This window comes from Moraxella nasicaprae (assembly GCF_025643275.1).
Lineage (GTDB): Bacteria > Pseudomonadota > Gammaproteobacteria > Pseudomonadales > Moraxellaceae > Moraxella > Moraxella nasicaprae.
Map to the genome: position 1 here is coordinate 1,913,873 of NZ_CP089977.1, position 57,671 is coordinate 1,971,543.

Annotated in this window: 52 protein-coding genes and 1 tRNA gene (2 of these 53 running past the window's edge); 31 read left to right on the plus strand and 22 right to left on the minus strand. The window is 43.3% G+C overall.

The annotated features are described in order from the left end of the window. Positions 1-686 carry the 5' portion of a LysO family transporter gene (locus tag LU297_RS09070; RefSeq protein WP_263076192.1) on the minus strand. It extends 229 nt beyond the left edge of the window, so the window shows 686 of its 915 coding nt (coding positions 1-686); the start codon lies at positions 684-686; the stop codon falls past the left edge of the window. A 421-nt stretch (positions 687-1,107) separates the two neighbouring features. On the opposite strand from LU297_RS09070, the gene LU297_RS09075 reads away from it, so the two are divergent. The 7 genes from LU297_RS09075 to LU297_RS09105 all read left to right on the plus strand — a co-directional run bounded on the left by LU297_RS09075 (position 1,108) and on the right by LU297_RS09105 (position 8,289). Further along, the gene (locus LU297_RS09075) at positions 1,108-2,280 is read left to right on the plus strand and encodes a mechanosensitive ion channel family protein (RefSeq protein ID WP_263076193.1); all 1,173 of its coding nucleotides are present in this window, start codon (positions 1,108-1,110) and stop codon (positions 2,278-2,280) included. Further along, the gene (ybaK, locus tag LU297_RS09080; protein WP_263076194.1) at positions 2,277-2,744 is read left to right on the plus strand and encodes a Cys-tRNA(Pro) deacylase; all 468 of its coding nucleotides are present in this window, start codon (positions 2,277-2,279) and stop codon (positions 2,742-2,744) included. The genes LU297_RS09075 and ybaK overlap by 4 nt, the downstream gene beginning before the upstream one ends. A gap of 118 nt (positions 2,745-2,862) precedes the next feature. Beyond that, a complete protein-coding gene (locus LU297_RS09085; protein ID WP_263076195.1) occupies positions 2,863-3,234 on the plus strand; it encodes a hypothetical protein in 372 nt (123 codons plus the stop codon). Positions 3,235-3,347: 113 nt separating this feature from the next. Continuing rightward, on the plus strand, positions 3,348-3,866 hold the full coding sequence (locus LU297_RS09090; RefSeq protein ID WP_263076196.1) for a hypothetical protein: 519 nt from the start codon (positions 3,348-3,350) through the stop codon (positions 3,864-3,866). A 125-nt stretch (positions 3,867-3,991) separates the two neighbouring features. Beyond that, a complete protein-coding gene (gene rlmKL, locus LU297_RS09095; RefSeq protein ID WP_263076197.1) occupies positions 3,992-6,670 on the plus strand; it encodes a bifunctional 23S rRNA (guanine(2069)-N(7))-methyltransferase RlmK/23S rRNA (guanine(2445)-N(2))-methyltransferase RlmL in 2,679 nt (892 codons plus the stop codon). A gap of 74 nt (positions 6,671-6,744) precedes the next feature. After that, a complete protein-coding gene (gene ttcA, locus LU297_RS09100; RefSeq protein ID WP_263077386.1) occupies positions 6,745-7,746 on the plus strand; it encodes a tRNA 2-thiocytidine(32) synthetase TtcA in 1,002 nt (333 codons plus the stop codon). Between the two features lie 60 nt (positions 7,747-7,806). After that, a complete protein-coding gene (locus LU297_RS09105; protein WP_263076198.1) occupies positions 7,807-8,289 on the plus strand; it encodes a GNAT family N-acetyltransferase in 483 nt (160 codons plus the stop codon). A 179-nt stretch (positions 8,290-8,468) separates the two neighbouring features. Here LU297_RS09105 and LU297_RS09110 read toward each other — a convergent pair whose 3' ends face one another. Next, the gene (locus tag LU297_RS09110; protein WP_263076199.1) at positions 8,469-9,551 is read right to left on the minus strand and encodes an MORN repeat-containing protein; all 1,083 of its coding nucleotides are present in this window, start codon (positions 9,549-9,551) and stop codon (positions 8,469-8,471) included. 468 nt (positions 9,552-10,019) lie between these two features. Here LU297_RS09110 and uvrB point away from each other — a divergent pair, with 468 nt between their 5' ends. Then, the gene (uvrB, locus tag LU297_RS09115; protein WP_432806256.1) at positions 10,020-12,164 is read left to right on the plus strand and encodes an excinuclease ABC subunit UvrB; all 2,145 of its coding nucleotides are present in this window, start codon (positions 10,020-10,022) and stop codon (positions 12,162-12,164) included. A gap of 87 nt (positions 12,165-12,251) precedes the next feature. On the opposite strand, the gene argF is transcribed toward uvrB, so the two are convergent. Continuing rightward, the gene (gene argF / locus LU297_RS09120; RefSeq protein WP_263076200.1) at positions 12,252-13,166 is read right to left on the minus strand and encodes an ornithine carbamoyltransferase; all 915 of its coding nucleotides are present in this window, start codon (positions 13,164-13,166) and stop codon (positions 12,252-12,254) included. 334 nt (positions 13,167-13,500) lie between these two features. Then, positions 13,501-14,778, minus strand: coding sequence for a hypothetical protein (locus tag LU297_RS09125; protein ID WP_263076201.1), 1,278 nt, complete (start codon positions 14,776-14,778; stop codon positions 13,501-13,503). 139 nt (positions 14,779-14,917) lie between these two features. Between LU297_RS09125 and LU297_RS09130 the strand changes: the two genes are divergently transcribed. Together LU297_RS09130 and LU297_RS09135 are read left to right on the plus strand one after the other, a co-directional pair. Further along, the gene (locus LU297_RS09130) at positions 14,918-15,895 is read left to right on the plus strand and encodes an NAD(+) kinase (RefSeq protein ID WP_263076203.1); all 978 of its coding nucleotides are present in this window, start codon (positions 14,918-14,920) and stop codon (positions 15,893-15,895) included. Between the two features lie 34 nt (positions 15,896-15,929). Next, on the plus strand, positions 15,930-16,217 hold the full coding sequence (locus tag LU297_RS09135) for a YeaC family protein (RefSeq protein WP_263076204.1): 288 nt from the start codon (positions 15,930-15,932) through the stop codon (positions 16,215-16,217). 209 nt (positions 16,218-16,426) lie between these two features. Here LU297_RS09135 and LU297_RS09140 read toward each other — a convergent pair whose 3' ends face one another. The 4 genes from LU297_RS09140 to LU297_RS09155 form a co-directional block, all read right to left on the minus strand. After that, a complete protein-coding gene (locus LU297_RS09140) occupies positions 16,427-18,067 on the minus strand; it encodes an ABC1 kinase family protein (RefSeq protein WP_263076205.1) in 1,641 nt (546 codons plus the stop codon). A gap of 14 nt (positions 18,068-18,081) precedes the next feature. Beyond that, positions 18,082-18,708, minus strand: coding sequence for a ubiquinone biosynthesis accessory factor UbiJ (locus LU297_RS09145; protein WP_263076206.1), 627 nt, complete (start codon positions 18,706-18,708; stop codon positions 18,082-18,084). Then, complete coding sequence (gene ubiE / locus LU297_RS09150; protein ID WP_263076207.1) at positions 18,709-19,551, minus strand: bifunctional demethylmenaquinone methyltransferase/2-methoxy-6-polyprenyl-1,4-benzoquinol methylase UbiE; 843 nt, start codon at positions 19,549-19,551, stop codon at positions 18,709-18,711. It abuts the gene before it with no gap. 106 nt (positions 19,552-19,657) lie between these two features. Continuing rightward, positions 19,658-20,362 (minus strand): FFLEELY motif protein, encoded by a 705-nt coding sequence (locus tag LU297_RS09155; protein WP_263076208.1) that lies wholly within the window; start codon positions 20,360-20,362, stop codon positions 19,658-19,660. 258 nt (positions 20,363-20,620) lie between these two features. Here LU297_RS09155 and LU297_RS09160 point away from each other — a divergent pair, with 258 nt between their 5' ends. Next, positions 20,621-22,213, plus strand: a complete 1,593-nt coding sequence (locus tag LU297_RS09160) for an inorganic phosphate transporter (RefSeq protein ID WP_263076209.1) — start codon at positions 20,621-20,623, stop codon at positions 22,211-22,213. Positions 22,214-22,274: 61 nt separating this feature from the next. On the opposite strand, the gene truD is transcribed toward LU297_RS09160, so the two are convergent. Further along, positions 22,275-23,372 (minus strand): tRNA pseudouridine(13) synthase TruD, encoded by a 1,098-nt coding sequence (gene truD, locus LU297_RS09165; RefSeq protein ID WP_263076210.1) that lies wholly within the window; start codon positions 23,370-23,372, stop codon positions 22,275-22,277. Between the two features lie 7 nt (positions 23,373-23,379). Continuing rightward, positions 23,380-23,946 (minus strand): DUF1543 domain-containing protein, encoded by a 567-nt coding sequence (locus tag LU297_RS09170; protein WP_263076211.1) that lies wholly within the window; start codon positions 23,944-23,946, stop codon positions 23,380-23,382. A gap of 178 nt (positions 23,947-24,124) precedes the next feature. Between LU297_RS09170 and metH the strand changes: the two genes are divergently transcribed. The 9 genes from metH to LU297_RS09215 all read left to right on the plus strand — a co-directional run bounded on the left by metH (position 24,125) and on the right by LU297_RS09215 (position 33,553). Then, the gene (gene metH, locus LU297_RS09175) at positions 24,125-27,901 is read left to right on the plus strand and encodes a methionine synthase (protein WP_263076212.1); all 3,777 of its coding nucleotides are present in this window, start codon (positions 24,125-24,127) and stop codon (positions 27,899-27,901) included. A 170-nt stretch (positions 27,902-28,071) separates the two neighbouring features. Then, positions 28,072-28,158 (plus strand) — tRNA-Leu (locus tag LU297_RS09180). Positions 28,159-28,993: 835 nt separating this feature from the next. Further along, positions 28,994-29,830 carry a hypothetical protein gene (locus LU297_RS09185; RefSeq protein WP_263076213.1) on the plus strand — a complete coding sequence of 279 codons (837 nt, stop codon included), beginning with the start codon at positions 28,994-28,996 and terminating at the stop codon, positions 29,828-29,830. After that, positions 29,817-30,191, plus strand: coding sequence for a DUF6984 family protein (locus tag LU297_RS09190; protein ID WP_263076214.1), 375 nt, complete (start codon positions 29,817-29,819; stop codon positions 30,189-30,191). The genes LU297_RS09185 and LU297_RS09190 overlap by 14 nt, the downstream gene beginning before the upstream one ends. 216 nt (positions 30,192-30,407) lie before the next feature. Continuing rightward, entirely contained in the window at positions 30,408-30,707 is a 300-nt protein-coding gene (locus tag LU297_RS09195) for a hypothetical protein (protein WP_263076215.1), read from the plus strand. 306 nt (positions 30,708-31,013) lie between these two features. Beyond that, a complete protein-coding gene (locus LU297_RS09200; RefSeq protein ID WP_263076216.1) occupies positions 31,014-31,430 on the plus strand; it encodes a hypothetical protein in 417 nt (138 codons plus the stop codon). A 238-nt stretch (positions 31,431-31,668) separates the two neighbouring features. Further along, positions 31,669-31,872: a hypothetical protein gene (locus tag LU297_RS09205; protein WP_263076217.1), complete on the plus strand. Its 204-nt coding sequence runs from the start codon at positions 31,669-31,671 to the stop codon at positions 31,870-31,872. A 1,031-nt stretch (positions 31,873-32,903) separates the two neighbouring features. Next, positions 32,904-33,140, plus strand: coding sequence for a hypothetical protein (locus LU297_RS09210; RefSeq protein ID WP_263076218.1), 237 nt, complete (start codon positions 32,904-32,906; stop codon positions 33,138-33,140). Between the two features lie 224 nt (positions 33,141-33,364). Continuing rightward, a complete protein-coding gene (locus LU297_RS09215) occupies positions 33,365-33,553 on the plus strand; it encodes a hypothetical protein (RefSeq protein ID WP_263076219.1) in 189 nt (62 codons plus the stop codon). 653 nt (positions 33,554-34,206) lie between these two features. Here LU297_RS09215 and LU297_RS09220 read toward each other — a convergent pair. Genes LU297_RS09220 through dnaQ form a run of 4 tightly spaced genes read right to left on the minus strand, consistent with a single transcriptional unit; the run spans position 34,207 to position 38,400 of the window. Next, positions 34,207-35,472, minus strand: a complete 1,266-nt coding sequence (locus tag LU297_RS09220; RefSeq protein ID WP_263076220.1) for a DUF2868 domain-containing protein — start codon at positions 35,470-35,472, stop codon at positions 34,207-34,209. After that, positions 35,469-36,299 carry an RnfABCDGE type electron transport complex subunit B gene (locus tag LU297_RS09225; protein WP_263077389.1) on the minus strand — a complete coding sequence of 277 codons (831 nt, stop codon included), beginning with the start codon at positions 36,297-36,299 and terminating at the stop codon, positions 35,469-35,471. Before LU297_RS09225 ends, LU297_RS09220 begins: the two co-directional genes overlap by 4 nt. A 14-nt stretch (positions 36,300-36,313) precedes the next feature. Further along, a complete protein-coding gene (gene nudC, locus LU297_RS09230; RefSeq protein WP_263076221.1) occupies positions 36,314-37,138 on the minus strand; it encodes an NAD(+) diphosphatase in 825 nt (274 codons plus the stop codon). After that, positions 37,114-38,400 (minus strand): DNA polymerase III subunit epsilon, encoded by a 1,287-nt coding sequence (gene dnaQ / locus LU297_RS09235; protein WP_263076222.1) that lies wholly within the window; start codon positions 38,398-38,400, stop codon positions 37,114-37,116. Before dnaQ ends, nudC begins: the two co-directional genes overlap by 25 nt. 415 nt (positions 38,401-38,815) lie before the next feature. On the opposite strand from dnaQ, the gene LU297_RS09240 reads away from it, so the two are divergent. Both LU297_RS09240 and LU297_RS09245 read left to right on the plus strand, forming a co-directional pair. Next, positions 38,816-39,460 (plus strand): tRNA (guanine-N(7)-)-methyltransferase, encoded by a 645-nt coding sequence (locus LU297_RS09240; protein WP_263076224.1) that lies wholly within the window; start codon positions 38,816-38,818, stop codon positions 39,458-39,460. Further along, positions 39,460-40,683 (plus strand): TIGR03862 family flavoprotein, encoded by a 1,224-nt coding sequence (locus tag LU297_RS09245; RefSeq protein ID WP_263077390.1) that lies wholly within the window; start codon positions 39,460-39,462, stop codon positions 40,681-40,683. Before LU297_RS09240 ends, LU297_RS09245 begins: the two co-directional genes overlap by 1 nt. A gap of 66 nt (positions 40,684-40,749) precedes the next feature. Here the strand turns inward: LU297_RS09245 and LU297_RS09250 are convergent, their stop codons facing one another. After that, complete coding sequence (locus LU297_RS09250) at positions 40,750-42,129, minus strand: ABC1 kinase family protein (protein WP_263076225.1); 1,380 nt, start codon at positions 42,127-42,129, stop codon at positions 40,750-40,752. Positions 42,130-42,433: 304 nt separating this feature from the next. Here LU297_RS09250 and LU297_RS09255 point away from each other — a divergent pair, with 304 nt between their 5' ends. Continuing rightward, the gene (locus tag LU297_RS09255) at positions 42,434-42,613 is read left to right on the plus strand and encodes a hypothetical protein (protein ID WP_263076226.1); all 180 of its coding nucleotides are present in this window, start codon (positions 42,434-42,436) and stop codon (positions 42,611-42,613) included. Between the two features lie 128 nt (positions 42,614-42,741). On the opposite strand, the gene purD is transcribed toward LU297_RS09255, so the two are convergent. The 5 genes from purD to LU297_RS09280 form a co-directional block, all read right to left on the minus strand. Then, entirely contained in the window at positions 42,742-44,013 is a 1,272-nt protein-coding gene (gene purD, locus LU297_RS09260) for a phosphoribosylamine--glycine ligase (protein ID WP_263076227.1), read from the minus strand. A 73-nt stretch (positions 44,014-44,086) separates the two neighbouring features. Beyond that, positions 44,087-44,719 (minus strand): fumarylacetoacetate hydrolase family protein, encoded by a 633-nt coding sequence (locus tag LU297_RS09265; protein ID WP_263076228.1) that lies wholly within the window; start codon positions 44,717-44,719, stop codon positions 44,087-44,089. 175 nt (positions 44,720-44,894) lie between these two features. After that, positions 44,895-45,896, minus strand: a complete 1,002-nt coding sequence (locus tag LU297_RS09270) for an alpha/beta fold hydrolase (protein WP_263076229.1) — start codon at positions 45,894-45,896, stop codon at positions 44,895-44,897. An 8-nt stretch (positions 45,897-45,904) separates the two neighbouring features. Further along, on the minus strand, positions 45,905-46,069 hold the full coding sequence (locus tag LU297_RS09275; RefSeq protein ID WP_263076230.1) for a rubredoxin: 165 nt from the start codon (positions 46,067-46,069) through the stop codon (positions 45,905-45,907). Between the two features lie 364 nt (positions 46,070-46,433). After that, complete coding sequence (locus LU297_RS09280; RefSeq protein WP_263076231.1) at positions 46,434-46,910, minus strand: tetratricopeptide repeat protein; 477 nt, start codon at positions 46,908-46,910, stop codon at positions 46,434-46,436. 324 nt (positions 46,911-47,234) lie between these two features. On the opposite strand from LU297_RS09280, the gene pheA reads away from it, so the two are divergent. The 5 genes from pheA to dusB all read left to right on the plus strand — a co-directional run bounded on the left by pheA (position 47,235) and on the right by dusB (position 53,235). After that, positions 47,235-48,338 carry a prephenate dehydratase gene (pheA, locus tag LU297_RS09285; RefSeq protein WP_263076232.1) on the plus strand — a complete coding sequence of 368 codons (1,104 nt, stop codon included), beginning with the start codon at positions 47,235-47,237 and terminating at the stop codon, positions 48,336-48,338. Positions 48,339-48,389: 51 nt separating this feature from the next. Further along, positions 48,390-50,681 carry a bifunctional prephenate dehydrogenase/3-phosphoshikimate 1-carboxyvinyltransferase gene (locus LU297_RS09290; RefSeq protein ID WP_263076233.1) on the plus strand — a complete coding sequence of 764 codons (2,292 nt, stop codon included), beginning with the start codon at positions 48,390-48,392 and terminating at the stop codon, positions 50,679-50,681. Positions 50,682-50,843: 162 nt separating this feature from the next. Next, a complete protein-coding gene (gene rarD, locus LU297_RS09295) occupies positions 50,844-51,740 on the plus strand; it encodes an EamA family transporter RarD (RefSeq protein ID WP_263076234.1) in 897 nt (298 codons plus the stop codon). Continuing rightward, positions 51,740-52,096 (plus strand): dihydroneopterin aldolase, encoded by a 357-nt coding sequence (gene folB / locus LU297_RS09300; protein ID WP_263076235.1) that lies wholly within the window; start codon positions 51,740-51,742, stop codon positions 52,094-52,096. The genes rarD and folB overlap by 1 nt, the downstream gene beginning before the upstream one ends. A gap of 119 nt (positions 52,097-52,215) precedes the next feature. After that, positions 52,216-53,235: a tRNA dihydrouridine synthase DusB gene (gene dusB / locus LU297_RS09305; protein ID WP_263076236.1), complete on the plus strand. Its 1,020-nt coding sequence runs from the start codon at positions 52,216-52,218 to the stop codon at positions 53,233-53,235. A gap of 19 nt (positions 53,236-53,254) precedes the next feature. On the opposite strand, the gene LU297_RS09310 is transcribed toward dusB, so the two are convergent. Both LU297_RS09310 and LU297_RS09315 read right to left on the minus strand, forming a co-directional pair. Then, entirely contained in the window at positions 53,255-53,647 is a 393-nt protein-coding gene (locus tag LU297_RS09310) for a surface-adhesin E family protein (protein WP_263076237.1), read from the minus strand. Positions 53,648-53,678: 31 nt separating this feature from the next. Further along, complete coding sequence (locus tag LU297_RS09315) at positions 53,679-54,590, minus strand: LysR family transcriptional regulator (protein ID WP_263076238.1); 912 nt, start codon at positions 54,588-54,590, stop codon at positions 53,679-53,681. A gap of 227 nt (positions 54,591-54,817) precedes the next feature. Here LU297_RS09315 and hppD point away from each other — a divergent pair, with 227 nt between their 5' ends. From hppD to LU297_RS09330, 3 genes are all read left to right on the plus strand, one after another. Continuing rightward, complete coding sequence (gene hppD, locus LU297_RS09320; protein ID WP_263076239.1) at positions 54,818-55,906, plus strand: 4-hydroxyphenylpyruvate dioxygenase; 1,089 nt, start codon at positions 54,818-54,820, stop codon at positions 55,904-55,906. 179 nt (positions 55,907-56,085) lie between these two features. After that, positions 56,086-56,631, plus strand: coding sequence for a VOC family protein (locus LU297_RS09325; protein WP_263076240.1), 546 nt, complete (start codon positions 56,086-56,088; stop codon positions 56,629-56,631). Between the two features lie 160 nt (positions 56,632-56,791). Then, a protein-coding gene (locus LU297_RS09330; protein WP_263076241.1) for a fumarylacetoacetate hydrolase family protein crosses the window boundary here: on the plus strand, positions 56,792-57,671 show its 5' portion. Its footprint extends 119 nt past the window's final position; 880 of the gene's 999 nt are visible here — the first part of the coding sequence; the start codon lies at positions 56,792-56,794; the stop codon falls past the right edge of the window.

Consider the following 57,671-nt stretch of genomic DNA (forward strand, 5'->3'; position numbering starts at 1 on the left):
AGGGCAACACTCCCCCAAATGGCTCCATAGTTGTCCGTCATGATGGAGCCAGATAACGAATACCAGCCAAAACCTGATGCCAATGCCAAGCCTTTAAATAACGAAACTTCACCAAAAATACTGGCAAAAATCACACCAGCAAATAAGGTGCTTAGGATAAAGATGATGCTGATTTGCAGTCCTTGCTTGTTCAAAATCGCTTGACGCAAGCTAACACCCGAACCTTTAAGAGAAATACCGACCAGCAGTAACAATGCCATCAGTAATGCAGTGGTACTGCCATTGGGTGGTAGTAGATGGGTGGGTAGAATTTTTGCTAGGATAAATCCGCCTGCCAAACAACCAAGCTGAGCCAGACTGCCTGTCAGACTGGGTTGATGTTGAGGGTTGGTGCGTGCTGTTTGTTGCTGTTGGCGGCGATGGGTGATTTTATCAAATGCGATGAGTGATATTGAGCCGAGCCCAATGGTCAGCAACAACAAGACACCGACATATTGGACGATGTTGCTTAGTTCTTTGGTGAAATTCTTTTCCAGACCAAGTTCAATGCCGATAATGATGAGTAGGGCAAAAACGATATAGCCAAGCAGGCGTTCGCTGAGAGCGACTACCTTGTGGTGACTGGGTAGGGCAAAGCCAACAAACATTGGGCTTAATATTAAAAATAAAGTCATCAATCCTTGCATCGTCAAATCCCTCCCAATCCAAAAATTTGGATTATATCACTTTGCAGACGCAAACTCAAACCAGCCCAAACTGGCAAGATGACCATATTGATAAACAATTCGGTAGTGGTCTAAAAAGTATGTCAAACTAGGTTTTGTGTTTGCCCTGAGCCTGTCTTTGGGTGAGAAAACCGTTAGGTCTCTCAAGCTTACCACGAACGGTTTTCTTATTAGCATACTTTTGAACCATAGCTAAAAATTTATTTTTTTATATTTTTAATAAAAATTTTAAAAACATGATGATGGTGATGAAGATTGAACATTGCCCTTGAAGTTTTTTTTGACAAAATGACCAGAAATTTTGGTCATGATGATTGGTGTTGTTGATATAATTTGCTAAAATAGCTGCATTCATGATTCAGACAGGTTGAATGACAGCAAGATGAATGCTCATAGCGTGATTGATTTTTTCAGGAAGATTTTTGATGAACTGCACCAAAATATTTATTGGCTTTTGGGGGGTTCGCTGGACGACCAAACGCTAAATTGGGCAAAATTGGGGTTGTCAATACTGGCAACAGGTACCAAAATCATCATTTTGCTATTGCTCATTGGTTTTGTATATTGGGTGCTGGTTTATCTGACCAAAGCCATCAAAAAGACTTTCGGACTGTCGCACCGCTATACAAGACTGCTAAGAGCCACTTTGCGTTATCTATGGTTTGTCAGTAGCTTACTTGCCATCATGTCACAAATTGGCGTATCGCCAAACACCATTCAGGCAACCGCCAAAGCAACCACTTGGGCAGGATTTTATTATATATTGTGGGTGTTTTCTGGGCAGATGGTGAGTGGTGTTTTAAAGCATTACGACCTAAATGCATCGATTGAGCAGTTGCTAAAAAACCTGCTATTGGTGCTGATTTTGGTGATGGCATTGGCAACGGTACTTGCCAAGTTTGGTTTTGACATCGTCTCTATCGTGGCAGGTTTGGGTATTGCAGGTTTGGCGGTTGGTTGGGCATCGCAAAGCACACTTGCCAATTTCATCGCTGGTATTGTGATTTTGATTGAGCAATCTTTTCAGGTGGGAGATTGGATTCGCCTTGATGATAAAGAGGGGCGTGTGGTCAAGATTTCATTGCGAGCCACGCAGATTCTTGACCGTGATAATATCATCATCATTATTCCAAATTCTGCGGTGGCGTCATCGCAAGTAGTCAATCTAACCTCCAAAAAGATGATTCGTTTTGACATCAGAACACGCATTGGGCTAGATGCGGACATGACCGCTGCTAGAAGTGTGATTATCAAGACGCTCCAAAAAGATGAGGTGGTGCTAAAACACCCTGCACCGATTGCAACAGTGGCAGATATTGGCGATTTTGGTGTGCAGATTATTGTGCGATTTTGGGTTGCTCCATTGTCGGTGGCGAGAATTCCTGTCATCAAAGAAAATCTGACTGAGAAAATCAAGCGAAGTCTTGAAGAGGCGGGCATTCCTGTGCCATATCCACACATGAAGTTGTTGTTTGATGAAACAGCAGTCCAAGATGAGTCAATCACTCGATTGGTTGCTCAAAATCAGTCTAATCATATCAAGGAAAAAGTATGACGCCTGCGGTTAATTTATTGACAAAAAACCATCTTGCATTTAGCCTGCATCAATACGAACATGACCCTAACAACACCAATTTTGGACAAGAGGCGGTGGATAAACTAGGGTTGTCTGGACATGAAGTTTTTAAGACATTATTGGTGACCGATGGCAAGCAATATTTTGTGGCGGTGTTACCTGTGGTGCATCAGCTTAATCTTGGCAAGATGGCAAAGGCAGTTGGGGTCAAAAAATTGCAGATGGCAGCCATTGATGATGCTCAGCGTCTGACGGGCTATTTGGTTGGCGGCATCAGTCCGCTTGGGCAAAAGAAACGACTGAGCACCATCATTGCCAAGCAGGCCTTTGAGCTTGAAAAAATGTACATCAGTGGCGGCAAAAGAGGGCTTGATATTGGTATTACCCCCAATGATTTGCTGTCGATTTTGTCAGCAAAGACGGCAGACATCATTGATGAGTGATGTTATTTGGGCGTAACAAATTGTTATTTTTCGTGAATGATTGTACACAGATATTGATTTTTCAGATGAATAAATTTAATATTTAGCACCATTTTGCTTGTTATTATTGGAAATTTTTATGAAAAAGTTGTTTGGTGTGATGATTGGTGCGTTGGTATTGACAGGCTGTGCAGGTACAGGTGCTGGTGATGAGCTCAATGCCGCCAATATTGGCATGAATATTTTTAAGGGCGTGGTGGACACCAAATGTCGCAGCGAACTTAATCAGCAATCCGTCTATCAAGTGGCGACCGTGATTTTGAGTGAGACTCAAAAAAATAATCTAGAAAACAAAATTTGTGGCTGTGTCAGCGACAAAGCTCCTGAATCAGTAACTTTAACCGAGATTGCTCAGGCTGCCATCGACCCATCAGCACGCACACAAGTTGTAGCATCTGCGGTTGGCAAGACGCTGAACGCCTGCGTGAGTGACTTTATCTCTGGCAAATAGTTGCGTGCATTTTTGCAGATTTATGTTATACTGTGCCGTTTAGAATAATAACTTTGCTTGGTGTGATTACTATCATCTGACTTGGTGCAGACTGGTTAATCAACAAGGATTTTATGTTTAGATTGGGAGAATTGTTGATGTATCAAACATGGATTTTGCAAAAACATTACCCATCGGTCATTTTGTTGGCTTCGGCGGTTTTTGGCTTAACTGCTTGCAAAGGCGATGAACCACCAAGCACAAGCCCAAAAGTAGAAATAACACCAGTGACTGTGCCACAGTCGCAAGAAGCTACACCTGTTGTCACATCGGTCAGAGATGTGCCAGAAATTTGTCCACGCTTAATCCAAAAAAAGGTGGACAAAACCCAGACTGTCCGACACGAAAGCATTAAAGGCAATCATTGCGACTATTTTATTTACCCTAAGATTGGTGACTATGTGTCGGTCAGTGTGTCAGATGACCGCATGAAACCTGTTTTGGCGATTCCTTATCCATTTGATTTTGCCAATGGCTCTTATCAAGTGATTCAAAATGGTCGCCATGTGATTCGAGTGGAGTATGATGCGTTTGGCACTAAGCCTAATCTGATGAACTACACCATCGAAGTTGATGTTCGTCCCACGCCATAGTGGTCGATTGATACTGATTATGACAAGTGATTTTATCCAGTCAAGAAATGGGCTGGATTTTTTTGTGCTTTTTCTTTGGTCTTAATTCATGCTATAATGAGGGGTTTTAATTGATGGCTTTTGGCATGACTGATTTGATGACACATTCTTTATTGATTACCTGTGCAGATGGGCTAGAACAGGCTTTATTGACTGAGCTTGATGGTTTTGGTATCGCTGGCACGCAGGTGCGAGCAGGGCGAGTGGTGGTGTCGGTTTCTTTGGCACAGTTTTATCAGATTTGTCTATACAGTCGTGTGGCAAGTCGTGTTGTATTGCCATTGGGCGATTATTATTTTAAGAAAAAACAGGTGACCGAGCAGGGCATTACCAAAGAAGTCATCGCTGATGATGTCGCTAATGTGCTGTATGAGTTCGCCAGTCGTATTGACTGGACGGCTGTATTTGGTGTAGAGCATACTTTTGCGGTGCGTGTTAGCGTGGATAAGCGAGTGTCGGTCAATCAGCAGTTTGCAACCATGCGTGTCAAAGATGCCATCGCTGACTGTTTTAATCGTCAATTTGGTAGCCGTCCTGATGTCGATGCCAAAAATCCTAATTTTGCCATTTTTGTGCAAGTTGGCGTGGATTGTGCCGAGATTGGACTGGATTTGTCTGGCACAAGTTTGCACCGCCGTGGCTATCGTGTTGCCAATACCGAAGCTCCCCTAAAAGAAAATTTGGCGGCTGCTTTGTTGTATGAGGCAGGCTGGCATTTGGGTCATTTTGATGCACTTATCGACCCAATGTGTGGTTCTGGTACTTTTGTCATTGAAGCACTATTGATGCGTGTTAATTATCCTGTTGGTCTGGATAAAAGCACCAATCAGTTTGGTTTTTACCATTGGCAACATCATGATGATGAGCTTTGGCAGGCGTGTGTGGCTCGTGCAACGACAGATTTTCATGACAATCTAGCAAACTTTGAAGCAAAACCCATCAGTATCATTGCAACCGATGCCAATGCTCATGCCATCTACGCCACTCACAAAAACTTACTGGCGGCAGGATTGGCGACACTCACGCCCGTCATTCGTCTGGAACAAAGAGCGATGAGTGGGCTTGATGAACTGCTTGCAACTATCAAGGCCAGCAATCCACTCATCATCAGCAATCCTCCTTATGGTGAACGCTTGGGCGATGATGATGTGATTAAACCATTGTATCAGGGCTTGGGACGCAAAGTCGCGGACGGTCTGCGACAAGCTGGTATTGAGGATGGTTATTTGGCGATTTTGGCAAGTCACATTGAGCATGCTGATGTACTGCCCATTGTCAATCCGCAAACTTTGCGTTGCCATAACGGTGCACTGACGGTGTATTTTCGACATGGCAGACCAAACACTGCCAGTTTGCCAAGTTTGATTGAGCGATTTGAGCGTAAAGAAGTGGTTCATGATGAGGCTCAGGAATTTGTCAATCGCCTACAAAAAAATCTTGCCAATCTTAAAAAAATTGCCAAAAAACAAGGCGTAACCAATCTGCGTGTGTATGATGCTGATTTGCCCAATTATAATGTGGCGGTGGATATTTATGGCGAGCATGTGCATGTTCAAGAGTATGCACCCCCAAAAAGCATCGATGCACAAGTCGCCAAACATCGTTTTAATAATGCGTTGGCGGTGATTCGTCAGGTGCTTGATGTCAATCGAGAACAGGTCTTCATCAAAACCCGTGCTAAGCAATCAGGTAATGAGCAGTACACCAAAATCGACCATAAAAAACGCAAAAAATTGTGGCTGGCACAAGAGAATGGGGCGTATTTTTATGTCAATTTTACTGACTATTTGGATACAGGCTTATTCATCGACCATCGCACGATGCGTGGCTTGGTGGGGCAAGCCAGTCGTGGCAAAAGAGTGCTAAACCTATTTTCTTATACCTGTACTGCCAGCGTCCATGCGGCTTTGCATGGTGCAAAAACCGTGACCAGCGTGGATTTGTCTGCCAACTATTTGGACTGGGGGCGACAAAACTTCTCCCTAAATGGGCTGGTGCTGGATGCCATGTATGACCACGACCTTAAATATCAGTTCATCGCTGCCGATGTGTTTGAGTGGATTAAGGATAACACCGAGCAGTTTGATGTGATTTTTATTGACCCGCCAACTTTTTCTAATTCCAAAAAGTTTAAAGGGACTTTTGATGTGCAGCGAGACCATGCAGCACTCATCAATCGTGCCATGAATCGCCTTAGCCATGATGGGGTGCTGTATTTTAGCAATAACTTTACCAAATTTGAATTGGACGAACACCTAAAAACACGCTATGAAGTGCTGGAAATGACCCAAAAAACCATTGGGTTTGACTTTGATGACAAAAAGCCCATTCATCAAAGTTACCAAATTCGCCACAAAAACAGCACCAAATCATCAGCATCGCCTGATGGTACTGCTGCCAATAATCAGCGTGCTGATGATAAGGTGGTTGGGTCATCGACTGATTTGGTAAAATCATCGAAATTTGCCTCCAAAAAAGCACCATCACAGCAAGCAAGACAAGAAAAGGGTTTTGCCAAAAAACATCACGGCACAGCATCGGGCAATCATCGTCAATTTGCCAAACATCCATCAACACGCACCAATAAAAAGGCTGATTTTGACAAACCTGCTGGCAATAATCAAATCAGCAAGCCAAGCATTAAGCGAGTGTATGTCAATCCAAAATTGGCTGGGGCAGATGAGATGGCAAAACGACTTGACCAAAAACTGCATGAACAATCAAGCCAAACCCCAAGAAAATATAAGGTAAAAACAACATCATGAGTACCAATCCATCATATGATAGCCCAGAAGATTTGCGTGAATTGGGCGATATTTTGACCGCCAAAGACAAAACCATGTCAGATGATGAGAGCGATGACGAGACACCGTATGATTTTGATGATGGCATCAAATCTACTCGTTTTAAGAAATTGCAAAAAAAGCTTCGCAAAGAGGTTTCTTGGGCAATTCGTGACTTTAAGATGATTGAAGAGGGCGATGTGGTGATGGTCTGCATCTCTGGCGGTAAAGACAGCTTTACCTTGCTGGATATTTTGCTATTCCTAAAACGCATTGCTCCCATCAATTTTGAGGTGGTGGCGGTCAATCTTGACCAAAAGCAGCCAGGTTTTCCCGAAGATGTATTGCCAAAATACCTGTCAGAACAAGGCATTCCTTATTATATCCTAGAAAAAGATACTTATAGTATCGTCAAGTCAGTCGTGCCAGAGGGCAAAACCTATTGTTCAGCGTGTTCTCGTTTGCGTCGAGGTTCTTTGTATGGTTTTGCCAAGCAGATTGGGGCAACCAAAGTGGCTTTGGGACATCATCGTGATGACATTTTGGCAACTTTCTTTTTAAATTTATTTCATGGTGGCAGCCTAAAAGCAATGCCGCCAAAACTGCTGTCTGATGACAAGCAAAATGTGCTGATTCGTCCGCTGGCTTATGTTGCCGAAAAAGACATCATCAAATATGCCAATTACAAGCAATTTCCTATCATTCCTTGTAATCTGTGTGGCAGTCAAGAAAACTTGCAACGAGCAATGATTAACGATATGCTACGAGAGTGGGATAAGGCTCACCCAAAACGCTTGGCAAGTATGTTTAAGGCATTGCAAAATGTTGCCCCTAGTCAATTAGCTGACCGCAACTTGTTTGACTTTGAAAATCTATCTTTGGCTCGCACTGATGACCAGCGGTTGTTTGAGGGCGATAACATTCAGGTGGGTGTGGCGGATAAATTGGACAAAATGGGTCTGCCCATCAATCCGTTGGTGCAGTCATTTAACCCTAAATATCAAAAAGATGACAAAGAAACAACCAATAAAATACCTGTCATCAATCCGCTTTTGTGATGACTAAATGACAAAACATCAGATTGGATTGGTCTGATGTTTTTTATTTAAGGTGGCGATATGACTATCCATTTGGATTTATTTGATGAGCAAGATTATTCCTTATTTGCCCAAGTGCTACAAAATCCACAAGTCATGAAAAATATCACAGGTCATGCCATTGATGATGACAGTGTTCAAAAAGCATGGGAAAATCGGTTAATGCCCATCAATGCCAAAAATGAAGTGGCAGGCTATTATAAAATCCTACTTGATGGCAATTATATTGGCTATGGTAAATTAAGTTTTGATGATGTCATTTTTGATAGACCATGTATTGAAATTGGTTATTTTTTATTGCCAGAATTTTGGGGATGGGGGATTGGTTATCAAGTGGGACTAAGGTTAATCAACCTTGCTCATCATTATGGGTATCCAATCATTGCAACTGTGAGTCAAGAAAATCATATTTCTAAGAAATTATTGGGCAAATTAAACTTTTGTTTTGATAAAATGATTGAGCTTGATGGAAAAATGGGAGAGGTTTGGGTTTTAAAAGATTAAAAAAATGGTTCTGGTTCAAAAGGTATGCTACAAAGAAAACCGTTCGTGGTGAGCTTGTCGAACCATGACGGTTTTCCCACCCGCAGGCAAGCTCAGGGCGAACGAAAAAACCTAATTTGGCATACTGTTTAGACCACTACCAAAAAAAATCACACCTTATAAAAAGTGTGATTTTGTGGTTACTTTTTTAATTCTTCAAAAATTTCATCATATTCACGCACTATTTTTTGCCACCCATCATTGTTTTTGGCAAGCTGTCGGCAATGGCGTTCGTTGTCGCAAGCAAAAGCGAGTTTATTATCATAAAACCAACCCTGCTCTATAAACACATCGCCTTGCCAATGCCCAAGTGGCGAGCGAGGTTTATCCGCATAGGCGGGTTTTGGAATGGTGCGTGTCCCAAAACCAAATGCCCCGCCATCAATTAGGCTACCTGTATAGCGAACGCCATGATTGCCGTTGGTTGTGCCGTAGCCTGTTTGTGTACCATGCCAAAAATCACCCGTATATTCTATGCCATTGGCATAATGGAATGTGCCTTTGCCGTGCATGTGGTTATTTTTAAACTCACCCTCGTAACGGTCGCCATTTGCCCAGATAAAGACACCTTTGCCGTGCATTGAATTATTAACAAAATCGCCCTCATAATAATTGCCATTGGCAAAGAAATACTTGCCCTTGCCTGTGCGTTGGTCGTGTTGCCACTCGCCCTCATAGCGGTCGCCCACCCAAGGCTCATTGGCGTACCAATAAGTGCCAAAACCATGATGCCTGCCGCCAATCATCTCGCCCTCGTAGCGGTCGCTCTCAAATTCACCTTTGCCAAAAGTGTATGTGCCACGATAAATGTTAGTATTACTTTGAGGTTCGCCCTCGTAGATGTCGCCATTGTCAAAGACGATTTTTTGATAGCCTACTGCCACACCATCTTGATAGTCTGCTGTCATGATTTGGATTTCATCTTTTAGGTCTAGGGCTTGGGCGGTGGCTCGTCCGTGCAGTTTGCCTTGTCGGTATGTGCCAGTAACTGTGTATCCGCAGTTTGATTGTCTTTGACAAGTCCAAGTCGCTGTGCCGTAGCCTTCTGCAAAGCCGTCTTTACAGTCGCCACTCCATTTGACTTGGCGGTAAGGAATGTATTGATTGGGATAGATTTTGCAAGTGTTGTTAGTGCTGATGGCATAGCCGTCCGATGGCTTGGCACTGACAAAGGCAGGTAGGGCGAATAATAGCGGTGTCAGTAGTAGGGCGTAGGATTTCATGGACTGTCCTTGATGTCTTGAATTTTGTCATTATACCTAATACTGTCAAATAAGCAATGGTGTTTTATTGTCTGAATTTTTTTAGACGAAGCACAAAGATAATGCCAAATTGTTTTGGGTGGGGTGGGTTTATATTTTGGCGAAATCTACTTTTGATGGGTGTTGGGCATCAGGTGTGGCAAATATAGTCAATTCTATTCAAAACTAGACAAAGGTTTTTTGCTCAAAGTGAGCTTGTCGAACCACAAGAAAACCGCTGCTTTCAATAAGCTTAGGGTGAAGGGTTTTGCTGTATGGTTTTGATGTGAATTCAGTATATATCAATGACAGACCCAGCACCAAACAATCACACCGATAGTCAATCATCGATTGATGAAAATGTCATCATAAAAATCTTGGACACTCTTTAATTATGATTCATCTGACCCCATCAATCATCATCATTGTTAAAAAAATACAGTTATCATTATGACCACTCGCACCGCCCTTCAAGCCGCCCAATTGGCCAAACAAGCCAAACTCACAGGCGAACAAAACCCCAAAGACAAAAAAGACAAACAAACACCCAAAATTCTAACAGGTATCAATGCCACAGGTAGCCAGATTTCAAGTGGGGCGTTTGAAATGGTAACCGATTATGAGCCTGCTGGCGACCAGCCAACTGCCATACAGGGGCTTGTGGACGGTATTAAGGATGGCTTAACAGGTCAGCTTCTTTTGGGCGTAACAGGCTCTGGCAAGACTTATACAATGGCAAAGGTCATTGCAGAGCTTGGGCGACCTGCGATTATTATGGCACACAACAAGACTTTGGCGGCACAGCTGCATGGCGAGTTTAAGGCGTTTTTTCCTAATAATGCGGTGGAATATTTTGTCTCTTATTATGATTATTATCAGCCAGAGGCCTATGTGCCAGCGTCCGACACCTTTATTGAAAAGGATTCGGCAATCAACGACCATATTGACCAAATGCGACTTTCGGCAACCCGTGCCTTATTAGAAAGGCGTGATGCGATTATTGTGGCAAGCGTTTCTGCCATTTATGGCTTGGGCGATGTGGACAGTTATATGCAAATGCTCCTTCATATCGTGGTGGGCGATAGGGTACATCGTGATACTTTGATTAAACGCCTCGTTGCTTTGCAATATGAACGCAATGAGCTGGATTTTGGGCGGGGGACTTATCGCATTCGGGGCGAGACTTTGGACATTTATCCTGCCGAAAGTGAGAGCCTTGCGGTGCGTGTGGCGTTTTTTGATGATGAAATTGAAAAGATTGCTTGGTTTGACCCATTGACAGGCAAGGCGGTCAAAAGCGTGCCACGAGTTACTATTTATCCCAAATCGCACTATGTCACCCCCAAAGAAAAATTGGAGCAAGCAAGCGAAACCATCAAAGCCGAGCTTGCCGAGCGGTTGGACTATTTTCGTCAAAATGACAAACTCATAGAAGCCCAACGAATCAAAGAACGCACCCAATACGACCTTGAAATGATACAACAGCTTGGCTATTGTAATGGCATTGAGAATTATTCTCGTCATTTATCAGGGCGAGCGACAGGCGAAGCACCACCCACTTTGTTTGATTATGTGCCGTCCGATGCCCTGCTATTTATTGATGAAAGCCACGCCACCGTACCGCAGATTGGGGCGATGTACAAGGGCGATAGAAGTCGCAAAGAAACTTTGGTGCAATATGGCTTTCGTCTGCCGTCTGCTCTTGACAACCGTCCGATGAAGTTTGAGGAATGGGAGGCGATTAAGCCTACCACCATTTATGTGTCGGCAACGCCTGCCGATTATGAATTAAAAAATAGCCAAAAGATTGTGGAACAAGTGGTTCGTCCCACAGGCTTGATTGACCCTGTTTTGGAAATTCGCCCTGTTTTGACCCAAGTGGACGATGTCTTGGGCGAGATTCATTTGCGTAAGGCGGTTAATGAGCGAGTGTTGATTACCACCTTGACCAAACGAATGGCGGAGGATTTGACCAGTTATTTACAAGAATATGGCATTAAGGTGGCATATTTGCACTCAGACATTGATACTGTTGAGAGAATGAAAATCATTCACGAGTTAAGAACAGGTGTTCACGATGTGCTGGTAGGCATTAACTTATTAAGAGAAGGGCTTGATATGCCAGAGGTGAGCCTTGTGGCGATTTTTGATGCGGACAAGGAGGGCTTTTTGCGTTCGGAGCGGTCTTTGATTCAGACCATTGGGCGAGCGGCACGGCATATCAATGGCAAGGCGATTTTGTATGCCGACAAAATCACCCCCAGTATGCAAAAGGCGATGGACGAGACCCAGCGGCGTAGAACAAAGCAAATCGCCTTTAATGAAGCCCACGGCATTATTCCAAAATCTGCCGTGCGAGCCATTACCGATAAGATTGACACAGGCGAAGAAATCCAAGATGAGCCAATCTTGCCTGCCGTACCAACCGCTTTGGCTGATGTGGACGAGACGATTTTGCATAACCCACAACTGACGGTCAAAGAAATCAACCGCCTTGACAAAGAAATGAGAAAACTCTCTGGCGAACTAAAATTTGAAGAGGCGGCGAAAGTAAGGGATAAGATTGTGGCATTAAAACAACTACTTTTAACATAAAAACTGATTTCTTAGTCGCATTAGAATAAACTTGGGGGCAATCAAACAATAATACCCAGATTGCCCCCAAAGAACCGCCAAGCCCAATCAAGCCCTAATCTTATCTTGCAACAAAAACTCTACCAAGGCTTTTTGGGCGTGCAAGCGGTTTTCTGCTTCGTCCCATACCACCGAGCGGGGGTCATCTAGCAAGTTTTGGCTAATCTCTTCACCCCGATGAGCAGGCAAGCAATGCATAAACAAGACATCAGGCTGTGCCAAATCCAGCAAGTTTTCATCAACCTGATAACCTGCAAAATCTCTTAGGCGTTTTTGTTGCTCTTGTTCTTGCCCCATACTTGCCCAAACATCGGTTACCACAAGATGAGCTTCTTTTACCGCCTCAGCAGGCTTGTCTATTAATTGCACACGGTGTTTATAACGGTTTAATAAGTCAGCATTGGGCTTATAACCATCAGGGCTTGCAATGTTTAAATAAAAATCAAACTGCTCTGCCGCCAGCATATAAGACGAACACATATTATTGCCATCGCCCACCCAAGTTACAGTTTTACCTGCAATACTGCCACGGTGCTCGTTAAAGGTTTGAATATCGCTTAATAACTGGCAAGGGTGATATTCATCGGTCAAAGCATTAATCACAGGCACAGACGAATATTTGGCAAAATTGCAAATACGGTCGTGCCCAAAGGTACGCATCACAACAATATCCACCATACTAGAAATCACACGGGCAGAATCTTCAATCGGCTCGCCCCGTCCAAGCTGAATAGCACTTGGCGACAAAAACAAAGCGTGCCCACCAAACTGGCTCATACCCGCTTCAAACGACACCCTTGTACGAGTGCTGTGCTTTTCAAAAATCATCGCCATCGTACGCCCAACAAAGGGTTGATAAAGCTCGCCCGCCTTTTGCATTTGGCGAAGCTGGCTGGCACGGCGAATAATCAAGGCAAGCTCATCTTTGGTCGCATCAAGCAAATTTAGAAAATGACGGGTCATAAGAAACTCCTATAAAATGTAGGGAATTTATGGAATAATCCGATTATAACAAAGTTTTTTATGATTAGAAAGTCTCAATTCATGAATTTTATTTTCTTAACCATCAACAAATTTTTTGCAAAAAATTGTCCACAAAAGACAAAGGTTGTCCGTTGTGTGGTTGCATGATACTGATTGCTAAATTTTTAAAACCAATAGAATAGGCGTTTTAGATGGAAGTAGGTGTTTTTTGCCAGCTGTTTTATCAATAATCCAAACAAATCGATAAATTCAAACCATCACACCGCCAAATCAATCAAGATGGCGGTGAATGAGCGGTCGATATAGTCGCTGTTTATTGTAGTTGCCATAATTGCCCATTATCCAGCAGGATAACGATGGTTTTGGCTGATGATTTGACATCAATGATTTTTCCATCAAAGTGGATAGGTAGGTGTTGTAGTGTTTCGTCCTTTTGGAGCAGGGTAAGCCCTTGATAATCGCTGGTGGGAATGATGGTGTATTGATTGGTTGCGGCTGTCAGGTTGGTATTTTTATCGCCAATCTGATGATTGCTAACGCCATTTCCTAGTACGGTTTTTGTCAGTACATCATCTTGCCAGTCATAACGCACCAACTCTCGTTTTAGATGGGGCATTTGTACGGCATACAGCTTGCCCTGTGCCACAAAAGGCGACTGCCAGCGATGAGTTGGCAGAGCGGTGCTTTGGGCAAGAATGGTCAGCTTGCCTTGATTTAGCCCAATAACAGCCGTGCTTGCTCCACTGCCACCACCTGCGGGCGTACTGACCAGATAGGAGCGACCGTCTTTTTGCCATTTGGTGAGCAAATTAGCCTCAAACACCTGATTGGGCAGTTCAAGAGCAGCAGACAAATCATGCAAATCATGTCGTTCTAGATAGCGAATTTGCCCAGCCTCGATGGCATCGCCAAGCACGCCATGCTGATAGGTCTGTGTGTCTGGTTTGGCAAGTACGGCAATGTGTCCATCATTATCACTTGCCAAATCAATTTGTAGCGGCTTGACATCTGGCAGAACGGCAAAATCTTCACGAATGGCTTGCAGATGACCTGTTGTATCAATGCGTGCAATGTGATGTAAGCCCGATTGGTCTGTAATGACAATCGTGGCAAATGGTAGGGCAATCATGCCAGCATGGGTAGCCAACTTGATGGTTGTGGGGTATTTTTTGCCATCAATCCATTGTACAAAATTTCCCTGACGGTCCGCCAACCCCACTCGACCATAGCCTGCCACAGGGGCAATGTCTGGCGAAAAACCATCTGCCAGTTGCTTGTTGGGTGTGCCAATGTGCCACAGTTGCCCTTGCTCATTGATGCCAAAAATATTGCCATGTTCATCAAGGGTAAACTGTCGAACCGCTCCCAGCTGCTTGGTGTTAAGTAGGGTTAGGGTTGGTGATGATGTGACGGGCATTGACGATGAGTTGGCAGGCGTATGCCCGCAAGCACTTAGATGAGCTAGGCCAAGCACGGCAATCACCAGTGTACGAAGTTTTGTAAAATAAGAGAATTTCATCATGATGACTGGTAAAAATACATTGCTTAAAATCAACTCATTGTAGCATAAAAAATCCCAACATGAACTCATGCAATCATCAAAAGAATATGAAGCCATGTGGTATAAATGGTTTTGCGTGGCAAAAACCCACATCAAATTGCGGTGTTTGGTTGTGTTTGGGGGTAATTTTGGGTATCATACGCACATACGATTTAATGAAGCGGTATTCATGTCAAATTTTGTGAACAATTACCCAAAGCGTCCAGCATTTCGCCGCATTGGTTTGATGGGCAGAGCAGGCAAATCAAGCGTTGTGGAGACGCTTAATGAGCTAATTTTATTACTACAAAACAGAAACTTATCCATCGTGATTGATACTGAGACGGCAGCCATTGAGGGCTTGAATGTTGATTTTGGGCAGATGGATAATCAGCGATTTCAGATTGTGCCACGCCAAAAAATTGGCGAGTACTGCGACCTTGCTATCGTGGTTGGTGGCGATGGTTCGATGCTACAAGCAGCATCGGTGCTGGCAGGGACTGATGTGCCTGTGCTTGGCATCAATCGTGGGCGATTGGGCTTTTTGGCTGATGTCAATCCTGATGAGCTGACCGAAAAGGTGAGCCAAGTGCTTGATGGCAAATATTGGCTGGTGGAGCGATTTTTATTGAAATTTCAAATCGTGCAAAATGACTTGCAAGGTCAGCCAACCGATGCCGTCATTCATGAAGATGTTGCCCTAAATGACATTGTCCTACACGCTGGCAAGTCGGTGCATACCATTGATTTTAAATTAAAAATTAACAATAGCGATGTCTATCGTCAGCATGCAGATGGATTGATTGTCGCCACACCAACAGGCTCAACCGCTTATTCTTTATCCGCAGGTGGCCCCATCATTCACCCCACAATTGATGCCATTTGTCTTGTGCCAATGCACCCGCACACCTTGACCAGTCGTCCTTTGGTGGTGGCGGGCAGTAGTCAGATTGCCATCAATATCCATAAAGACAATCGCACTCAGCCGATGGTTGGGGCAGATGGTAAAGCGTCCGCACCGCTGGATAATGACCAAACTTTATTGATTGCTAAGCATCATAAGACACTATTGTTATTGCACCCAAACGGATATAGTTTTTATGAGGCATGCCGTACCAAGCTGAACTGGAATCTGTATAGCGAAGAATTTGCTTTTGACAAATATTGATTTTGACTGACATTGAACATAGCTGAGGCACATCATGAATAAACAAGACATTTTGGCAAACTTAACCCCAGAGATTGTGGATAAATTTCGCACCGCCATCGAGATTGGCAAATGGGAAAATGGCGAACGCTTGACCGATGCTCAGCGTGCCACTTGTATGCAGGCGGTGATGGTGTGGGAATATGAATATTTGCCAATCACTGAACGCACTGGCTATATCCATAAACCTGTCAAAGATGACGGCACGGTGGTGGGCGAGGAGTGTGATGTGGAGCATGACCATCATTATCCTAATGAGCAGCCTGTGAAGTTTAAGCACTGATACGCTGTATAAAAAAAGACGAGTAATGATGCTCGTCTTTTTGGTCTTATGGTTGATAAGATGATGGGTGGTATTTTATGTTTTTGCAATAAAAAACATTCATGGTAAGCTGGGTTAAATCACCGTGACTTTTTTGCCCACGAGTGGGTTGGGGTAGATAGTCTGGTTTATTATTGCTTGGTTAAAATATCATTTTAAATCATCGTCAATCATGCCAAAATCCGCCAAACCACCACCAAGCCAGCCAATAATAAAAATAGCGGTGCTAGGGCAAAATGAATAAAGCTGGCACTCCACCATGCCAAAGAAAGCATCAATAGCACACCAAATCCTGCAATCCAATCGTGTCGTCTTTGATTCAAAGCGTCTGCTCGCATGGACTGTATTTCTCGCAAAATACTGTCTTGGGTTGCTCCTAGTAGGGTAAGACTTTGGATACTTTGGGTGAGTTGTTTGGGCAAATCTGTGGTCGATAACAAAATTTCTGGTAATTTACCCTTGATGTCATGTAGGTTTTTGACAGGGTCAAGCTGGTCTTTGACCCAAGCGGTCAAAATCGGCTTGGCAAGCGACCAGATGTCAAGTTCTGGGTATAGTTCTCGCCCCAATCCTTCAACATGCACCAATGTTTTAAGCAGTAGCATCAACTGAGGTGGAATGCTCATGCGATGACGGCGTGCGATGTTGAGAATTTCAAACAGCACGCCTGCAAAATCAATCTGGTCAATGGGTTTTAGCACCATGGGCGAGACGGTACGAGCCATATCCTGAATCAGAGCGTGCTTGTCAGCCGATGGTGGAATCCAGCCAGCCGCTGCGATGATTTCGACCAGCATGCCATAATTGCCATTCATCACAGACAGTAGCAGGCGTGCGACAATAAGCTGGTCTTCTTTGGACAGTTGCCCTATGATGGCACAATCTAGCCCAATATAGCGAGGATTGGCAACAGCACCACCATCAGGCAATGTTTCTACAAAGATATTGCCAGGGTGCATGTCTGCATGGAAAAAATTATCCCGAAACACTTGGGTAAAAAAGATGGTCAAGCCTTTCTTGGCAAGTTCTGCACGGTCATAGCCTAACTCATCAAAAGTTTTGGTTTGGGAAATGGGCATGCCAAAGATGCGTTCAGACACCATGACAGATTTGCTAGACAGATAGACTTCTGGCACATAAATCAGTCGTGAACCCAAGAAGTTTTGACGCATTTTGGTGCTATTGCTTGCTTCAATGCTTAAATCTAGCTCGCCAAGCATGATTTGTCGATAATCCTCGACAATATCCACCAAATGCACGGCTCGGGCAGCTTCCATGCGAGCAGACACCCAAGCTGCCAATTCTCGCAAAAATTCAAAGTCCGCAACAATGCCCTCAAAAATATCTGGACGAACGACTTTGACCACAACCTCCCTGCCATCGTGCAGGGCGGCGGTATGCACTTGGGCGACGCTGGCAGCGGCCATCGGCACAACATCAAATCTGGCAAACAGCTCATCAATGGGCTTGCCTAAGCCTGTACGAGGGTCTTGGATTTGAGCAATGGCAGTCTGAACATCAAAGGGGCTGACTTTGTCTTGTAATAATGATAGCTCGTCAATGATGTGAGCTGGCAGTAAATCCGAGCGAGTGGAGAGTAGCTGCCCTAGTTTTAAAAACAGCGTTCCCATCTCTTCTAAGGCAAACTTAATCGCCAATGGCTTGGGGGTCTGTCCGATGCTGGCAGGGTGCATACGAATCAAGCGAGCAATCACAGCAAGCTCTGGAATCTCAGCCAAATAGCTATCTAGGCGATGTTTGGCGGCGATGCGATATAGGCGAAGTAATCGACTGCGATGGGAAATAAGCATGGTTAATCAGCAAGCTAGTCAAGTTGGTTTTTTAGGGCGGTTAGGCGAGCCTGTTCTCGCTCAATATCACTTTGCAAAGCGAGCAGTTGTTGTTTTTTGGCGAGTATTTCTGCATCAAGCTGGTTGGCTGGTTTGCTATATAAGCCCAAAAAATCCGACCCAATTTCTTTGATGCCATCGATGATGGGTTTGGCGATGGGCGAAAACTCCTGCCCAAGCAAGTACAGATGACTGGTGGCTTGTCTGCCAAGCAGTTGTTCGATTTTGTCCCAAAAATCAGGTTCAAAATTCTCCATCAAAGTTTTCAGCTGCATCAACAAATGGTGGTCGCCACGAATGGGGAGATTTCCTGTTGGGTTTTTTATTATTTCTAATAAATGAACGGGATTTTCGACAGTCAAAGTACAATCTGGCTGATGTATGATTGTTCCATTTTTTGGCTCAAAGACACTTTGAACGACAGGTTCAAAGCGTACCCCATCATCACAAAATAGCACATCAACGCTTAACTCAGGTGAGTTGATGACCACTCTTAGCGTTTTGCCAGTCAGCCTACCCATGCCATCAGCAGTGATGGCATCACTACGAATGGCGGTGTTGATGAGTCGTTCGGCCGCCGCCAGTGCAAGAACCAGTATCATTTAGCGAGCCTTAAAGCCACGATGCACGGCAACGATACCGCCTGTTAAGTTGTGGTAGTCACAGTTAATAAAACCTGCGTTTTCCATCATGCCTTTGAGCGTGGCTTGGTCTGGGTGCATACGGATACTTTCGGCAAGGTATTGATAGCTTTCGGCATCGCCTGCCACCAGCTTACCCATCATTGGTAGGGCGGTGAATGAATACAGGTCATAAGCCTTAGATAGTGGTTCAAAAATTGGTTTGGAAAATTCCAGCACTAATAAGCGACCACCTGGTTTTAGCACTCGGTGCATGGCAGCAAGAGCTTTATCTTTGTCCGTCACATTACGCAGACCAAAGCTGATGGTAACTAGGTCAAACGAATTATCCGCAAAAGGTTCTAGCGTCTCGGCATTGGCAAGCACAAAATCGACATTGTTACAACCAGCATTGATAAGACGAGTGCGACCCACTTCTAGCATGGCTTCGTTGATGTCAGATAATACCACTTTGCCAGAGCGACCCACTGCACGGCTAAATGCCTTGGATAAGTCGCCTGTACCACCTGCAATATCAAGCACACTTTGACCTGAACGAACACCAGTCAGGCTGATGGCGTAGCGTTTCCATAATCGATGAATGCCAAAGCTCATCAGGTCGTTCATGATGTCGTATTTACGAGCGACAGAGGTAAACACTTGTGCAACTTTGGCTTCTTTTTCGGTTTTTTTGACGGTTTGATAACCAAAATGCGTGGTTTCTTCGCTGACAGGCTCACTGCCTTGTGGGTGTTGTAGCTGACTTTGACCTTGTGGCGTGCCTGTTGGCAAGATGTTTGGATTGGTGAATTGGGTGTCGCTCATATCGATAAACCTAATGTGTGAAATTTTTTTACTATGATACTACAAATTGATGAAATTTGCGAAAAATTCGCCATTTTTTCTGCTGGCAGTAGGGGAATTGTGTTAATTAAATGCCATCATCGGTTTGGTGCATTTGTTCAATCGTTGCCAGTTCGCCTGCCACAAAAGGTTGGGTAAAGTCTTGAATATCATCAATCGTTCTGATGGCGTGCAGACCATCATGAATGAAATCGTACAGCGGCTGATAGCCGTTTTGGTAGGCACTTTTTTTGGCAAGTTTGAATGCGTTAAACAGCAAAAAAGAATTAAAATGTTCATAGCATTGCTGACAAACCGTCTCGATGGTTTGGATTTGCTTGATGCGTGCTGATTTATTGCCGCTACTTTGATATAGATGACGCATGGTGGCGGTGTCTGGCTGATGATACTTGCCATCAAGATAGGCTTGGGCAAGCACCAAATCCAGCTCGATGGCTTCAATGCCCGCTTGAACACCCAAAATCCCAACATCAAGAATGTGTTTTGGCAATAATTTTTCTAATTTTCCCACGCCTGACAGGGCGTTTTGACCTGCTGTTAATAACTGTTGTGCGATGACATCAAATGATTGATTGTGATAAATCTGTTCAATCAGATAACAAGCCAGCGGAGCGGTTTTGGGATTGTCAAACAATGTGGCATGTGTTTGGTAGATACGCTGTATTTGCCATGACTGTATCTGTTGTAAAGCATCAAACAAGGCTTGATGGCGATGATGTGGCAGGCGTTGATAATGTTGCAAGAGCTGTACAAGATAGCTAATGTTCGACATAATAAAGTTCCCAAATCATCAAAATATCCATCGTGTACAATATCTGATAAATTGGACGCTGTCAAATCGAAGTTTGCTAAGCATGATTGGAAATTTTAATCAAAATAAAATATATACTGATGGTTAATTTGTGGTAAAATTAAGCAACAATTGTGTGAGTTATTTTGACTGATGATATTCTAAGTCATTAAGCACAATGTTTAACATCATCGCTGGATAGTTGCGTCCAGCTTATTTTTTAAAAAAATTGGCGGATTTATGACAAATTCATCAAGTAAACAGACCACACCGCTGGCAGGCAATATCTTTTTTGGCTTGTTGTTGGCACTGATGAGTGCTTATTTTGTCTGGTGGGGGCTGGATTATACCAATCATCAATTGACATTGCTGTTTTTGGTTGCTTCGTTTTTTGGAATATTCTTGGCGTTTAACATCGGTGGTAATGATGTTGCCAATTCATTTGGTACTTCGGTAGGTTCTGGTACTTTAACCGTCACGCAAGCCTTGGCGATTGCTGCGATTTTTGAGGTGTCAGGAGCGGTATTGGCAGGTGCTGCGGTTACCGACACCATTCGTAGCGGCATCGTGGATTTAAGTGGACTTGGCGTGAAGCCAGACCAGTTTATTTATTTGATGCTGTCAGCGTTAGTGGCGGCTTCTTTTTGGCTTTTGTTTGCCACCAAAAAGGGCTATCCTGTCTCAACCACGCATGCCATCATTGGTGGTATTATTGGTAGTTCGGTGGTGCTTGGCATCAGTATGGGTGGCACGCAGTTGGCGTTTGAAACCGTACAATGGGCAAAAGTGGGCAGTATCGCCGTTTCTTGGGTCATCTCACCTGCACTGGGTGCGTTGTTTTCTTATGTGATTTATAGCTTAATTAAGAAAAATATTTTAAGCTATAATGATAAGGCGGAAACTCGCATCAAAGACCTTAAAACTCGTAAAAAAGAAATTAAGGCCAATCAAGCGATGTATTTTGAGGGTCTTAGTGAAGAGGATAAACTGCCCTATACCAATGCCATGTTGCGAGACCAAGAAGTGTACAAGGATGCCGATTGTTCTCGTGATGACTTAGAAACAGAATATTATCGCTCATTGTTCGATGTCGAAAGAGAGCGAGAGCAAGTCGATCCGCTCAAAGCCATTCGCACTTGGGTGCCACTATTGGCGGCAGGTGGGGCAATCATCATGACGGCAATGGTGGTCTTTAAAGGTTTGCAGCACACAGGACTGAATCTATCGCCTGTACATGCCATCTTGGTGATGGGTATGCTTGGGGCGTTTGTATGGTTGGCGGCATTTTTGTACACCAAAAACATTCGTGGCAAGCAAAAAACCGATCTTGGCAAGGCAACCTTTGTGATGTTTAGTTGGATGCAGGTGTTTACTGCTTGTGCCTTTGCATTTAGTCATGGCTCGAATGATATTGCTAATGCAGTCGGTCCTTTTGTGGCGATTTTGGAAGTGATTCGCACAGGCGTGCTAGAAAATCAGTCTAGCGTGCCAGCCCCTGTCATGCTGACCTTTGGTGTGGCGTTGATTGTGGGTCTGTGGTTTATTGGTAAAGAGGTCATTCAAACTGTCGGCACAAACTTAACAGAAATGCACCCAGCCTCTGGCTTTACCGCAGAATTGGCGGCAGCGGCAGTGGTGATGGGTGCGTCCAGCTTGGGCATTCCTGTATCAAGCACACACATTTTGGTCGGTGCTGTTTTGGGCATTGGCATGGTCAATAAAAACACCAATTGGAAGTTGATGCGTCCGATTGGCTTGGCGTGGGTGATTACCTTGCCAGCAGCAGCAGCCATCAGTGCGATTGCCTTTTTGGTGCTTAATGCAGTATTGTAGTATTGCCATCAATAAAAAAACCACTCAGATTGAGTGGTTTTTTTATGCAATGAGGTTGGTGTTAAGGGGTGGTTTGAGTATCTTGTGCGTGCAGTAGGGTGAATTGCTTAACCAGTGCCGCCAGCACCACAGTAGCAAAGCTGCCTTTGGGCAAACAAAAAGACAGCTGTAATGTTTGTTCATCAAGCCATTGCCATGATAAATCAGACACCATCAGTCTAAGCGGTCTTTGGGCGATTTTTGTTCCGATGATGTCAAGCCCTGCTTTAAACACTTGATGGCATTCATCATCAATGATGGCTTGGTACATCTGCTGTACATCAGCGGTGTGTCTGCCATCGCCCACGCCATACAGTGGGGCGGTTAGATGAATGTCGCCTGTATGTAGCCTGTGTCTGATGTCATCATCAATCATCGCCTCAAAAATTGACCCTGTGCCATTAAGATTAAAAATATCGCCACAGATGGCATGGTTCCAGTTGCCAAGCTCAACTCTTTTGGCGAGCATTTTGTTAAACAGCACGCTTCTTGCCACCGAAATCATCAAACCATCTTGTTCGGCAAATCGCTTATTGGGGCGATAACTGCCTTTTTGTATGATTTTTTCAAAAAATCGTTGTGCTTTGGCGATATTATTGTCATCATGCCCAAATCGCTGCTCCCCAAAATAATTTGGCACGCCTGTTTGTTTTAATTGATGTAGCGTCTCATCAATGGCAGGGCGATTGCCACAAACATGCCGTAAAATGATGTCAAATTGATTGCTTTTATGTGTGCCAGTCGCCAGCTTACGATGATGCCAATGTTGCTGGTTAAGAATGATGTACTCATCATCACGCAGGTGTGGCTGAATAAATGCCATCAAATCGACCTGAGGTAGTTGCTGTTTTGGTAGGCGAATACTAAACCACTGATGTGTGATGGCGTGGCGGTCTTTTTTGCCAGAGTAGCCCACATCACGCATTGGCACATCTGCCCACATCGCCAGTAGTTTGGCAAGATGGGCGGTATTGATGCCTGTTTTGGTCAGATGTAGCCATAGGTGTTCGCCTTGCCCTGTATGCTCGATGGATAAATTTTCGGTCACTTCAAAATCAGCAGGCTGCTGTTTGTAGATGGCGGCATCGATGGGTTGCAAGTACGGCTGTGGGTAGTGCATGAGCGTCTCAGTTTGGATTGATAAACAGTTTTTTGGGCAGATAGCCAATGACCATTTCATCTGGGGCGGTGTCAGTGGTGGCGGTGATTTTGATTTGATAACGCTGTTTAAAGTACGCTGGTAAAGCGTCCATAACATCAAAAATCTCGTCCACATCAACGCCATATTTATTGTCAATATGAGAAGTGGCACGAGTGCCTACAATATCAAATTCTTGATAAAAGGCGGAGCGTTTGGCGATACTGGTTGCCTCTGCCATATCTTTGGCGACAACCAGCATTTTGTGATGATATTCTTCAAAATGATTGGGTTTGTAACCGCCCAAATTGATGAAATAGAGTTTTTTATCGTTATCAATCACGCTGTCTTTTGGTACGATTTCAATCGTATGACCATCAACCTGACAAACCTTGCGATAGGCATCAATGTGCCAAATGTCTTTAATTTCTGCCCATGATTGTTCAAAATGAGGAATCAGCTCGTGAACCTGATTGGCAATCCCAAAGAAAATATCGTGTTGTTCAATCAGGCGACCTTTGGGGGTGGCTCCTAGTTTTAGCATATAAAGATACATCGTACTTCCTTTTTGCGTGAATAAGTTGAATAGTATAGCACCAAACCGACCAACATAAAATACAAAGCAAGGATTAAATATTGAGCAGCAGTTTAGGCAACTTGAAAGAATTTCAAAATTACCACCATCAATGCTATAATAGAGCAATTTTTTATTTTTGTTATTTTGGTTTTATATTATGAATCCATCAGCCAGCAATGCAGCCACCACCCACAAAACCCACGACCCAGCGAACTTTACCCTAACACCGCCTAGCGATTTTCCCTATCGTGATATTCAAAAGAATAACAAAGAGCGGTTAAAAGCCATTTTAAATCAAAGAATTATGTTCCTTGACGGTGCGATGGGAACAGAGATTCAAAATTATAAATTAGCCGAAGCAGATTATCGTGGCGAGCGGTTTGCTGATTTTGGCTTTGATGTTAAAGGCAATAATGATTTACTTGTATTAACACAACCACAAATCATTGAAAGTATTCATAAAAGTTATCTGGACGCTGGGGCGGACATCATTGAGACCAACAGCTTTAACGGCACACAAATCTCAATGGCAGACTACCATATGGAGCATTTGGTCTATGAAATTAACAAAACTTCTGCCCAATTAGCAAGACAAGCCTGTGATGAATATACCGCCAAAAATCCTGATAAACCCCGTTTTGTCGCTGGCGTGATTGGACCGACTTCTCGCACTTGTTCTATTTCGCCTGATGTGAATGACCCTGCGTTTCGCAATGTGTCGTTTGATGAGCTGGTGGACAATTATACCGAAAGTACGTTTGCCTTGATTGAAGGCGGTGCGGACATTATTCTCATTGAAACCATTTTTGATACCTTAAATGCCAAAGCAGCGATTTTTGCCGTGCTTGGCGTGTTTGAAAAAATCGGTTTTGAATTGCCGATTATGATTAGTGGGACGATTACCGATGCGTCAGGGCGTACACTGTCTGGGCAAACTGCCGAAGCGTTTTATAATTCTATCAGACACGCCAATCCCATTTCCATCGGCTTTAACTGTGCGTTGGGGGCTGATGCGTTAAAACCACACATCAAAACTTTGTCTGATGTCTGCGAGACTTTTGTCTCAGCTCACCCAAATGCAGGTTTGCCCAACGAGTTTGGAGCATATGACGAAACGCCTGATGAAACTGCGACAATGGTTGCCGATTTTGCCAAATCAGGCATTGTTAATATTGTTGGTGGGTGCTGTGGCACAACGCCAGAGCATATCCGTGTGATGGTGCAAAAAGTATCTGCCTTTGCCCCACGCCAAATCCCAGATTACAAGCCTGCTTGCCGTTTGTCAGGGCTTGAAGCCTTTAACATTACTCGTGATAGCTTGTTTGTCAATGTGGGCGAACGAACCAATGTGACAGGTTCAAAAAAGTTTTTAAGATTGATTAAAAACGAAGAATATGGGCAAGCCCTAGATGTGGCAAGAGACCAAGTAGAAGGCGGAGCCCAAATCGTGGACATCAATATGGACGAGGCGATGCTGGACAGTAAGCAGGCGATGATTCATTTTGTCAATTTGATAGCAAGTGAGCCTGACATTAGCCGAGTGCCACTGATGATTGATTCATCAAAATGGGACATTATTGAAGCAGGCTTAAAATGCACGCAGGGCAAAGCGGTGGTCAATTCCATATCCCTAAAAGAAGGCTATGATGAATTTGTGCAAAAAGCTAAATTGTGCAGACGGTTTGGTGCAGCGATTATCGTAATGGCATTTGATGAAAAAGGACAAGCCGATACCGAAGAGCGAAAAATTGAGATTTGTAAACGCTCTTATGATATTTTGGTGGACGAAGTGGGTTTTCCAAGTGAAGACATTATTTTTGACCCCAATATTTTTGCGGTAGCGACAGGCATTGAAGAGCATAACAATTATGGCGTCGATTTTATCAATGCCACAGGCTGGATTACCCAAAACCTACCCAATGCAATGGTGTCAGGTGGGGTGTCTAATGTGTCGTTTAGTTTCCGTGGCAATCCCATTCGTGAAGCCATTCACGCCGTGTTTTTGTATCACGCCATTAACAATGGTATGACAATGGGCATTGTCAATCCTGCAATGCTAGAATTGTATGATGAGATTGACCCTATTGCTCGTGAAGCCATTGAAGATGTGATTTTAAATCGTAACAATGACAACAACGAAGCGACCGAAAAACTCTTGGAAGTTGCCGAAAATTATCACGCAGGCGACAAAGCCAAAACAGGCGGTAGTGATTTGGCTTGGCGTAATGAGAGCGTTGAAAAACGCATTGAATACGCCCTTGTCAAAGGTATTACCACTTATATTAACGAAGATACCGAAGAAGCCAGATTAAAATACCCAAAACCCTTAAATGTCATTGAAGGTCCACTAATGGACGGTATGAATGTGGTGGGCGATTTGTTTGGGGCGGGCAAAATGTTTTTACCGCAAGTGGTCAAATCCGCCCGAGTGATGAAACAGGCGGTGGCGTGGCTCAATCCCTACATTGAAGCTGAAAAAGTCGCAGGCGAGTCTAAGGGCAAAATCCTAATGGCAACGGTCAAGGGCGATGTCCACGACATTGGCAAAAATATCGTGGGCGTGGTGCTGGGCTGTAATGGTTATGACATTGTGGATTTGGGCGTGATGGTGCCGTGCGAAAAGATTTTACAAACCGCCAAAGATGAAAAAGTGGACATTATCGGACTGTCAGGCTTAATTACCCCAAGCCTTGATGAAATGGTCTATGTGGCAAGCCAAATGCAAGAGCAAGGCTTTAAAATTCCCTTACTGATTGGTGGAGCGACCACAAGCAAGGCACACACGGCGGTCAAAATTGACCCACAATATTCAAATGACGCAGTGATTTATGTGGCGGACGCAAGCCGTGCAGTCGGTGTAGCGACCACGCTGTTATCCAAAGAGATGAAAGAAAATTTTGTTGCTGAAACTCGTGCCGAATATCAAAAAGTGCGTGAACGGCTGGCGAATAAACAGCCTAAATCCGCCAAGCTGTCTTATCTTGATGCGGTGGAAAACGGCTTGCAAAAAGACTGGCAGAGCTATACTCCGCCTGTACCGAACCATTTAGGGCAGCTTGTCTTTGATGATTATCCGTTGGAGCGTTTGTTGCCTTATATTGATTGGACGCCGTTTTTTATTTCGTGGGGTTTGGTGGGCAAATATCCGAAGATTTTTGATGATGAAGTGGTGGGGACAGAAGCCAAAGAGCTATTTGCCAATGCAGCCGCAATGATTGACAAGCTCATCAAAGAAAAATCCGTCATCGCCAAAGCAGTGGTCAAGCTCTCGCCAGCCACTCGCACAGGGACGGATACGGTGAGCGTCAATGATGATGGCAAAGTGTATGAGTTTTATCATTTGCGTCAGCAGTCGGATAAGGTAACAGGCAAGCCCAATTATAGCCTAGCGGACTTTATTGCCCCAAGTGAAAGCGGTAAACCTGACTTTTTGGGTGGCTTTACGGTGTCCATCTTTGGGGCAGAAGAATTGGCAGACGAATACAAGGCAAAGGGCGATGATTATAATGCCATTATGGTGCAAGCGGTGTGTGATAGGTTTGCCGAGAGCTTTGCTGAAGCCTTGCACGAGCGGGTGCGTAAGGAATTTTGGGGATACCAAGCGGACGAAAGTTTCACCAACGATGAGCTGATAAAAGAAAAATATGTCGGCATTCGTCCTGCCCCGGGTTATCCTGCCTGTCCAGAACACACCGAAAAAGGCACGCTCTTTGAGTGGCTTGATACTACCGCCACCATCGGCACTTATTTGACCGAAAGCTATGCAATGTATCCACCGTCTAGCGTATCGGGCTTTTATTATAGCTTGCCTGAGAGCTGTTATTTTAATGTCGGCAAAATCAGCCAAGACCAATTAGAGCATTACGCTAAACTTAAAGGGTGGGATTTAAATACCGCTAAGAAATGGCTAAATCCGAATTTGGGGGAGGTGTGAAGCTGATATGGTGGGGTGTATGGATTGGTATTTGATGCTGTATCAATCCATGTATCTTGCCTGATTTAAAAAAATCATATTTTTTCAAAAATTTTTGCAAAAAATGCTTGACACTCCAAAAAAACCCTGTATAATACGCACACATAAGCAAAGACGCTTAACCACTTTAAGCCAGTGTGGTGAAATTGGTAGACACGACGGATTCAAAATCCGTTGCCTTTAAAAGCGTGTCGGTTCGAGTCCGACCACTGGTACCATCTAAGAAAAAGCCCTGATTATTCAGGGCTTTTTGCTATCTTGCCATCTTTGACACCTGTTATCATCTCAATAATAACAGTATATATGACAGTATGCGACTATAAATACCGTCAAAATCACAAAAAGTATACTGTTATGGTTCATCAAAACCTTTTTAAAATTTGGTTGATTTGATTTATTTGCCCATCGGCACAATATGTCTGTAAACTCCACACTCGCCTGACCATTCATTTTGGTTAAATCTCTATGAATGCCTAATGGGAAATTGGTTGATAATGAGCAAACTGCCAATGCCAGATTGCTTATCAATCATATCAAGCAGTATAGGGTATATCTGCGGTAGCAATTTGCCCATCAATAATTAACAAATCCACTCTGCGGTATTTTTGCTTAATCTTAGCAATACCACTATCAGCGATTGATAAAATGATGTCTTCATATAAATCCCCAGCTTAAACAAATAACACTTTCTTTGGTTTGTGATAATCATGAGTACCCAAAGCTCATTAGCTCCTGCCGTAATCTGTAATAATACCACTTTGAGCCGACCTGACCACCATCACCCACAACGGACAAACCCAAACCACCATCCCCCAAAACCAAAACATCTTAAATGAACTAAACACACAATTAACCCAAGATACAACCGCCAAAGACACCCAAGTCTTTTTAACTCCAAACACCACCAACACAAAAGACGAGCTGGTTCAAGGGCTTGCCAATCCTAGCAAAGGACACACCTACCTTGACATAGACCATCTGGACAATGCCATAGAAACCCTAAACCACGAAATCGCCCATCACAATGGCTTAGGAGAAACTTCTGCCACAAGAATGGGCAAAATCTCTGATTTGGCGTATAATATTGGCATCAGTCTTAACCAAGGGGACATCAATACTCATAGACAAGCCATCACACCAACTGCTCAAACCCTGCAAGGTTTAAGCACCGAAGATAGACTTGCTTATCACGCTCAAAATCAAGCCTTGCTTGATGCCAATCAAGAACAGCTTAAGGGGGAGAAGGATAATGGGGATGGGGTTTGGAATAATCGCTACATTCCTCCGCTTATCAACACCAACAACCCAAATGCAAGAAGATGGAATGTAAACAATAATCCTCACGCTCTCACGGTTCGTAGAGAAATAGAGGTTATTCGTCAAACTTATCCAAACTTTGGTGGTATCCAACAAATTACAAATGGACCAGTTACCCGAAGAGAAGCGGCTGAATATACCGCCTTTCGTATGTTTATTAGACATGGTACAAATCAGACCCATTCTAACCATAATGCTGCTTACGATGCTTTTAGAGCAAGTCCTTATTATCAAAATTTAAATAGACCCAATTCCACACAACTTAATATTGGGTTAAATAATGCTAATTACAATGTTGCTAGGCATGAGCAGATTAATAATAGAGTTATTTCTTTTGGACAAAATTCCAATCAAATAAACCACACATGGCGACACTTGGAAGCAAAAGGCATTAGTAGACATATTGCTGAACCTGCTATAAGAAATGATCTTGGAAGAAGGGATTTGAATTCCATCCCTATAGGCATAACCAAAGGGTTTAAGATTACAATTAATGGTCAGCAAGTCCAGTATTATATTCATAGAATTGGCGTTAATCAGTACAATATAGGTAGATCCCATGTTAAAAGATGATATGAAACTGCGTTTTCTGTGCGAAAGTGAATTATTGCTAATTTCTAAATTACTGGACTTGTGTACAGCATCTTATAAACTTCAATCATCGCTCGAGCAAATATTGGTTTTTGATTTGACTGATGATGGAGGTATGGGTTCTTTGGAATTTTTTTATGACAGCGATTGTGTGAGGGAATTTGATAAACCGTTAATACAAGCTGAGACTTATGATACTGATGGTAGAAAGATAATGCTTGAATTGTCTTTGGATAATTATGGTTATTTGTATCAGCTAGATAGCTGGACATCTGATTTTAACCCACTGGTTAGCCCATTAGGCACATTAAATATTTTAGAGAACATAAGACTTGATTTCTAGGTTGGTTAAGGTAAATTTTAGTTTAGGTCTTAAAATACTGGCTATTATTGCTGTTTTATCTGATTAGGACTATATGTTGGTTAAAGACAATGCGGCTGGAAAACCAACTGCTCATGGTGGAAGTTACTGGAAGCTCTTAGATAAGCATGGTAATAGAATAGGTACACTTTCAAAAGATGGTATATATTTACGCAAATAATATTTGAGGTAATGTTAATGCATAATTTTATATATGTTTGTTATTTATCTTGTTTTGATCACTGGCTTACAGAGATAGAGGCTGATGAGTGTCAAATTTTAATCTTTGATATTGCAAAAGACAACAGAAATTTGGATGAGTACTTTGAAGGGGAAAAAAGATTTTTGGGTTTTTATACTGCAATCTCTGATTTGGTTGAAGATGTGAAAACTAATAAGCTTTTTAATACAAAATCAAAAAGTTTTCAGGAGATTTTGTTAAATAGCCTAAGAGAAAAGTCCCTAAAAGAAATTTATTATCCTGAAAAAAAATTTTAGTCAAAGGTGGTTATGATAGAACAGACCTCATCTTTATCCCCAATCAAGATATTTTGAATTATATTCAGCAATTGGCACAAGAAAATAATTTATTTATTATTGAAATTATTGATTACAATGATTACTTGTTAAATTATGATGATTAGTAAACCCTCTCCGATGCCACAGGCATCAGCACTAAGGTACTGCTTACCAGCATTACCGCCCAAAGAGGCATTCAAGGGGGAACTAACAAAGTACTGACCGTCATAGATACCCATGACAAACTATTGGCTCATCATCTAAAACATTGGAGTTAAAATTCGAATGAAACAGATTGAACTAATTATCCATACCTTTTTAAATCGTCATTTTGCTTCAGAGCTTTACTTTCTTTGGGATGTTGTTTGTGGGGTTAGTGAAAATCGCATACAACCACCCTGTGAAGAAATTATTTATGATAACGAAACGGCATTTTTTCTCGCTTTGGAATTCTTGTTTGCCCAAAACTACTGTCACTTAATAACCAATGATGGTAATAAAGAGATTGATGACGAAATAGCCAAGATGGATGCCAAACAAGCTTGTCAGCTACTTAAAGATGTTTGGATTGGTGAGGAGGCTATGAATAAGCTTGATGAAGAAAATCAGTATGTTGGTTGGTGGTTTAGGATATTATGCCCCTATAACATCGTTCATCGATATGTAGATGAAGATGGTGAAGAGAGATGGGTTCTTAATTGATTAGCTCGTAGGTTGGGTTGAACAACAGTGAAACCCAATATTTATCAGGTGGAAATTTATCCCATACTGAAAGAAAGTTTAGTCTGTACGATGGTTATTTATCTAAATCTGATACAATAATATTTCATATCAGTTCAAATATTTTATATGACCCTAAAATTACCTATGATTGTAAAAAAAGTGAAAGTGGGTAATCAAGAAACCCAAATTTGCCAACCTAAAAAATAGCGGAGTTTTTATGAACAAACAAACCTCTTTTAATCCCTATTCTCAAGAAATGTTACCAGAGGGGTTTAAATATCCAAAAAGCTACCTTGAATTATCCAAAGATACTTCAAGCATTAACTGGGACAGCCCTGCAGATACCATCTATTCCTCCCTCTATCAAGCCAAACTATTAGCTGAGTTTCACTTGGCTTTGATGGGGGGGGTTGGTGCTTAATCACACCAAAACAGCCCGTAGGTTGGGTTGAACGGCAGTGAAACCTAAGCATTTATGGTGTAACCAATTGATTTTATTGGATTGGGTTTCGTACCTCAACCCAATCTATGGGTGGTGCATTAGGTGGAGCGGTTATGATTTGCTCAAAAAAAGTAGGAGATGCTTGTGTCAATCAATGATGGTTATTATAAGAATAGAACTAAGTTGAGAAACTTTCATATCAGCTTGCTAATATGCTTTTTTTATTTCTCACTATAGCTATGTTGGCATATCTTAGATTTGTACTTCTTGCTAAAATAGTGTTCTATGTGATGTTTTTATGCATATTTCATACTTTTTATCGATGCTTTATTCTTCACCAGCATGTTATGGGAAAAATGAAAAAAAAGAAGAAAGAAGGGGTAAATCCCATTTTTGATATAGATATTTTTGATGATTGATATTAAAGGGCGTTATTGTCCCTATTGCTGGCATCAAGGGAAATGTTACTCTTTACGGAAATGGCTCTACCAGTTACTCTTATGGTCAATCGGTAGGTGCTGAAGCTGGGGTTGCTATACAAATATGTGAAAATAAAACATCTGAATACTGTTCCCAACAATAGAGGTAAAAATGAATAAACATATTATCTATACATTTATCGCAGTTTGGCTATTTGGTATAATCACAGGAATTTTGGGTTTTTTGATAGACATCAATATCTACATCCACAATATTATACTTGCCATCTCGGTCTTTTTTACAATACTTCTATCTTTATGCATAGGTGGATTTGTTTTTGATTCAAATATTAAATTTTTTAAAAAAATTTTAAGAAAAAAAATCAAATAATGCAGGTGTGGACTTGCTAGATACTGAGTCTAGAATCAAGTATGGTTGCCACATGTTAGGATATACAGCAGCACAAGGCTGTAAATTAAAATGAATAATTACATTCTTTTTTCTTATATGCACTTTCATCGGTCATTGCTGGTTTTTCTTTTGGGCTATGTATCTATATTATAGAATGGGTTGCTCAAAGTGGGGCGGAAATGCCATTTGCTTTCGCCTTTTTTTCCAGTATGGGCTATGCGATTTTGGGCCTTCCCAATACATCAATTTTATTTGGGGTTGATATTACCATAGAGGAATATTGGCAAGCTATGAGTAAATACAAAATTTTTTTTCTAATGATATTGGGTGGTATTCTGGCTGTTATATGCCCACCTTTGATTTTTCTTACTATCGGTGAAGAATTTGATATAATTAGAATTACTGGGTTTTTATAATGGGATTTATACATCCATTAATTGCCCATCTCTTGATTAAAGCTGTAGCACGGTAGGCTTGGGTTGGCGATAGCACAACCTAGGCATTATGATGTAACTCATTGAATTTGTTGGTTTTCGTACCTCAACCCAATCTACGGGCTTAAGATTTGTAAAACCTATTTCTTCTCCCAAACCACGAAATCGCCCACCACAATGGCTTAGGAGAAACTTCTGCCACAAGAATGGGCAAAATCTCTGATTTGGCGTATAATATTGGCACAAGTCTTAATAAAGAGGACATCAATACTCATAGACAAGCTATCACACCAACTGCTCAAACTCTACAAAATCTAAGCACCGATGAACAGCTTGCTCACCACACAAACAACCAAGTAATCTTATTGGAGGAGATTCTTTGGCAGTGGCTTTAAATGTGGATTATAATGGCGTTCCTGCAAAAATATGGGCGATGAACATATTAGAATTGCTGGTACAAGATACAATCGAGGTTTAGAGTTATCAAAAGAGAAAATAGAGCAAGATACATCATACGGGGACAGTATCTTAAAAAGAAAAAACAAACTAAAAGAGTTAATAAAATGAAAATAATGAATATTGCATTATCGATTTGCATTTGTTTTTTTATATTTATTTTTCTAAACAAGTATGATTCTTGGGGTATTTCTGAGGGGCTGTGTATTTATCATGGTAACTCTGTAGGTGTCGCTCTAATACTATCCTTTATTTTATTTTTTGCAAATTTTTTATTTTTGTTTTTCTTTAGGGATAAACAAACAATGACCAACATTATATTTATTATCATCTCGATTGGTCTTTTGGCGTATTGGCATCCTGTAATGTACAATCATTCAATAAATTTTCTATTAACACACACCAATATCCAAATAGAACAACTTGGCGAGATTGCTAGATGTGAGATACAACGCAATAACGACCTAAGGTTTTAGAGATGTAAAAAACTAAGCAGCTGCCCATTTGGGAAAATGGGCAAAAAGAGCGAGGGGCGTCATTGATTTGACCTTGACAAAACCATTTGCCATAAGATCCTGGGAGAGTATGATACTCATTCACCATCAACAATAATGATATTTCGTTCGATGAGAGCTGTTTGCCAAGCAACAAGATGCTCCAAGCCAATCAGTTCTACCGCCAAACCTTGTGGGTTATTGGCAAGTTGGTCGATTTTTCTTAGCGAGCCACGATCAGGTGGTCGATGTGCTGAAACGCCAAGATATATCTGGGCTTGTACCGAAGCTGCCAAAGCGAGTAATTTGGCAATATCGTCAGCATCATCAACCACGCCAAACTGTTCAAGGGCGACATATTTGGTGGGTGTGCTGTCTGGGTATTCAAAATTTGCCCCAATCAATCTATCGCTGAGTGTTTGGGTCTGTTTGGAGGTGGGCTTACTGGGCTGGTAGTCGTCTTGGTCGATGACTTGTTTGCTGAATTTATTTAGTAATTCTTGATAATATGGCAAATTGGTATCAATGGTAAAATTGGTATTGGCACGCAGATGACTAATCAGATATGCCAGTAATCTAGGAAAAATGCCGTATAGACCAATGCTTGCGATGATTAGCCAAGCAAATGTGGCAGCGTGAGCGTTCGTATTGTTAAGGTCTGGTAAAGCAAGCCCAAATTGTTTTGGTAAAAAGCCTAATATCTGTACCATCATTTCAAAATGATGTTTTTGTAATAATGTCGAACCCCAAACAAAATCATAGCGTTTGAACAAAAATAAACCTAACAAACCCAGCAAACTGCCCAACAGACCAAATAGCCAAGCACCGTGCATTACTTTGGCGATGTGCCATTTTTTCTTCTGAGCGATGCTTTGTTCGATGACGGCGATGGCGGCTTGTTGGCTGGTGTTTTGCCCAAAAGCCTTAGCAATGGGGGTGTGTAGCGTGCTTTTTTCAAGCAAAAGCCCAAATAATGACGGTCTGCGTCTGCCCAAGCTAATCAGCCAAAAAACCAGCGACAATGTATGCCAGCCTAATAAAGCAATCAGCACATAGAAAAAATTAACCGCTTGTGAGCTGAGTAATCCTGCCACGCCAAGCAATGCAAAGAAAAAATAACCCATGTACAGCATACGCACAGCGGTGCGAATGTATAGCTGGCTATTTTCAAGTGCGTCCATCAGCTCGCCTGTGCTATCAATCTTGACAGCTCGCAAAAATAGCTTGTCATAAGCGGACTCATCGCCTGTTTTTAGGGTTTCGGTGATGAGTTTGGGGTTTTGAGCAAAAATAAAGTTTTGTTGTTCAAGCTGGCGAATCAGCTCGACATGTTGGTGCTGGCGTTGGGTGTATTGATGGTTCATGGCGATAGAGCATTGAGTTGTTGGGTAAGGTGGTTAAGTTGTTCTTGGAGTGCTGCATCATCACGCACTGCCAGTTGTTTGGTCAGTTTTTTGATTTGGGTGCGTAATTTGGCAGCCAAAATGGTGTTTTTAGCGGTGGTTTCATCAATGGCGGTCTGCTCGCCACTTAGCACATTGGCGATGGCGGATTCAATGGTGCTAACCACAGGTTTATCGCCAGTTTCAATGGTTTTGGTCATACGCCCCAGATGTCTATGGTAGCGGATTCTTAGGTGTGTTTGTTCGTTTTGTCGTTCTTTGTCGGTCAGGGTGCGTGGATATGGCACAAGGCTGATGCAGTCCACAGGACAAGGGGCAATACATAGCTCACAACCTGTGCATAGCTCATTGATGATGCTGTGCATGTGCTTAGCCGTGCCAATGATGGCATCAACAGGGCAGGCGGGAATACATTTGGTGCAGCCGATACAGCTAGATTCATCGATGACGGCTCGCATTTCTATGGGGCGATTGGTATGTTCGTCAATGGGGTGTTTGCTGGGTGTGGCTGGTAAGTATGTGCTTTGTTGCAAAGAGGCGATTTGGTCGCTGACCGCCTGACCGCCTGGCACGCATAGATTGGTTGGTTCGCCATTGATGACGATGCCGTAGGCATAAGGCAGGCAGCCATCGTGATGCCCACATAGTCCGCATTGGGTTTGGGGCAAGATGGCATCGATATTGGCGATGGCGATTTTTTGGCTGGCTGGTAAGCGGTCAATGGCTAGCGGAGAAAACAAAATGGGCAAATCGCTTAATCTGTCCAGATGAGTGGTGTCAGTCATAATGTTTGGTTAATGAGTTAATGATGATGAAACTGTTCGATGACAGCACGAATCAATTGATGAGAGATACTACCAGCACGAGGCGTGGGAGGTAATTGGCTTAGTTCAAAAAAATCCGCTTCGGCAAGCTCTTGCTTATCAATGACGATGTCGCCCCCGTCATAATGGGCAAAAAATCCCAGCATCAAATTACTAGGATATGGCCACGATTGGCTACCAAAATAACGAATGTCCTTGATGCAAATGCCTATCTCTTCTTGCACCTCTCGTACAATCGCCATTTCGACCGTCTCGCCTGCTTCCATAAAGCCTGCAATCAGTCCAAATATGCCACTTTTGTGCTTGTGGTGTCTGGCAAGTAGTAGCTGTGGTTTTGGTGTGTCAGTACGAACGATGGCAACAATCACACACGGCTGTATGCGTGGATAGGCGTGATGTTTGCAGGCGGTGCAGATTTTGGCGTATTCGTGGCGATGAAAGATGGTTTTGTTACCACACACACCGCAAAATTGATGCTCATGTTGCCACCGAACCAAAGCAATGGCGTGGCTTAGATGATTGGCGGCTGTTTCGTCCATGTGGCTAAGCAAGTTGCCAAATTCGATGAATTGCAGGTTTTTGGCGGTTTTGCTGTCATAGCCTTGCCCATAGGGATATATCAACCCAAGCTCCAATGCGTCCGTCAATCCGATGGCATGTGTCGCCAACCAATGATGGGGCGGTGCAAATAGCTTGATGGCTGATTTTGGCGTATTGGCAAAAGTGTGTGGCAGACCATTTTCATCACATAATACACCACTGCCACGAATGACCCACATCACGATAAGACAGACTCTCGCCAAATGCGGTCAGCGTCAAAATCAGCACCAGACTGCTGAATTAGGCTGGCATATTGTGATAAATCGCTAAACGCAACCCCTTGTTCATTTTGTTCACTATTTTTGACTTCTTCGTCCATTGACAAAGCAAGCTGACCGCCTGTCATCGCCAAAAAAACTTCCGCCAAAATCTCAGAGTCCAGTAATGCCCCGTGGAAAGTACGGTTTTTATTGCCTACACCCAAGCGATTGACTAGGGCGTCAAGTGTATTTTTTTGACCAGGATACATTTGCCTTGCCATTGCCAGACTGTCGGTCACTTGAACTCTATCCAAAAAGTCGGTCAGTCCAACTTTGTCAAATTCCATTTTTAAAAATCGCATATCAAAGTTGGCGTTGTGTGCGATGACTTCGCTGTCCACCATAAATTCATAAATGTCTTGGGCGACTTCGGCAAATTTTGGTTTGTCGGTCAAAAATTCATTGCTAATGCCATGAACTCTGATGACTTCCTCGTCCATCTCTCGGTCGGGATTGATATAGACATGCAGTTTTTTGCCAGTAAATTTGCGACCAACCATCTCAATGATACCCACCTCAACGATACGATCACCGCCTTGGTCTTCAAAACCTGTGGTCTCTGTATCCATGATGAGTTGGCGTTCGGGCTTGCCACGATTGTCAGGCTTGGGTAATAACGCCCAAAAATCAGGATTGATACGACTGGTATCGCCATCATAGGCAGGGTTTTGTTCGCAATGCTCTGACGATGGCGTGGTATGCACACTGATGTCTGTTGATGAATTTGGCGTGGCGTCTTGGTCGGTTAAGGCGGGAATGAATGTTTCGCCAGCACCATCGACACCCAGATTGGCAAGTTTATCCGCCATTTCGTTACCTGCGTGCCCTGCATGACCTTTGACCCACTGCCAATCAATACGGCGATTTTGACTAAGGGTATCTAAGCGTTGCCATAAATCTTGATTAAGTACCGCCTTACCGTCTGATTTTTTCCAGCCACGAGCTTTCCAGCCGTGTATCCATTCACTGATGCCTTTTTGAACATAGCTAGAATCCGTCCAGATTTGAATCGGTGTATCGGCAGGCGTGCGTTCTAGGGCGGTGATTGCTCCCATGAGTTCCATTCGATTGTTGGTGGTGTCAGGCTCGCCACCCCAGATGTTGAGTATGTCGCCATTTGGGTAGGTGATGTGCGTACCAAATCCGCCAGCCGCCAACTCTTTGCCATTGCCCTTACAAGCACCATCGGTGTATGCAATAATCATAATAATCTCGTGTGATTGTTTTGTTCTATTATAAAGCATTCTGCTGATTTTTTGGGGATTTTTATGTCAAGAAAATGTTTGTTGCGACAAGATTTGTGCCAATCTTAGGGCGATTATTTCATCAAAATAGGATATAATACGCATCACAAGCATTCACTCATCATCTCATCTCTTAAAAGCATGTTGTTGATGATATGGGCGTTGAATTTGCTTAGGTTTTTTATTGACGATGTTTTTTTGTAAAAAAGTATCAAAAAGGGATTGATGACACGCTTGTTGGTGCTAGCCAAACCTTTGATGGTAGGCTGTCTTGCCAAAGTTTGTCCGTTATCAGACATAAGATTGGTAAAAATTAAGCCCGATACAAGTATGATGTCGGTTGTCATCAATGCTAATGATGGATTAGAGTTTATTTATGTCACTTAGCCACCATTTTGCCAGAGAGTTTCATTGGCAATATCTGCACGCCCCCAAAGGCGTGGTTTTAACCCAGACGAATCGACCTTTGTATTTGGAGATTGGTGCTGGCAAAGGTAAGCACGCTTTATTATTTGCCAAAAATAATCCGCAGGCACAGTTGCTGGCGGTGGAACGCACCAGTGAAAAATTTGCTGCATTTGATAAACGGTTTGACCAGCATGCACCAGACAATCTGCAAGCCATTCATGCTGATGCCATTGCGTTTTGTGTGCATTTTATTGAGCCAAATTCATTGGCAGGCGTGTTCTTGTTGTACCCCAATCCAGAGCCGCACAATAAAAATCAACGCTGGCTGAATATGCCATTTTTTGAATTTTTATTATCTCGTATGCAGGCAGGGGCGAGTATTGTGTTGGCAAGCAACATTGCCAGCTATATTGATGAGGCTTGTGATTTGCTGGATGCTGTTTGGTTGTTGCCTTATCAAAAACGCACGATTGAGCCATCATCAGCACGAACGCATTTTGAGATTAAATATCTGGCAAGAGGCGAGCTTTGTCAAGAATTGACGATTACCAAACCAGCAGGATATCGCACCCGATTTGATGAGATTGGGGCGGTTGGCACGCAGACAAGATGATGAATAAAAAGCACATTGCCATTGTTGGTGCAGGAGCGGCAGGATTGATGGCGGCAGAGGTGTTGTCGTCCCATGATGATGTGATGGTGTCTGTGTATGAGCATAAACCGACTGCCGCTCGTAAGATATTGATGGCTGGTAAGACGGGGCTAAATATCTCACACGCTGAGCCGCTCGACCAGTTTGTCAGTCGCTACTTGGTGCATGATGAGCGATTGGCAAATTATGTTCAACGCTTTGATGCCAATGCCATCAGGGCGTGGATGTTGGGTTTGGGTGTGGAGAGTTTTGTTGGCTCAACTGGACGCATTTTTCCAACGCAGATGAAAGCATCGGTACTGGTGCGAGCGTGGCTAAATCGATTGTCAGAGGCTGGTGTGGCGTTTTATTATCGGCACGGCTGTATTGATGTGCAAGGCACCACCTTAACTTTGGTGCAGTCCGACCAAAAAGGCGAGGTCATCAGGCAATTTTCCCAAGATTTTGATGCCGTGATTTTGGCGTGTGGCGGTGGTTCGCATGCTAAGCTGGGCAGTGATGGGGCGTGGCAAGAGTGGTTTGATGATGAGCAATTAACGCCACTATACCCCAGTAATGTGGGCGTGTTAAAAGACTGGTCATCATTCATTGAGCCGCTGTATGGTCAAGCCATTAAGCGAGTCAAGGCTTGGGTGCAGCCACAGCACAGCCATCAGGGCGATATTATCATCAGCCATTATGGGCTAGAAAGCGGTCTAATTTATCGACTCAATCACACGATGAGACAGGCGATGAATCAGGAGGGTTTTGTGCTGCATTTGGATTTATTGCCCGACAAAAGCCTTGATGCCATCATTAAAATAGTTCAACAAAACAAAAAACAATCCCTTAACACTGTGTTAAAAAAATTAGGACTTGATAAAGTCAAGATTGCCGTTTTGCGAGAATGCACCAATAAAACCGACTGGTCGGATTTTATAAAAATGGCAAATCACATCAAGGATTTATCCATCAAATGCACAGGATTTCGCCCCATTGATGAGGCGATTAGCACAGGCGGCGGTGTGAAATGGTCCTGCTTGGACGATGATTTGCAGTGTTTGCATCAGGCAGGGCTGTTTTGTGCAGGCGAGATGCTTGATTGGGACGCACCGACTGGTGGCTATCTTTTGACCGCCTGTTTTGCCACAGGTCGTGCCGCTGCTCATGGCGTATTAAAATTTCTTGATGTCAAAAAATCTTAACACGCATTTAACACACATTTAACACATATTTAAGGGCATGCTGGGCAATTTTAGTTTAGATGATGACTAAGTAAGAGTATCAGTTTTGGCGGTTTGGGCAGTCATGAATGGTGCCATGAGTGCGTCGCCATCGGTTCTAGCATCAAGAGCAACCAGTAAAGCGTACGCTCCGATGAATTTTCGACTGATGAACATCATCTCTTTGGGGGGCAGGCTAAATTCCAATGACTGCATGCCTTGCTTGGCGTGTGCCATCACACGGGCGTACAAATCACTGCCTGCCCATCGATAACTGCCTGTATCATCAAGGCGTTGTGAATCTAGGGTGCTTGGCTTGGCAAAGGGTTCGCATGCCATCAAAAACACCTCTGCCATGTCGGATTTTGGCTTGCCGTTGAGATGGTCAAAGAATGGATAGCCAGTCATCGCTGACATCATCAGGGTTTTATCCTGCTGATAGCCTGCCTGAATCAGTCCTTTGGCAATGGTAAGCAGATGTTCATCAAATTGTTTAATCGCACCAAAGTCAAGCAATACCAGCTTATCAATGCCATCTTCATGTCGCACCAAATAATTACCAAAATTTGGGTCTGTCTGCATTTCTCCCCATTCAAATAGCTCCCTTAGCACAATCTCAATGGCAGCGTGTCCTAAGGCATTTTTTCGAGATTGAGGCAGTGTGGTCAGGCTTTCATCATTGAGCGAGACCCCAGCTTCAAAGCTCATGCAAATCAAGCGGTCGGTGCTATAATTATCATAAATGGTCGGTACGATGTAGCGTTCATCGTCTGCCAAATATCGAGCAAATCGCTTGGTGGTGTTGGCTTCTAGGCGATAATCCACTTCTTTGTGCAACAGATGATTGATTTCATAAAACCAATCGTCTAGTGCCTTAGTCTGAGGAACGGCATTGGTAATTTTTAATAAATTTTTAAAAATAGCAAGGTCTGAATTGATGGAATTTGCTACATTGGGGTATTGTACTTTTAGGACGACCTGTCTGCCTGTGAACTTATGCACCGCCTTATGCACCTGTGCCAAACTGGCTGTACCAAGTGGTGTGCGTTCAATGTCAAAATCATCAATCCTATCGCCCAGCTCCTGACGAATGCTGTGTTCGATGACTTGCCAAGCCAAAGGCGTTGTACTAGCATCAAGTGTGTGCAGGGCATTTAGCACTTCTTTGGGCAAAAAATGCTCGCCATATAACGCCAGCATCTGACCAACTTTCACCACAGACCCTTTAAGTTTGCCAAGTTCGCTAACCAAATAGTCAGCTTGTTCTTGGAGTAGCTGATGTTTTTGAATGGCTCTTTGTTCTTTGCTGAGCAGTAGTCCGCCCACGCTTGATTTTGCCCAGTTTTTACCGATATTGAGCGAGGTTTTGGCGATGGATAGCTGGCGTTGGAATGGGCTGGTTTTTAGTTTATCAAGTGGCTGACTCATAATTAACTTGCAATAACACTGTTTGACAATGTCGCTATTATAGCATTTTGCCAATAAAATCGCTAATGCTTGTTATCCGACTGATGCTTAATGGGTAAAATAATCAATCAGATTACCCTTGACAAAAACAGTATGCAAAAAGGTGTGCTTTGCTTATCTGCTTAAAAACTGATTTTGTATTTTTCACAAAAAGCCACCAATCAGTTGCCCAAGTCGTTCCATACTCGCTATCATTGGTTTGACTGATTGATGGTAAAGATTTGATGGATAAATTGGCAGCCAATGGCTTGTGTACGTACTTTTTATGGATAAAAATTTGGCAATCAGGCTGACCATCATGGATACCTTGTGTCTGATGGGTCTAACCAAACACCATCAGACGAATAAGAAATTTTGGTTCTGGTTCAAAAAGTATGCCACAAAGAAAACCGTTCGTGGTGAGCTTGTCAAGCCGCTACTATCTTCCCAACCGCAGGCAAGTTAATGGCGAACGAAAAAACCTAGTTTGGCATACTTTTTAGACCTTAGACCGCCGCCGAAATTTTAAGGTGAAGGCGTTTTAAAGATGTTAAGAAAAAAGAGCGATGATGTCTCGCTCTTTTTTATCGGCAGTCATCGATTGATGGCACGCCAGCCAATATCACGACGATATTGCATGCCATCAAAGTGAATGTCTTTGATGGCTTCTAGGGAGGTGGTTTGTGCGGTGGCAATATCATCTGCCAGTGCAGTGACGCACAGTACTCGTCCACCATCGGTAACAATGTTGCCATCAACCTGTTTTGTGCCAGCATGAAATACTTTGATGGCAGGATTGTTGGTGGACAATCCTGTGATGACATCGCCCTTGGAGCTACTTTCTGGGTAGCCACGACTGGCAAGCACTACACCTAAGGCAACCTGTTTCGACCAGTCGGCATGAGCAGGTAGATTGCCTGCCAAGCCCTGTTCAATCAGATGTACCAAAGAGCTTTCTAGTCGCATCATGATGGGCTGCGTCTCAGGGTCGCCAAATCGGCAGTTAAATTCAATGACTTGTGGATTGCCACATTCATCAATCATCAAGCCTGCATATAAAAAGCCTGTATAAGGCGTGCCATGATTTGCCATTGCATCAACCACAGGACGAATGATACGCTCAATGACTTTATCATGTACTGACGGAGTAACAACAGGAGCAGGGGAATATGCACCCATGCCACCAGTATTTGCCCCCAAGTCGCCCTCAAAGATGCGTTTGTGGTCTTGGCTGGTTGCCATTGGTAGGATATTTTTGCCATCAATCATGCAGATGAATGAGGCCTCCTCGCCAGCCAAAAATTCTTCGATGACGACACGACTGCCAGCATCGCCAAATTTATTGTCCGCCAACATATCATCTACGGCAGCAAATGCTTCCTCTTGATTGGTGGCGACAATCACACCCTTGCCAGCCGCCAGACCGTCTGCCTTGATGACAATGGGCGTGCCTTTGGCAACGATGTAGTCTTTGGCAGCATGAGCATCGGTGAAGACTTCATAAAAAGCGGTGGGAATGTTGTGCTGTTTCATAAAGGCTTTGGCAAAAGCTTTTGAGCCTTCCAGCTGAGCACAATATTGTGTTGGCCCCCAAATGGCAATGCCAGCCTGACGCAAATCATCAACCACGCCAGCAACCAAAGGTGCTTCTGGGCCAACCAGCACGAAAGCAACATCGTTGTTTTGGCAAAATGTGATGAGCTGTTCATGATTGGCGATGTCCAAATCGACATTTTGTAGTTTTGGCTCAGTGGCTGTACCAGCATTACCTTTGGCAACAAAGACAGTGCGTACTCGTTCATCTTTGGCACACGCCCAAGCTAAGGCGTGCTCTCGTCCACCTGTACCCAAGACCAAGATATTCATAAAACTTCCTATTTATTGAAACAATCGTTTAAAATATTGATGATGGCTGAACAATTTGACCATCATGAGTGTATTAGGCGACAGAGAGGACAAATTTATCGCCATTGATGCCTGCTGTCATTGTGTCGCCAGCGGTAAGTTTACCCACGCCCTTTGGTGTGCCAGTATAAATCAAATCACCTGCTCTTAGACCAAAATGTCGATGCAGATAATCAAGCTGGTAAGCAATATCAAAAATCATTTTATCGGTGGTGTCGTGCTGACGAACTTCGTCATTAACCGACAAAAAAAGCTCACAGACATCAGGCGTGCCAAGTGTTAAAGGAGATAGCCAAGCTGCATCTTTAAATCCTTTGGCAAGCGTCCATGGCAAGCCTTTTTCTTTGAGTTTGGCTTGAATATCTCTGGCGGTCAAATCAAGCCCAACACCATACGCCTGCACGCATTCAACGGTTGCCACTGCATCATCAGCCACATCTTGACCGATGTATAAAACCAGCTCAACTTCGTGATGAATGTCATTTGAAAAGGAGGGTAGTGTCAAGGTATTGGCGGTGGTTAAGGCGGTGGTTGGTTTTAAAAAAACCACAGGTTCGCCTGTTGGCGTGTTGCCAAGTTCGCTGATATGCTCAGCATAACTGCGTCCAATACAATAGATGTTATTGATGATGGCGGTATCGCCAGTGGTAAAATGCACAGTTTTCATCAGATGACCGAGTAAATTTTTTGCCAAAGAAATAACCAAATAATGCCCCTTATCATATCAAAAAACCTGCACAAAACAAAGTCATTTCTGGCAAATTTTAGCCTTTGTTTGACGGATTGATGAAATGGATAGTGGGTCGTTTGAGGCAATCAAACCGACCAATTTATTGGCAATATCATCGACAATGGCGACTGATTAAATCCACCAAATGTGCATGATAGTAGGCTGGCAAATCATGCCCCAAACCTTGCACCAAAGTAAAGCTGGCATTGGGAATGGTTTTGGCAAGAAGTTTGCCATGACTGGCTGGTAGCAGCCCATCTTTATCGCCGTGAATGATGAGGGTTTTTGCTTTGATTTGTTTGCTAAATCTTAAAATAGAACCAGATGCTAAGATGGCGGTGAGCTGTTGAGATACGCCTAATGGGTGAAAATTTCTTTGGTAGCGTTTTTCGGCAATGGCACGAGTGCCTTTGATGTCCAAATGACCTGGCGAACCAACAGCGGTCATGAACCAGACGCTATGGCGTACCATGTCTCTTTGAGAATGACTTTCGGGACGACGAATGAAAGTCATGAATTGCTTGGGATTGGGCGGTCTTAAAAATGCTCTATTGGATGTGCTGAATAATAAAATCAGATTTTGGATATATTTGGGGTAGCGTGCAGCAACGATTTGGGCAATCATGCCGCCCATCGATGCACCGACCAGATTGACTTGACTAAGCTGCAAGGTCTTAGTCAGGCGAGCTACATCCTCTGCCATGTCGGTGAGTGTATAGGCGACTTGTTCTTGGCGATTGGACAATCCTGCTTGCATTTTGAGCATCATTTTTAGAGGATTGAGTCTGGGCAGACCGTCAATCTGAATTTTGCTGGACAATCCTGTGTCTCTGTTGTCAAAACGAATGACAAAAAAACCAGCCTCCATGAATAATTTTAAAAAATCATCTGACCAAAATAACATCTGAGAACCAAGTCCTGCTACAAAAATAATCACAGGATTGTCAGGATTGCCCCCAGCTTCCACACACAACTGAATGCCATCGCCAATATCAATGATGGCTTGATAAAGATGGTCAGACAAATCGGACGGATACCAATCGATTTGACCGAATCGTTGCCATGAGTCGGGCGGTGTGCGTGGCTGTGCGTGAAAAGGGGTGCTGGTCATCATGCTGCGGATTAGATTTCTACCATTTCAAAGTCCAGCTTGCCTACACCACATTCTGGGCAGGTCCAGTCGTCTGGAATATCTTCCCAACGAGTACCAGGTGCCAAGCCTTCTTCTGGGCAGCCAAGTTCCTCATCATAAATCCAGCCGCAAACAATACATTGATATCTTTTCATAAAAAACCTTTCTTGTTGATTGCCGATGTCCAAGACAACAGAATGTCAAGGAGTTGGGTAATTGTGTTTAGTTTACATATGTATCGTATTTTTGACAAGTAAAATTTTTTAATTTATCAGTTTGATGAAGTAAAAAGCTGTCGTGGTCTGATTTAAATCAGTCTAGATAATATGTGTGTCAATGTTGAATGTTGGTCGTGCGACTAAGCAATTTTCTAGGCGAATCATGAATGGCTTGTTAGGTTCTGTTGGGGTGGCTGCTGGGTTAAATTTTGCAAGCAAAAATCAATCATCAAGCAAGCCCATGAAAAACCCCTTTTATCAATGGAGTGATAAAAGGGGTGGATATCATGCTATCGTGATATTAGCGACGAGAGCAACCTTCATGAATGCCGTTGTCGCAGGCTTTACCAAACCATTCTTTGGCGATGGCTTTATCTTTGGCGACCCCATAACCTTTGCGATACATGACTGCTAAGTTGAATTGAGCCTCTGGGTGACCTTGCTCGGCGGCTTTGGTGTACCATTCTGCTGCTTTCTTTTCATCTCGTGCAACACCTTGACCATCTGAATACATGGTGGCTAGGTTGTATTGAGATTTGGCATGTCCTTGCTCAGCGGCTTTGGCATAGAACTTGGCAGCATTTTCAAAGTCTTCTTTTTTGTCATAAGCAAAACCAGTCAAATATTGCAGATTGGCATCGTTTGATGAGGCAAGCTCTTTTTCACAGATGTTAGCAGCCGCACTGTCTTCGCTTTCAATGGCTTGCTCGCAACTTTGGGCATAGGCTGCACTGCCAGTCAACGCTAGGGCAACAAGTAGGGTTTTCATCAATTTCATCGCAGTCTCCTAATGCTAATGAAGGGAGGAATGAGCCATATCATAAGATAAAAATTTTTAAAAGACAATACTTTTTTTATGAAAAAAAGTTATAAAAATACGAGTGATTGTATCGCCATATTAGCTTATTTAAATCACCAAATAGATAATATTTTGATGGCTGTGCCAACAATCAGTGGTGTGTGAGTTTTTATAACCAAAAATGATGAAAAATACAAAAAGCATAAATAAAATTTGTCGAAAGCCTACACCAAACACAAAAAATCGTGTATGATGGTGGTATTTATGGTTTAAGTCGATATTTTGATAGAAGGATACCGAGCAATGAGCGAAAACACCCCCATCAATACCGATGAAATTCAAGCTCACCGCCGCAGAATTGATGTGATTGACGAGCAAATTCAGCAACTCATCAATCAGCGTGCTAAAATCGCCCAAGAAGTCGCTGTGGTCAAAAAAAATCATGGCGACCACCCAATTTTTTATCGTCCAGAGCGAGAGGCTCAGGTGCTAAAAGCCGTCATGGCTCGCAATGAAGGGCCGCTGTCTGGCGAAAAAATGGCTCGTCTGTTTCGTGAGATTATGTCGGTGTGCTTGGAGCTAGAAGAGCCGCAACGAGTGGCATTCTTAGGGCCTGTGGGGACTTTTACGCACGCTGCTGCACTCAAACACTTTGGCAAAGCTGCTACGACCGTTTCTTTGACAACCATCACCGATGTCTTTCGTGAGGTGGAGTCGGGCAATGCCATGTATGGTGTTGTGCCTGTCGAAAACTCATCAGAAGGCGTGGTTAACCATACTTTGGACGCTTTTTTGTCATCAACACTAAAAATCATCGGTGAGGTAGAACTACCCATTCATCATCATTTCTTGGTGGCAGAACACACCCGAGTGGAGAGCCTAAGTCGTATCTATGCTCATCAGCAAGCGTTGGCACAATGCCGTCATTGGCTGGATGTGAATTTTCCCAATGTGGAGCGAGTGGCGGTATCCAGCAATGGTGAGGCAGCTCGTCGTCTGCAAAACGAATGGCATTCAGCAGCGATTGCAGGCGAAGTGGCGGTGGCTGAATATGGTCTGCACAAATTGCATGAAAACATCGAAGACAATCCAGGCAATACCACCAGATTCCTCATCATCGGTCGTGAAGAAATTGCACCGTCAGGTACGGATAAAACTTCAATCATGGTGTCAAGTCCTGATAAGGCGGGGGCATTGCTTGAATTATTACAACCTTTGTACAAGCATGGTGTATCCATGACCAGCATCGAAACTCGTCCAGAAAGACCTAATAAGTGGTCGTATGTGTTTTTCATTGACATGGACGGACATATCAGCGATGAAAGCGTATCGACAGCGATTGATGAAATGAGAGTGCTTGCCAAAGAGCTGCGGATTTTGGGTTCGTATCCAAAGGCAGTGCTATAATCATCAAGGGGCAAATACTTTAACACAGGCAAAATGCCAAGATGTACTGGTATGAATAAGATAAGACAGCCAATTTTTGACCAGATTTGTGTGGTTGGGCTTGGTTTGATTGGTGCGTCCTTTGTGCAGGCATTGGTGCAAGCAAACCAAGACACGCCATTGATGCGTCGTATCGTGGCGGTGGATAGCAATGAGCGAAGTATTCGATTGGCTTGCCAAGCAGGTCTGATTGCAGAAGGTCATACTGATTTATCGCAAGTTGCACAGGGGTCAGACCTGATTGTCTTGGCAACGCCTGTGCAATCCATACCAAAGTTATTTGCCCAAATTCATGCCTTATCAACGCTTAAAAAATTACCAGAGCATTGCATCATCAGCGATGTTGGCAGCACCAAAGCTGATTTATTGCAAGCAGCTCGGCAGATTTTTGGTCAGCATCATCGATTTATTGGCGGACACCCGATTGCAGGAGCGGAAAATTCAGGCTTTGAAGCCCGAAAAGGCGATTTGTTTGTTCGGCACAAATTGATTTTATGCCCTGATAATCATAGCGATGCCAAAGACATACAAAAATTACAAGCCTTATGGCAGGCATTGGGTGCTGATGTGGTATTGATGTCAAGCGATAGGCATGACCAAGTGCTGGCTTACACCAGTCATTTACCGCATTTGCTAGCATTCTCCCTGACGCATCAATTAGCAGAGCATGACGATAATTTAGATATTTTGCGATATGCCGCTGGGGGATTTCGAGATTTTAGTCGCATTGCTGCCAGCGATCCACAAATGTGGCACGATATTTTCTTGGCAAATAAGACAGCGATTTTGCAGGCGTTGGACGAGTTTTCGGCACATTTGGGCGAATTTCGCCAGCTGATACATCAAGAGCAGTCGCAGTCATTACTGGCTTGGCTTGGCAAATCAAGAGATGTTCGCAGGCATTTTGGGCATATGCTCACCAGTCACGATACCAGCCATCATTCATCTACCCATCAGGATATTTATATGACCAATCAAAGCTATCATATTAAACCCGCCCAATCCATCTTGGGTACGATTACTGTACCAGGCGATAAATCTATCTCTCATCGTTCCATCATGTTTGGTTCTTTGGCTGATGGTGTGACCAAAGTCAGTGGATTTTTGCAAGGTGAAGATGCGTTGGCAACCCTGCAAGCATTCAGCGACATGGGTGTCAAGATTGAACGAGAGGGCGACCAAGTAGTGATTCATGGTGTGGGCATTGATGGTCTTAATGCACCAAATAAGCCTTTGTATATGGGCAATAGTGGCACAAGCATGCGTTTATTGGCAGGAATTTTATCCGCTCAGCAGTTTGATAGTGTCATGACAGGCGATGTCAGCTTATCAAAAAGACCCATGGAGCGAGTTGCTAAGCCACTGCGTCAAATGGGGGCGATAATCCAGTCCACGGGCGAAAAAGGCACAGCACCATTATCCATCACAGGTGGTCAGTCTTTGACAGCCATTGATTATACTTTGCCTGTGGCGTCAGCACAGATTAAATCCTGTCTGATTTTGGCGGCTTTATGGGCAAAAGGTACAACCACCATTACTGAGCCTGAGATTAGCCGAGACCATACAGAAAGAATGCTTAATGCCTTTAATTATCCTGTACACAGCAAAGATGGTGTCATTACAGTAACGGGTGGTGGTCGCTTGACTGCGTGCGATATTATCGTGCCAGCTGATATTTCAAGTGCTGCGTTTTTTATGGTGTTGGCGGCAATCGGTCAAGGAGAGGGACTGACCATCAAAAAAGTTGGCATGAATCCCACTCGCACAGGCGTGATTGATATTTTAACATTGATGGGTGCAGACATTAGCATCACTAATGAAACTGTGGTGGGTGGCGAACCAATCGCTGATATTATCGTCAAGCCATCGCAGCTGATGGGCATTGATATCCCAGAACATTTAGTGCCGTTAGCCATTGATGAATTTCCTGTTCTGTTTGTGGCGGCAAGCTGTGCCATTGGCAAAACAACCCTAACAGGTGCCAAAGAACTAAGGGTCAAAGAGTCTGACCGTATTGCGGTGATGGCGGAGGGTTTGACCACTTTGGGTATCGAATGCGAGGTGCTTGATGATGGCATGATTATTCATGGCAAGGGTAAGGCAGGGGAAACGACAGCGATTTTTGGTGGCGGAGTCATTGAAAGTCATCACGACCATCGCATTGCGATGAGTTTTGCGGTGGCAAGCGTCAGAGCGTCCGATGACATCATTATTCATGGCACGCAGACGGTAAACACCAGCTTTCCAAATTTTGCCAATCTTGCCAATCAAGTGGGTCTGAACATTCAGGTTATTGATGAATGATTGTTTAGATTTTATTTGAAAAAAAGATTGGCGGTGTGCCAATCTTTTGCTTTTTGATTCGCTTAGAAAATATGACCATATGCCAAAAAATGATGATTCATATCTTTGGCAAAACCGACTTTTGATTTAAGTTTTTTCTTTGCTAAGAGTTTGGATACGAGTATGCAAAAACCCATCACGACCAGCGTTCAAGGGGTCATAACTGCCTTATCTGCTTTTTTATTATGGGGAAGTTTTCCTTTATATTTCAAGCAGTTAAGTCATTATAACGCCATTGAAGTCATCGTTCATCGAGTGGTGTGGACTTTGGTGGTGCTATCGATGGTGTTATTGATTGCCAGACGGACGGCTTGGCTAAATATCATTAAGACTCAGCCAAAATGGCTTGCTTTGACTTTTTTGGCGGCGTTGATGATTGGTACAAACTGGCTGACCTATGTGTGGGCAGTGGCAAATAATCAGGTGCTAGAAGCCAGCTTGGGCTATTTTATCAATCCATTGATGGGCGTGGCATTTTCTTTGATATTTTTTAAGGAAAAATTAAGAAAATTACAAATCGTCAGCGTGTTTTTGGCCATGTTGGCGGTGTTGGTTCAGGTGTTTTGGCTGGGTGGTGTGCCATGGGTCAGTTTATTATTGGCGATTAGTTTTAGCATCTACGGGGTCATTCAGCGACAAACACCATTTGATGCCATTGATGGCTTATTTATTGAGACTGCTTTATTACTACCGCTTTGTTTGATTTGGCTTGCCAATGCCTCAGTGGCAAGTGCATCACCAGATTTTTGGCTAAGCAGTCAGATTGGCTTATTGATGCTGGCAGGTCCCATCACTCTAATCCCTTTGTTGCTATATAATCGTTCTACCAAAATGGTGGCATTTACGCTACTTAGCTTTATGGGCTATCTGACCCCCAGCATTGTCTTTTTATTGGCGGTGTTTTATTATCACGAACCATTTACTTGGCAAAGTGTGATTGTTTTTGGTATGATTTGGCTGGCTTTACTTATTTTTAGTGCAGATTTGCTGTATCATCAGCGAAAGTTAAGAGGTTTGTGATGAATGATGTTGTTTTTATTCAAGGTTTGAACATCAATACACTGATTGGTGTCTATGATTGGGAGCGGGCGATTAAACAGCTTTTGGTCATCGATGCTGAGATGGTATGCGACATGAGTCGAGCAATTGCTGATGACGATGTAGCTCATGTCATCAATTATAAAACAGTCTGTGAGGATATTGAGGAAATATGCCATCGTGCCAAAGCGGAATTATTGGAAACTTTGGCTGATAAGATTGCAACTCATATTTTGACAAAATATCCTTGCCGACAAATCACGCTGACCATTCATAAGCCTAACGCCATCAAACAGGCACAAAGTGTTGGCGTGAAGATTGTTCGTAGCATATCTTAAATTGCGTTTTGTGATTGTACCCACAAATTTGCAACTTGGTTTAAAAAAGTTGCAAATAGGGTGCAATATTGATTTCAAAATATGCAAGTTTATCCTATTTGATGTAAGTTTATACCACAATGACCACAACACAAAATCAAGAAAAACCCCTTAAAAATCAACACATTCTGCTACAACCCTTGCAAATAGGGGGTTTGACGATTGAGAACAGATTGTGCGTTGCACCGATGGCAGGGGTGACGGATAATCCGTTTCGAAAATTATGCAAATCTTTTGGAGCAGGGCATGCGGTCAGCGAGATGATTATTGCTGATACCGCTCTTTATGCTCGCAAAAAGTCTTTGTATCGTGCCAATTTTGATGGAGAAATTGCCCCGATTTCTGCCCAAATTGCAGGGGCTGAACCTGATAAATTGGCAGATGCGGCTCGTTTTCAAGTGGATAATGGGGCTCAGATTGTGGACATCAATATGGGGTGTCCTGCCAAAAAAGTGTGCAAAAAATTAGCAGGCTCAGCATTACTACAAGATGAGGATTTGGTCAAACGCTTGCTTGATACAGCGGTCAATGCGGTTAATGTGCCTGTGACGCTCAAAACTCGCTTGGGTTTTGCCAATGGTCAGGAAAATATCCTCAGTGTTGCTAAGATTGCTGAGCAGGCAGGCATTGCTGCCATTGCCATTCATGGACGCACCAGAGAGGATTTTTATACAGGGCAGGCTCGTTATGAATTGATTAAAGAAGTCAAACAATCCATCAATATTCCTGTGATTGTCAATGGTGATATTGACAGTCCAGCCAAAGCGGTGGCGGTGCAGGCAATGACAGGTGCAGATGCGGTGATGATTGGGCGGGCGGCACAGGGTCAGCCGTGGATTTTTAGGGATATTGCTCATTTTGTTAGGACTGGCGAAGTACCGCCAGCACCTAACCTTACCGAGCTTCGTCAGATTGTCTTGGCTCATTTGGAGGAGTTGTATCGTTTTTATGGCGAATATTCTGGGTGTCGCATTGCTCGCAAACATATTGCTTGGTACACGGGAGGCTTGCCCAATTCTAACGCATTTCGTGAAGCAATGTATGCTTGTCAAACAACTGATGAGCAATTTGCCGCTGTGGCAAATTTTTTATCTGACTGACCGTGATGTAGGTTTGTCATCAAATCCCACAAAGTTCTTGGCGTAAATCATCGGCGATGGTTTCCTCATTGATGACTTCCCAGTCGCCTTCGCCTAAGTTTTCGCCAACGATTTCATCATCAGACCAATAAAATTCATCATCAACACGCACCATGTTATTGGAGCAATCAAGCTTCCAATGCTCAATGGATGAATTGTACGATGTGACCCCATCATCTAAATATCGCCACTCATCATAGATGGCAGCAACATGAAGGGTATAGTCGCCCAGCTCGTCAAGCTCCAAGCTGTCTAAGTCATAATAAAAGTCAGTGTTGTCAGTGCTGTTAGAAAAATATGTCCAATCTTCTGCCAAAGCGTGTTGAGCAAATAATAGACTGGCACATAAAATCAATGAACGCATCAGTTGCATGGTTTATAATTCCTTATTTCAATAAATTGTATTAAGCTGATTGATGATGACCCCAAGCACTGACATATTTTGCCAAAAAATTCTCAAAAGCTGCGGTGGCTGGGGTAATGGAGCGATGTTTGTTTTTGTAAAGCAAAAATTTGCGACTAATGACAGGTTCGCTGATTGGTACCATTACAAGCCCTTGTTCCTTGACCCAAGCATCAGCATAGCTGAGTGCAACCGTGATACCAAGACCCATTTTGACCATGCCTAATGCGGTGGATAAAAAATTAACCTCATAATCGCTACGAAACAGTCGAGAACTGATGTCCAAAGGCAATTCATCAGCAATCTGCTTGGCAAAGGGTTCTTGTAGGGTAATTAGGTCATTTTCGCCCAAATCACGCCAAGTGAGCTTTTGGCGGTCGGCAAGTGGGTGGTCTGGGCGTAGCACCAAGCAAAAGGGCGAAGTAAACAGCTCATTAGCAACCACATCGGCACTAAATGGATACTCAGGACCAATGCCTAAATCAGCGTCCAAGATTTGCACTTGATTGATAACATCTTCGATGGAGCAGTCAATCAAATTTACCTGAATATCAGGATAGGTCAGTTTAAATTGACGAATCAACTCAGGCATCGCTGATGCAGCCAGTTGTTGTGGGGCAGCGATACGCACTTTGCCCTGATGAAAGTCTTTGAGGTCAGCAATTTCATTGCCCAAAAGCTGCATGTCGTGCAAGACTCTTAGGGCGTGTGGCAGGATTCTTTCGCCTGCATCTGACAGATGAATTTGGCGAGTGGTGCGGTCAAACAATCTGGTGTCAATATGCCGCTCCATTTCTTTAATCAGACCGCTTAGCGATGATTGGGTTAGGTGCAGCTCATCAGCGGCTTTGGTAAAACTTTTATGGCGGGCTACACTGGTGAAGGCTTTAAGCTGGCGAAAAGTGATATTCATTGAAATATCCAATAAATTAGTCAAAAAAACAATTTGTACATTTGGTGCGGCTATTTTATGATAGCAAGCACGAATTTGACAAGTATTATCTTTGGTATCTGATGATTTATTTTACAAAGACATCATAAAATACCAAGCCAATGCTGGTGAATTGGATTGACTTATCCGTTGCGATGAGTTGTGTGTTACCTAAGTGCAATATCGCACATCATTAAGGAATGATTGTTATGGCAGATTTATTTGAAAATCCAATGGGATTAAACGGTTTTGAATTTTTGGAATTTTCAAGCCCAAATGAAGGTTTCTTAGAGCCAATTTTTGAAAAAATGGGCTTTACCGAAGTGGCTCGCCACCGCTCAAAAGATGTTTCACTATATCGTCAAGGCGGTATCAATATCCTAATCAACCGCACCAAAAACAGCCAAGCCTACTACTTTGCCCAAGAGCACGGTGCTGGGGCGTGTGCGATGGGCTTTCGTGTTAAGGACGCCAAATTTGCCTATGAAAGAGCCATTGAATTGGGTGCTGAACCTGTGGAAGTCAAAACCAACCCAATGGAGCTAAAACTGCCAGCGATTAAGGGCATTGGCGGCTCGCTCATCTATTTTATTGACCGCTATGAAGACGGCAACACCATTTATGATGTGGATTTTGAATTCATCGAAGGTGTGGACAGAAACCCTGTTGGCTTTGGCTTTAAGGTCATTGACCACCTAACGCACAACCTGTATCGTGGTCGTATGGACTACTGGTACAATTTCTACCAAAAATTCTTTAACTTCCAAGAAATCCGCTACTTTGACATCAAAGGCGAATATACAGGCTTGGCAAGTCGTGCCTTGACCGCCCCAGATGGCAAAATCCGTATTCCACTAAACGAAGAGTCCAAGCAAGGCGGCGGACAAATTGAAGAATTTTTGATGAAGTTTAATGGCGAGGGTATTCAGCACATTGCGTTCTTGTCAGATAATTTGCTTGAAAGCATTGACAAACTTCGTGCCGCAGGCGTGCCACTTGCCACCGCACCAAAAGATACCTATTATGAAATGCTAGAAGAACGCTTGCCAGGACACGGTGAGCCTGTGGCAGAATTGCAAGCCCGCGGCATTTTGCTAGATGGTACGACCGAAGATGGTACGCCACGCCTACTATTACAGATTTTCTCTGAAACCTTGATGGGACCTGTGTTCTTTGAATTTATCCAAAGAAAAGGCGACTATGCACAAGGCTTTGGCGAGGGTAACTTTAAAGCCCTATTTGAGAGCTTAGAGCGAGACCAAATCCGCCGTGGCGTGCTAGAAGTACCAGCCGAATAATTTTAATTAGACGATAATTAAAGTTGAATGCAAATTGATAAAGGCGGATTGTATTTTTATTATAAAAAAATATCGTCCGCTTTTATCTAAACATATTTTAAAAATTGGTTATGATTTTTAATACAGTTTAATCACGATTTTATTAAAAATTTGCCCATTTTAAATTAAGGAAAAACATTATGGCTATCACACAAGGTGTACACCATGTCGCCTACCGCTGTAAAGATGCTAAAGAAACGGTAGAGTGGTATCAAAAGCATCTGGATATGGATTTTGTTTTGGCAATTGGCGAAGATAAAGTGCCGTCCACAGGCGAGGAAGACCCCTATATGCACATCTTTTTGGACGCAGGGGGCGGTAATATTTTAGCGTTTTTTGAATTGCCGACCCGTCCAGAAATGGGGCGAGACCCCAACACGCCCATTTGGACGCAGCATTTGGCATTAAAGGTGGAAAGTATGGAAAAACTCCTTGCCACCAAAGAAAAATTGATTAAGGACGGCATTGATGTCATTGGTCCAACCAATCACACGCTGTTTCATTCCATTTATTTCTTTGACCCCAACGGACACCGCATTGAACTGGCGTTTGATGTAACGACCGAAAAACAGTCAAAGGCACTTGATAAGGTCAAATGGGATATGCTAAACGAATGGGCGGTTACCAAAAAAGCCCCTAAACACGCCAGATGGGTACACGATGGCACCGAACCGCCAGAAGTATAAGCGATAAAAACCGCCTAAATGTCATTTTAAATTGATTTTAAAATAAAGAACAATGGGCGGTTTTTTATGCCATATTGGATTTATTTTTAAAAAATCAAATATGATGATGATTAAAATTGATGTATAATCTAATTTTAAGCAAAATTTTAAGGAAAAAAAGATGAAATTAGCCACTTTAAAAAACAACAGCCGAGACGGTCGCCTTGTGGTGGTAAGCCGTGATTTAAGCCGTTATAGCGAACCTGATATTGCCACCTTGCAAAACGCCCTTGACGACTGGGCAGCCGCCAAAGAACAGCTACAAGCGGTCTATGATAAGCTAAATGACGATGAAAGTTTTGGCACGCCTTTTGACCAAAACGCTTGCCACTCGCCCTTACCCAGAGCCTATCAGTGGGCGGACGGCTCGGCGTATCTGAACCACGTGGAGCTGGTACGAAAAGCAAGAAATAGCGAGGTGCCAGAGTCATTCTATGATGATCCATTGATGTATCAAGGCGGTTCGGACAGCTTTATCGCTCCAAGAGGTGATGTACTTGCCAAAAAAGAGTGGGGCATTGACCTAGAAGCCGAAGTGGTGGTGGTATCTACCGATTTGCCGATTGGGGCAAGTCCAGAACAGGCTGGTAAGGCGATTGCACTCATTGGACTTGTCAATGATGTTTCCCTGCGTAACCTTATTCCTAGCGAACTTGCCAAAGGCTTTGGTTTCTTGCAATCAAAACCAGCTTCAGCTTTTAGCCCTGTCTTTGTAACGCCTGATGAGCTGGGCTGTGCGTGGGCGGATAATAAGGTGCATTTGCCCCTAAATGTAGAGATTAACGGCAAGCCCTTTGGTTGCCCCAATGCAGGCGTGGATATGACCTTTGACTTTGCAAGGCTTTTGTCGCACCTTGCCAAAACTCGTGAGATTGAAGCGGGGACGATTGTCGGTTCTGGTACGGTGTCTAACAAACAAGGCAATCTGTACGGCTCATCGGTAGAACACGGCGGTGTTGGCTACTGCTGTATTGCTGAGGTGCGTATGTATGAGACCATTG

What these genes read in the sequence shown, in the direction of transcription:
- LU297_RS09275 (WP_263076230.1), bottom strand. Translation starts at nt 46,069, where the DNA reads ATGAAAAGATATCAATGTATTGTTTGCGGCTGGATTTATGATGAGGAA.
- dusB (WP_263076236.1), top strand. Translation starts at nt 52,216, where the DNA reads ATGACCACAACACAAAATCAAGAAAAACCCCTTAAAAATCAACACATT.
- LU297_RS09315 (WP_263076238.1), bottom strand. Translation starts at nt 54,590, where the DNA reads ATGAATATCACTTTTCGCCAGCTTAAAGCCTTCACCAGTGTAGCCCGC.
- LU297_RS09090 (WP_263076196.1), top strand. Translation starts at nt 3,348, where the DNA reads ATGTTTAGATTGGGAGAATTGTTGATGTATCAAACATGGATTTTGCAA.
- ubiE (WP_263076207.1), bottom strand. Translation starts at nt 19,551, where the DNA reads ATGAGCGACACCCAATTCACCAATCCAAACATCTTGCCAACAGGCACG.
- LU297_RS09135 (WP_263076204.1), top strand. Translation starts at nt 15,930, where the DNA reads ATGAATAAACAAGACATTTTGGCAAACTTAACCCCAGAGATTGTGGAT.
- rarD (WP_263076234.1), top strand. Translation starts at nt 50,844, where the DNA reads ATGCAAAAACCCATCACGACCAGCGTTCAAGGGGTCATAACTGCCTTA.
- ttcA (WP_263077386.1), top strand. Translation starts at nt 6,745, where the DNA reads ATGTCAGATGATGAGAGCGATGACGAGACACCGTATGATTTTGATGAT.
- LU297_RS09075 (WP_263076193.1), top strand. Translation starts at nt 1,108, where the DNA reads ATGAATGCTCATAGCGTGATTGATTTTTTCAGGAAGATTTTTGATGAA.
- LU297_RS09290 (WP_263076233.1), top strand. Translation starts at nt 48,390, where the DNA reads ATGAATAAGATAAGACAGCCAATTTTTGACCAGATTTGTGTGGTTGGG.
- LU297_RS09190 (WP_263076214.1), top strand. Translation starts at nt 29,817, where the DNA reads ATGTTAAAAGATGATATGAAACTGCGTTTTCTGTGCGAAAGTGAATTA.
- argF (WP_263076200.1), bottom strand. Translation starts at nt 13,166, where the DNA reads ATGACCCGTCATTTTCTAAATTTGCTTGATGCGACCAAAGATGAGCTT.
- LU297_RS09270 (WP_263076229.1), bottom strand. Translation starts at nt 45,896, where the DNA reads ATGATGACCAGCACCCCTTTTCACGCACAGCCACGCACACCGCCCGAC.
- LU297_RS09215 (WP_263076219.1), top strand. Translation starts at nt 33,365, where the DNA reads ATGGGCAAAATCTCTGATTTGGCGTATAATATTGGCACAAGTCTTAAT.
- LU297_RS09205 (WP_263076217.1), top strand. Translation starts at nt 31,669, where the DNA reads ATGAACAAACAAACCTCTTTTAATCCCTATTCTCAAGAAATGTTACCA.
- pheA (WP_263076232.1), top strand. Translation starts at nt 47,235, where the DNA reads ATGAGCGAAAACACCCCCATCAATACCGATGAAATTCAAGCTCACCGC.
- ybaK (WP_263076194.1), top strand. Translation starts at nt 2,277, where the DNA reads ATGACGCCTGCGGTTAATTTATTGACAAAAAACCATCTTGCATTTAGC.
- LU297_RS09325 (WP_263076240.1), top strand. Translation starts at nt 56,086, where the DNA reads ATGGCTATCACACAAGGTGTACACCATGTCGCCTACCGCTGTAAAGAT.
- LU297_RS09105 (WP_263076198.1), top strand. Translation starts at nt 7,807, where the DNA reads ATGACTATCCATTTGGATTTATTTGATGAGCAAGATTATTCCTTATTT.
- LU297_RS09195 (WP_263076215.1), top strand. Translation starts at nt 30,408, where the DNA reads ATGCATAATTTTATATATGTTTGTTATTTATCTTGTTTTGATCACTGG.
- LU297_RS09140 (WP_263076205.1), bottom strand. Translation starts at nt 18,067, where the DNA reads ATGCTTATTTCCCATCGCAGTCGATTACTTCGCCTATATCGCATCGCC.
- dnaQ (WP_263076222.1), bottom strand. Translation starts at nt 38,400, where the DNA reads ATGATTATTGCATACACCGATGGTGCTTGTAAGGGCAATGGCAAAGAG.
- LU297_RS09250 (WP_263076225.1), bottom strand. Translation starts at nt 42,129, where the DNA reads ATGAGTCAGCCACTTGATAAACTAAAAACCAGCCCATTCCAACGCCAG.
- LU297_RS09310 (WP_263076237.1), bottom strand. Translation starts at nt 53,647, where the DNA reads ATGCAACTGATGCGTTCATTGATTTTATGTGCCAGTCTATTATTTGCT.
- LU297_RS09245 (WP_263077390.1), top strand. Translation starts at nt 39,460, where the DNA reads ATGAATAAAAAGCACATTGCCATTGTTGGTGCAGGAGCGGCAGGATTG.
- LU297_RS09160 (WP_263076209.1), top strand. Translation starts at nt 20,621, where the DNA reads ATGACAAATTCATCAAGTAAACAGACCACACCGCTGGCAGGCAATATC.
- LU297_RS09155 (WP_263076208.1), bottom strand. Translation starts at nt 20,362, where the DNA reads ATGTCGAACATTAGCTATCTTGTACAGCTCTTGCAACATTATCAACGC.
- LU297_RS09280 (WP_263076231.1), bottom strand. Translation starts at nt 46,910, where the DNA reads ATGAAATTGATGAAAACCCTACTTGTTGCCCTAGCGTTGACTGGCAGT.
- LU297_RS09265 (WP_263076228.1), bottom strand. Translation starts at nt 44,719, where the DNA reads ATGAAAACTGTGCATTTTACCACTGGCGATACCGCCATCATCAATAAC.
- LU297_RS09210 (WP_263076218.1), top strand. Translation starts at nt 32,904, where the DNA reads ATGCCATTTGCTTTCGCCTTTTTTTCCAGTATGGGCTATGCGATTTTG.
- metH (WP_263076212.1), top strand. Translation starts at nt 24,125, where the DNA reads ATGAATCCATCAGCCAGCAATGCAGCCACCACCCACAAAACCCACGAC.
- LU297_RS09145 (WP_263076206.1), bottom strand. Translation starts at nt 18,708, where the DNA reads ATGATACTGGTTCTTGCACTGGCGGCGGCCGAACGACTCATCAACACC.
- LU297_RS09125 (WP_263076201.1), bottom strand. Translation starts at nt 14,778, where the DNA reads ATGAGTTCATGTTGGGATTTTTTATGCTACAATGAGTTGATTTTAAGC.
- truD (WP_263076210.1), bottom strand. Translation starts at nt 23,372, where the DNA reads ATGCACTACCCACAGCCGTACTTGCAACCCATCGATGCCGCCATCTAC.
- LU297_RS09185 (WP_263076213.1), top strand. Translation starts at nt 28,994, where the DNA reads ATGGGCAAAATCTCTGATTTGGCGTATAATATTGGCATCAGTCTTAAC.
- LU297_RS09110 (WP_263076199.1), bottom strand. Translation starts at nt 9,551, where the DNA reads ATGAAATCCTACGCCCTACTACTGACACCGCTATTATTCGCCCTACCT.
- LU297_RS09200 (WP_263076216.1), top strand. Translation starts at nt 31,014, where the DNA reads ATGAAACAGATTGAACTAATTATCCATACCTTTTTAAATCGTCATTTT.
- hppD (WP_263076239.1), top strand. Translation starts at nt 54,818, where the DNA reads ATGGCAGATTTATTTGAAAATCCAATGGGATTAAACGGTTTTGAATTT.
- rlmKL (WP_263076197.1), top strand. Translation starts at nt 3,992, where the DNA reads ATGACTGATTTGATGACACATTCTTTATTGATTACCTGTGCAGATGGG.
- uvrB (WP_432806256.1), top strand. Translation starts at nt 10,020, where the DNA reads ATGACCACTCGCACCGCCCTTCAAGCCGCCCAATTGGCCAAACAAGCC.
- LU297_RS09220 (WP_263076220.1), bottom strand. Translation starts at nt 35,472, where the DNA reads ATGAACCATCAATACACCCAACGCCAGCACCAACATGTCGAGCTGATT.
- LU297_RS09085 (WP_263076195.1), top strand. Translation starts at nt 2,863, where the DNA reads ATGAAAAAGTTGTTTGGTGTGATGATTGGTGCGTTGGTATTGACAGGC.
- folB (WP_263076235.1), top strand. Translation starts at nt 51,740, where the DNA reads ATGAATGATGTTGTTTTTATTCAAGGTTTGAACATCAATACACTGATT.
- LU297_RS09240 (WP_263076224.1), top strand. Translation starts at nt 38,816, where the DNA reads ATGTCACTTAGCCACCATTTTGCCAGAGAGTTTCATTGGCAATATCTG.
- LU297_RS09170 (WP_263076211.1), bottom strand. Translation starts at nt 23,946, where the DNA reads ATGTATCTTTATATGCTAAAACTAGGAGCCACCCCCAAAGGTCGCCTG.
- purD (WP_263076227.1), bottom strand. Translation starts at nt 44,013, where the DNA reads ATGAATATCTTGGTCTTGGGTACAGGTGGACGAGAGCACGCCTTAGCT.
- LU297_RS09255 (WP_263076226.1), top strand. Translation starts at nt 42,434, where the DNA reads ATGGATAAAAATTTGGCAATCAGGCTGACCATCATGGATACCTTGTGT.
- LU297_RS09130 (WP_263076203.1), top strand. Translation starts at nt 14,918, where the DNA reads ATGTCAAATTTTGTGAACAATTACCCAAAGCGTCCAGCATTTCGCCGC.